This window comes from Catelliglobosispora koreensis DSM 44566 (genome assembly GCF_000379685.1).
Lineage (GTDB): Bacteria > Actinomycetota > Actinomycetes > Mycobacteriales > Micromonosporaceae > Catelliglobosispora > Catelliglobosispora koreensis.
The window spans coordinates 115343-171445 of sequence record NZ_KB903289.1; the positions used below are offsets into that span (position 1 = coordinate 115343).

Here is a 56103-nt window from a genome sequence, read left to right on the forward strand (position 1 = left end):
CCGCTGTGCACGGGCACCACCTGCAGCACGCGGCTGCCACGTAACTCCACCCACATGCTGGCCGCCCGGCCGACGGCGTTAATGGCCTCAAGCTCGGCGGGGGAGACCGACTCACCACCGGTGCTGGCGCTTGCCACCGAACGTATCGCCTCACGAAGCGAGCGGGCGGCCTCAACGTGACGGTCCGTGACGCTCGCCAGCGCGGCTTCGGCCAGCGGCGTGGCCAATTCGGGACGCGCCGCGCGCAGCCAGGCGGCCAAGTCGGCCGGAGTCACGAGCGCGTCTTGCTCCTGGGCGACGGCGACATAGCGGGTATTGGCCAGGGCGACGGGCAACTTCACATTCTCATGGTACTTGACGGCTTCAACCGTTAGGCGTCTAATGGGTGCAGAAGCGCTAACCCGTTAGAAAGGCTGTTCCGGTGGCATCCCTCCAAACCGGCCACATCGGCTTGAACGTGTCCGACCTCGACCAATCCGTGGCCTTCTACGAGCGCCTTTTCGGGTTCAGCACCAGGCGCTTCGACGGCTACGCCTTCCTGAACCACGACGGTGTGCTCATGGTGACGCTGTGGCAGCAGAGCACGCAAAGCTTCGCCACCGACCGGCCCGGCCTGCACCACCTCTCCTTCGCCGTGCCCGACATCCCGGCCGTGGAGCATGTTGAGGCGACGCTGCGGGAGATGGGCGTGGCCATCCGCGATGACAGCGGGGTGCCCAGCGAGGTTTCCGAAAGCGGCCAGATCTTCTTCCACGACCCTGATGGCATTCGCCTGGAGGTCTACTCGCTCACGCCAGGCAAGCCCCGGGCGGCCACTTCGCAGCCGGCGTGCGGATTCTTCTGATGCGTGCCTGGCACCAAGGCGAAACAGCCGTCCAGCAACGGGCCGGCTATCACCGCAACGGCGGCGTCGGGGTCCGGTTACCCGATGCCGCCCGCGATTTCCTGGCCCAGCGGCAAACGATCATCCTCGGTGGCCGCGACCTTTCCGGCCGTGTGTGGGCCGGAGCGCTCTATGGCCCGCAAGGCTTTCTCCAAGCCAACAACCAAAACCTGATAACCCTTGATGTGGTACCAGATGAGTCCGACCCGCTGCGTTTAGCGCTGCGGCACCAAGCCGACGTGGGCGCGATCGCGATAGAGCCCCAAACCCGCCGGCGCATGCGCGTCAACGGCCGCCTGCACGACCTTGGTGACCACCTCGTCATCGAGCCCGACCAGGTGTTCGCCAACTGCCCAAAATACATCGCGGAAACGCCGCTCGGCGCCACGGACACCGGCTACGAACGCGACTGGTCCACTGAACTATCATTAGCACAGCAGGCCTTCATCGCCACCATCGACACGTTCTTCGTCGCGTCTCATGTGGACGGTCACGGCGCTGACGCCTCGCACCGCGGCGGCCAGATCCGCGTCACCGGCCCGAAAACACTGTCGTGGCCCGACTATCGCGGCAACGCCATGTTCATGACGCTCGGCAACCTTGAGCTAGACCCGGCCTGTGGCTTGTTCATCCCCGATCGCGTCAACGGCGAGCACCTGCGCCTCACCGGCACCGCCCGCGTCGACTGGGACCCCGCAGCAGCAGCCACGTTCGAAGGCGCCGAACGGGTCGTCCACTTCGACGTGAGCGACGTCGTGCAAAGCCGCAGACCGTAGGCTAAGGTTCGGCTTTCTTCCTGGGCTGGAGCGGCGACTAGGTGGCCGCAGCCGGTGTGAAGACCGCCAGCAAGTGCCGTTGCACGCTCAGGTTCGAGGCCGCTTGTGCCGCTCGCACGGCCGCGGTGGCTGCCGTGCGCCAGCACACGCTGTATTGGCGTAAGGCGAAGTAGCCGCGCAGGTCGTCAGCTAGCAGCCACGCCACGTCAAACGGTCCGTTCTGGGCGCAGTGGGTCATCAGGGCCAGCAGGTTGAGGCGTTCGGTGTCCAGCCACGACAGTGCCTCGGCGCAGGTCATCGTGACCGTCGTTTCCGGACGGCTGAGCCGTGCCAAGTGCGGGTACAGCGCGCGTGCGGCGGCGTCGGTGTGCGCTAAATACCAGGCGTAGTAACGGTTCAGCGAGCTGTCATCGTCAGCGGCGAGCTCGTGTGCGTATGCCCGCACGAGGTCGTGAAAGGTATACCGCCCAACGCCGCCGTATTCGAGCAAGTGGATTCCGGCGAGCCGGTGTAGCAGCGCTGTCGTTTCCAGCACCGGCTGACCCGCGAGCGCGGCGACCGCGGGTTCGCTGAAGTCGGTCGCAGGCACCAGCCCGAGGTGACGGAACAGCTTCTGCTCGGCCGGGCGCAGGCGCTCATAGGAGCGGCTAAACGCCTGACGCACCGCGATGTGGCCGTCATCGGCACTGGTCATGGCCGACAGCGGATCGGTGGCCAGCCGTTGAGCGAAGGCTTCAATGGGTGTACTCGGCTGGTCGGCGACCTGAGCGGCGGTGATCCTGACGGCCAGTGGCAGCCCAGCACACGCGCGCACCAGCCCGGACACGGCGTGCGGTTCCCTCGCGGCCCGCTGAGCCCCGACGATGCGGCCAACGAGCTCGTGCACTTCTGCTTCTGGCAGGCACGGCAAACTGATGCGGCGGGCCCCGTCTGTCGCGGTCAGACTGGCGAGCCGGCTCGTGCTGGTGACGAGGGTGAAGCACGTTCCGCCGCCGGGAAGCAGAGGCCGGATCTGTTCGGCACTGGCCGCGTTGTCGAGCACGATGAGGATCCGCTTACCGGCCAGTGCCGAACGGTATGCGGCACTTGCCTCCTCGACGTCCACGGGCAGACTCCGCACACCCAGGCTGCGCAAGAAAAACGCCAGCACGGCAACGGGCTCAGTGCCCTGAAGGTTGAAGAACAGCTGACCGTCAGCGAAGGCGTCAGCGTGCTCGTGAGCCCACCGCAAAGCCAGTGCTGTCTTGCCTATCCCGGGCGGCCCGGTGATCGCGGCCAGGGACTCACCCTGAGCCAAGTAGGCGGTCAGCTGAGCGGCCTCCTCGGCGCGGCCGGTGAAGTCGCTGACCGTCAGCGGCAACTGGCGCGGCGTTGGCGCGCTGGGCATCTGGTGTGGACGGTCCAAGCTCGGGTCAGCGCGCAGGATCGCCTGTTCCAGCCCGGCGAACCCCGCATCGGGGTCCAGACCGTGCAGATCGGCCAGGCCAGCCCGGAAGCGGCGGCCGATGGCGAGGGCTTCGTGTGACCGCCCGCAGCGGTAGAGCGCTAGCATGTGCAGCTCGATGAGCTTGCCGCGTAACGGGTTGGCGGTGGTCACCGGATTCAAGGCCACCGCCAGTTCTTCGTGGCGGCCGAGCTCAAGTTCCTTTTGCGCGAGCCGTTCCCACGCGACTAGCCGTTGTTCCTCCAGGTAGACGCGGGCCGCCTCGGCGAACGGGGCGTCGCACCCGGCCAGGGCAGGGCCACGCCACAGATCCAGTGCGGCCCGCAGATGCTTGGCGGCGATAGCTGTCTCGGCCACGGCGGCATCAGCCAGGTGCCGCTGAAAGTCAGTCAGGTCGAAATCGGGCGCGTGCAGGCAGTACCCACATTGTTTGGTCTCAATAGTTTTCCGGCCGGTGATTTCCCGCAGCGTGCAGACCATGGCCTGGATCTGGGAGCGGGCCGTCGCCGGTGGAATGCCGCCCCACAGCGCCTCGGCGATGCCGTCGATGGTGACCGTGCGCCCGGTGTTGAGCAGCAGAAACGCCAGCAACGCCCGATGGCGTGGCCGTCCTGCGGCGATAATCGCCTCGCCGTCGCTCACCTCAATAGGCCCGAGAATCCCAAACCGCATGCCAACAGGACGCATCGCAGACGCATATTCGTTGCATACCAACCCCGGCGAGCCTGTGAGCTGAGGGCCCGGAACCGGCAGTCCGGGCCCTCGTTCAAAGCCTGAACGTCATTTTGGTGGCAAGGTCCGGGCGAAGGCGATCCCGCGGGTAACCCAGCGTTTTAGGTCGGCGGCTTTGCGGCAGGCTGATTCGTCAACGGTGATCCAGCCTCGCATCGGCTTACCGCGCATGACCATTTCGGCGGCTCCCGGCTCGTCGAGCACCTTGTCAGAGGTGTCTGGATCCATGCGCACCAAGAGCCCGCCCTGCCCCCGCACCGCTACGGCCATGTTTCCGTTGAGCAGCATGGCCAGCCCGCCAAACATGCGTTGCTCGGTCAGCCCTTTTTCCTTGCCAGTGAGTTCGCGGACGCGGTTCGCCAGGTCCTCGTCATAGGCCATTGCCCCATCGTCGCATGTTCGGGGAAGAATCGAATCATGACTGCACACGCACAACCGGCCGCGGCCTTGCCAGGCGGGGGCGCCATCCCGCTGCTGGGCTTCGGCACCTGGCAAGCAACCGGCAAGAGCGGATACGAGGCTGTAAAGACCGCTCTGGAGACCGGCTACCGGCACATCGATACCGCCACGATCTACGGCAACGAGCGGCAGGTGGGTGCCGCGCTTCGCGACAGCGGGGTACCCCGTGAGTCGGTGTTCCTGACCACCAAGGTGCCGCCGGACCGCGTGGGGCATGCGCGGCAAACACTTGAGGAAAGCCTTAGCGCGCTGGGCGTGGATCAGGTCGACTTGTGGCTTATCCACTGGCCGCCCGCGCGTGGGCAGTCAGAGCGGCTCTGGCGTGAACTCATCGCCGCACGCGACGCTGGTCTAACACGGGCAATCGGGGTGAGCAATTACTCCATCACAGAGATCGATCAGCTGGTCAAAACCACCGGTGAACTGCCCGCACTCAATCAAATCAAATGGGGTCCACCGTTGTATGACGCCAAAGTTCAGGCCGCTCACCGCGAACGCGGCATCGTGCTAGAGGGCTACAGCGCCTTTAGGGTCACGAAGCTCAACAGCGCGGTCCTAACGGAAATCGCCCAGCGGCACGGTGTTACCGGCGCTCAGGTCGTGCTGCGGTGGCATCTGCAGCACGAGACCGTGGTGATCCCCAAATCGGTTACCCCGCAACGCATCCGCGCGAACTTCGACATCTTCGGTTTCACGCTGACGGAGCAGGAGATGGGCCGCATCGATAGCCATGCCTAGCAAGGAGTGGCCGCCGCACCCTCGCGAGGCGGCGGCCACTGTCCACTCAGGACTCAGCCGTTGACGAAACTCCACAGGTAGGTGATCCGGGCGTCGCCGGCGTTGATCCGGACCCCGCCATAGACGTTCTTGTTGGCCGTCTCTGACCAGTCAAAGTTGCACCGGGCCCACGAGCCGACTCCGTGCGGGTTGCGGCACCAGCGGTCGGCGACACCCGCCGAGGCGGTGATCAGCGCCATCGCGGAGTGCGTGTCTTCGGAGCCATCGCGCACATAAACGATGTCGCCGGCGTAGTTGATGCAGACCCGGGTGTTGCGGTTGGGGTCGGTAAGGCAGGTGTCCTGCCCGGACGGTCCGCTCACCTGAACACCGGTCTGGCAGGAGACGTTCGAGCTTCCGCACCAGGTGAAGTAGCTGTCATCGGCCATGCTCGGTGACTGAACGCTAAATACCGCGGCACCGATCGCTAGGGCGACCGCGGCGGCACGGGATGCGAGTCTTCTTCCGAGGGTGAACCGCATAGAGAGACCTCCTTGCCTCTGGATGATCTGATCTGACCGGCCCATCCTGACGCGTAGAGATATAGAAATCCTACAATTCGAGCTAGTTCCCCATGACACGCAGGAAATCGGCGTAGAAAAGACCCAGGCCGGCCGCGACGAAAATGCCGCCGATGATCCAGAACCGGATGACAATGTTGACCTCGCTCCAGCCCTTCATCTCGAAGTGATGGTGCATCGGCGAGATCAGGAAGATGCGTTTGCCCGTCGTCTTGTACGAGATCATCTGCAGGATCACCGAGCCCATGAGGATCGCGAATAGCCCGCCGATCAGCGGCAGCAACAGCTCGGTGCGTGTCGCGATGGCCAGGCCACCGATGAGCCCACCCAGGCCCAACGCGCCGGTATCACCCATGATGATCCGTGCGGGTGAGGCGTTCCACCACAGGAAGCCGACACACGCCCCGGCCGCGGCGGCCGCGATCATGGAGATCTCCAGCGGATCGCGAACCTGGTAGCAATAGGGGATCAGCGCGTCCGGGTTGGACGTGTAGCCCCGGTCGCCGCACCAGTGCTGATACTGCCAGGCGCCAATGAAGCTGTAGGCCGACAGCACCATCACGCTCGACCCGGTCGCCAGACCGTCTAAGCCGTCGGTGATGTTCACCGCGTTGCTGGTGGCGATGATGATGAGCACGAACAGGACCACTGCGCCGATCTTGCCGATGTCGAGCCAGTCGATGTCCCTGATGAACGAGATCTTGGTCGAGCCGACCGTTTGCCCGTTCGTGCTGGGGAAGTAGAGGGCGATCACGCCGAACACCGCGCCGACGAGCGACTGCCCGATGAGTTTGCCCCTCTTGCTCAGGCCACCGCTGTTACGCCGGCGCACCTTGAGCAGGTCGTCGATGCAGCCGACCGCTCCACAAAAGACGAACAGCCCCAGCAGCACCAGGCCCGTGATCGATGGGGGGATCTGCGCGATCTGCCGCTCCGGCACGCTTAGCAGCGCGAAGTGCCCGGCGACATAGGCGATGATGGTGGCGACGATGAACACCACACCGCCCATGGGCGGGGTGCCCTTCTTGCCCTGATGCTGCGGCACCGGCCCGACCGCCGCTTCGGTGCGGATGGGCTGGGCCACTTTGAGGCGGATGAAAAGCCGGATCGCTAACGGCGTCCCGAAGAGGGAAACCAGGAACGCCACCACGGTAGCGATAAAGACAGCTCTCACCGGCTCACTTCCCCTGATCAACGGCAACGCGTTAAAGGGAACGTACACGGCTTGCCGTTGACGGCGAGGGCGTGGCTCAACGCTGTCGCCAAGCCACGCCCTCGTTGCCTGGCTTAGGTGCAGATGCGGCGGTAGGTGCCGCCGACGTACGGGGTGTTGACGTTGCCGTCATGGTTGTAGTTGGCCACGATCACGTTTCCGTTGGTGATGTCCTCTGTTCCCGTGTTCAGTGGGCTCAGCTGCTGCCACGAGTTGCCGTTGCGCACGGACATGTAGACGCTGTTCGGTGGGGAGGCCACCATCAGTCCCGCGGTGTTGACCGCGTGCGGGTATTGGCCGGGGAACTCGCGCGTGATCTGGCCGGCGACGTTCCATTCCACGATCCGGTCAGTGTCGATGTCCTCGCTGAGGATGCGGCCCCGGCTGAACCCGCGCATGAATACATCGCGCTGCAGCGTGATCTGCGATCCGTCGGCGTTGACGATGACCCGGGTGTTGGTGACATACCTGCCGGTGTCATCGATGCCGACGGCGAAAACGCCCGATCCGAGCGTGGTGACCTGGCCCGGTGTCGCGGCCCGCCATAGCGCACCTATGGGGGAGCAGAACAAGCAGTAGGCCTGCCCGATGATGTCACCGGGGTTGTTGATCGCCAGGTTCGTATAAACGATGCTGCCAGCGACCGTCGGCAGCATCTGGTAGGTGCCGTTCTGATAGCGCCACGCGGTGTCCATATTGTTCGGCCCGCGCCACACGCCGGCGACCACTCCGCTGTCGTTGACGGCGTCGGCCCGGTTAGAGCCGCTGCCCGCGACCGGGTTCGGCAGGACTTGCGGCACCCCATCGTGCCAAACGACCGCGTTGTTGCCGGTTCCGTCGGTCCGGATGGCGTGCCCGGCGATGAGCGCTGAGTTCTGTGCGGCCCCGCTGACGACCACGCGTGAGTGTCCACTGGGGACAGCCAATTGCGTGGCGCTCCAGGTGCAGGCCGCCATCGCCGGCGCCCCTGGCACAAGGGGCACGGACAGCGCCGCCGCCACCGTTGTCAGGATCCATTTCTTCATGGCGCGGAGTGTAACCTAGTCAATTTGATTGTATCTATATATAGATAGGCAAGTTAATGACGCTGACCGGCTGAACGGTAAGCTCGCGCGTCATGGTAGACATCAAGCCGATCGCCGGGCGGGTAGGCCACGTGGGCGGCATCGAATCCATGACGGTCGACGGGCGCAGGTGGTTCTTCGGTTTCGACTACAGCATGGACACAGCGGTCTCCCCGCTCATCGACGATCCGGCTCGCATGGCGGCATTCGCCAGTGAGCACATGCTGCAAACCGACGGCCCACACGACGCCGCTTACTGGCGCGACCTCGTTGACTCCTCCGTCGAGATGTCGGACATCGTGGGTGAGGACGAAGACCGCACCTTCGACAGTGAAACCCTTGCGGCACAACGGCTAACGCCCAGCACCCAGCTCATGTACCTGATGGGCGCGGCGACGGCGTGGAACGACTTGTTCTTCGAAGACGACGCCGTGCAAGCCGCGTTCGCCACGATCGGTGTCAAGGAGCAGGACCGCGAAGACTGGGAGTGTCTCGACCAGTGCATAGCGGCGGTCGGCTCCGGCGACGCCGGGGTGAGCATGGCCGCCGCGGAAGTGATGACGGCGTACCAGCGATTCATCTTTGGCAATTTGCCGGCGAACTGGCCTGAGGTATTCGCCGCCCTGGCGCCGAGATAGCGCCGGATTGTCCAACGTCAAGTCCACAAAGCACAGCCCTCATCTTGGTGAAAGTCCAGGTGAGGGCTGACTGCTTTCTGACTGTAGGGGTGACCGTTTGCCTCACCCTGGTAACTGATCAGATTGGGACGGTCGCTAATCGTGTGGTTGGGCTGGAGTTAGCCAACACAGTTGGCGTACCGTCGCCGATGCGGTGCGAATGGGCGCAAGAACCCGTCAGCCGTGATGAATTTTGCTCAGTTCACCCCTGGTGCGCGGGGGACTCTTCCAAATGTCGGTGGCTTCATGCCGCCTGTCCGCGACAGGAGAACACGTGTCTCAGCGTTTCCGGAATCTGCGTTCGAACGACAGCGGCTTCACGCTGACCGAACTGCTGATCGTCATTGTCATTCTCGGTATCCTCACCGGGATTGTGGTCTTCGCGGTCGGCGCCTTCAGCGACCGCGGCACGACAGCGGCCTGCAAGTCCGACAAGAAGGCAGTCGAAGTCGCGGTTGAGGCCTACCGGGCGAAGACTGGAAACTATCCGTCTGCTTTGGACAGCGACGCCCGTTTCGCCTTGCTGACCACCGGCCCCAGCAACTACCTGCGGGAGAAGCCTTCCTCCCCGGACTACACCATCACCATTTCCGACAACCTCGGCACCGTCGCGTCCGTCGGCTGTTGATCCGCCTTCTGGGCGAACGGCAAGCGGTTTGCCGTTCGCCCAAAGGATTTCGGTACCACGAAGCAGTGATGGAGAGGCTGGCCTAACGTGGGTCCGCGCATTGATGCGCTCCTGGAACAGGTATGGCAGGCAGGCGGCACTGACCTGCTGCTCACCCCCGGTGCGTATCCGCAGATGCGAGTGCACGGAACGCTTCGGCCCGTGCCCGGCAGCGGCGAGCTACGCGACAGCGACACCGACGGACTGCTCGGTGAGCTGATCGCTGGGCTTCCACGGTCGGCAATGGACGATCGCATGGAGCACGACTTCGCCATCACGTGGCGAGACCTAGCTCGCTTGCGCTGCAACGCTTTCCGCCAGCGCAGTGGCATCGCCGTGGCCGTGCGCGTGATTCCCCGTGCCATCCGCACGATTCATGAGCTTGGCCTGCCACCGGTTCTGGGTGGCTTTGCCCGGCGGCACCAAGGGCTGGTGCTCGTCACGGGCCCGACCGGCTCAGGCAAATCAACGACGCTCGCCGCGATGATCGATCAGATCAACAGCGAGCGGGCCTGTCACATCATCACGATCGAAGATCCCATCGAGTACCTGCACGATCACAAGCGGGCGATGGTGAGCCAGCGTGAAGTGGGCGTCGACACCAGAACGTTTCCTGATGCTCTGCGCTCGGCTTTGCGCGCCGATCCCGACGTGCTGCTGGTCGGCGAAATGCGTGACCTGGACTCGATCCGGTTCGCCCTGACGATCGCCGAAACCGGCCATCTGGTGTTCGCGTCACTGCACACCAATGACACCGCACAGGCCCTGGCCCGCATCATCGACGTCTTCCCGGCCGAGCAGCAGGAGCAGATCCGCACCCAGCTCGCCGCCGCGCTGACAGGCATTGTGTACCAACGGCTTTTGCCTCGCTCCGGCGGCGGACTGGTCCCGGCGGTAGAGGTTTTGCTGGCGAACTCCGCGGTGCGCAACCTCATCAAGGAGAACAAGACCCACCAGTTGCGCAATGTGCTGCTCACCAGTCAGCAGGAGGGCATGATGACCTTCGAGAAGTCGCTGTCGATCCTGCTGCGCGCCGGCGCTGTGACGTACGAAGACGCGGTGGCCTATAGCCTTCACCCGAAGGAAGTCGAGAACAGGCCCATGTTGCCAGCGGGTGCATCGGCATGAGCCTGCGGAAGTTCTTCAAGACCGGCGAAGCCAGCCCGGCCGAGGAGTTGCAGGCGCCAGCGCCCCCGGTGACAGCCGACCTGAGCATCCTGCCGGGCGGTCCAAGGCTGGGCGAACGTCTGGTCGACCAGGGCCTGGTAACGCGCGAGCAGGTGATGTCGGCTCTTGCGGACAACCGGCTGGGGCAGCCAGCCCTGCTGGGCCAGCGCCTAGTCAACGCCGGGCTGCTCGATGAGCGCAACCTCACCCGTGTCGTGGCCGCGCAATACGGCATGGAGGTTCTCGATCTGCGTCAGGTCACTTTGGACCCCGCCACAGCCAGACTGCTCGACGAAACCACCGCACGACGGGTCAAAGCCATCCCCGTAGCCGTTGATGGCGAACGGGTTCTGGTCGCCATCGCCGTGCCATCGGCGGCGAACCTTGCCGCGCTAAGGGAAGCGCTCGGCCGGCCGGTTGTCTTCCGGGTCGCGCCCTATTCGGAAATCGTTCAGGCGCTGGGCACGACATTTCGTGCCCTGACCGGAATCAGCACTCAGGTGCGGGTGTTCGAGGCGCAAAACTCCCAGCGGCGCATCGACGTTGGCCGCACCGACACCGCCGTCGGCGATGACGACGCGCCCGCGGTCAGGGTCGTCCACATGATCATCACTCAGGCGTTGCGGGACCGCGCGTCCGACATCCACATCGAACCGCACGCCGATCAGATCCGGGTGCGTTACCGCATCGATGGCGCTCTTCACGATGTGCTCGAACTGCCCGTCGTCATGGGACCGGTGATCGCCAGCCGGCTAAAGATCCTGGCCGGGATGAACATCGTCGAGCGCCGCCGCCCGCAGGACGGCCAGATCAGCATGGAGATCGAGGGCCGCAGCGTCGACATTCGCGTCTCCACCACCGCTGTGCTCGAAGGTGAGAAGGTGGTGCTGCGTCTGCTGGACAAGAGCCGCCGCATGTATCTGCTCGGCCAGCTCGGTATGCCCGAGGACATGGTGTCGCGGTACACGGCCTTGCTGCGCGCACCCTACGGCATGGTGATTTGCGCGGGGCCAACGGGAAGCGGCAAGACCACGACCCTCTACGGCTCACTCGCTGAGATCAACACGCCGGAACGCAACGTGATGACCATTGAGGACCCGGTCGAGTACCGGGTCGAGTCGATTAACCAGATCCAGATCAATGAGGCGGCCGGCATCAGTTTCGCCGGTGGCCTGCGCTCGATCCTGCGCCAGGACCCCGATGTCATCTTGGTGGGGGAGATCCGCGACATCGAGACCGCGCGGATCGCGGTGCAGGCGGCGCTCACCGGCCACTTCGTCCTGTCTTCACTACACGCCACCGATGCGCCCGCGGCCTTGCAACGGCTGGGCGGCATGGGAATCGAAAGTTTCCTGATCGCGTCTTCGGTTACCGCGGTCATTTCGCAGCGGCTGGTCCGGCGGATCTGCCAGCATTGCCGGGAGCCCTACCAACCGTCGCCCGAAGAGCTGGCGTTTCTGCAAACCCTTGGGGGACAAGCACCGCTGGGCGGGTTTGAACGCGGTCACGGGTGCAACTTCTGCGCCCGCACCGGCTATCTCGAGCGCATCGGTGTCTACGAGATGATGCCGGTGACCGACCGGATCCGCGATCTCATCCTGGACCGCGCCTCACATGACGAAGTCCGCAAGGCGGCACAGGCCGAAGGACTGCGGACGCTAAACGATGAGGCCGCACGGCTAGTCCAAACCGGAGTGACGACGTTGAGCGAAGTGCTCCGCTCTATCTATGTAATGGGGAGCTGATGGCCAAGTTCAGTTATGTGGCTGTAGAAGCCGATGGCCGCAAGGCCGCGGGCACCCACAGCGCGGCTAACCGTGCCGCGGCCGAGGCCGAACTCAACAGCCGCGGGCTGCGCATCATTCAGCTCAACGATAAGAAGAGCTTCCTGCAGGCCGAAATCACTCCGGCACGGGTCAAGCGCGAAGAGGTCATGCATCTTTCGCGGCAGCTTGGCGCGTTCGTGCGGGCGGGTTTGCCGCTCATCGAGGCGGTGCACATCCTTGGCACCGAAGCGAAGAACACCTCGGTACGCCGGATGATGTCCGATGTCGAGGAAGGCCTGCGCCGGGGCGAGAAGCTCTCGGACTGTTTCAACCGGCACCCGAAGATCTTCCCGGAGTTCTACCGCGGGATTCTGCGCTCCGCTGAGCTCACCGGGCGCCTGGACACGGTGCTGGACCAGCTCGCCCGCTACCTCGAACGCGATATCGAAGCACGCCGCAAGATTAAGTCGGCGCTGATCTATCCGGCCGTCATCGCGGTGATGTCGGTGGTAACCGTCGTCATCCTCACCGGTTTCGTGCTGCCCAGATTCGAAGTCTTCTTCGAGGGCCTAGACGCCGAACTGCCGTGGGAAACCCGTTTCCTGCTCGAAACCGGCCGCTTCGTCACGCGGTGGTGGTGGGCGCTGATCGCCGCTGCGGTGGCGTTGTGGGCACTCGTGTTCGCGATCCTGAGAACGAATCCCGGCCGGCGTCTGCGCGACCGCGTCGTGCTGCGGATACCGATGATCGGGCTGACCATTCGCTATGCCCTGATCGAGCGGTTCTGCCGGGTGCTGTCGTCTATGGCCGGTGCCGGGGTCGCGCTGCCAGAAGCGCTGCGGGTCGCCAAGGAGTCGCTGCGCAACCGGGTCTATATGCAGGCGCTCGACGACGTCGGCGAGGCGATGCTCCGGGGCGAAGGGCTCGCCGGGCCGTTGGCCCGCACAGCTGTCTTTCCGCCCACCGCCGCCCGGATGATCCGCGTCGGCGAGGAGACCGGAACCCTTGAGACACAACTGGAAGTGACCGCCAGATACTACGAAGGCGAGCTCGACTACCGGCTCAAGAAGCTCACCGCCCTGTTCGAGCCAGCCGTGATTCTGGTCATGGGAGGCGTCGTCGGGTTCGTCGCCATCGCCTTGGTGCGCGCCATGTATGGCGTGTTCTCGCAGGTGGAAATCTAATGGCGAAACGACGGAGCGCCGAGCGTGGCGACACCCTCCTCGAGTTGCTGATGGCGGTCGCTGTCATGGGCATCGCTGTCGTGGCGGTCACCGGCGGCATCGCGGTGAGCATCCGGATGTCAGACGTTCACCGAAAGCAGGCGCAAGCCGGTGCGTACATTCGCGACTTCGCCGAAGCGGTTGAAAAGGCGGTAATGGCAACGCCGTCGGGCTACGTGCCCTGTGCGCCTGCCGGAACCTATGACTCCTACTACACGCTTCCCAGTTCCTTCACCCGGCCCACGCCCACACCCGTGAAGTACTGGGACGGCACCACCTTCGGCGCCAGCTGCACGGCAGACAAAGGAGTCCAGCAGTTGCTGCTGCGGATAGACAGCAGTGACAACCGGGTCAGTGAAACGCTTGTTGTCGTCATCCGCAAGCCATGCCGGTCCAGCATCGACTATCCCCTGGACGCGGCATGCAGCTAAAGCGCGACGACCGTGGTGTGACCCTCATCGAAGTCCTTGTCTCCGTGGTGATTCTGGGCATCATCATCGCTCCGCTAAGCGCCGCGCTGATCGCCTTTCTGCGCAACACCGATGACACCACCAGGCGCATGGACGAGTCGCACGACGTGCAGATCACGGCGGCCTACTTCACTCAGGACGTGCAAGCCATCGGTGTGCGGGACTGGAGCACCTCGCCCTACCGCCTGCGGCAGTCGATCGAACTGAACGCACCCTTCAACAGTGGCTTGTACCCATGCGGCGCGACGGGGACCCCGAATGCCTTGGTGCGCTTCGCCTGGGACGACCCAAGAAGTGCCGCGGCCAATCCCGTCGTGATCGCCGCGTCCTATGTGGTCATGCCGAGCACCGACGGCCTGGAACAGCAACTGCACCGCATCACGTGTGCCGATGGTGTCGTGCAATCCGATGTGGTGCTGGCACACAACGTTGACGGTGTACTGTCGCCGCCGGGCTGTCCCACGCCCGCTGACTGCACCACGGTGCCCCTTCCACAAACTGTGTCGCTCCAGCTGAACATCAAAGATCCCGGCAACACCGGCGCGGCGTTAGCCGTCACTCTCACCGCTCAGCGGAGGCAGACATGATCTCCAGGGCAGTATCGCGACTCAGGCAGGGTGGCCGCGACAGCGGAACCTCACTCGTGCTCGCCCTCATCTTCGTCGTCGTGGGCGCGGTCGCCCTCGGCGCCATCCTCACGTTCGCGGATGCCAGCATGCGCACCACGATGGCGGTGCGGCAGCAGGCGATCAACGCCGCCGCGGCTGACGGCGCGGCGAAGCTGGCGATCAACCAGCTCCGCAACGGCGATTACAGCTACGCCGGCGGGAACTGCTTTGGCACGGCACCGGATTTCGCGGTACCCAACTTCCAGCCGGCCGGAGCTAACCCGATCGCGGCGGTCGTGACGTGCGAACCGGATGTGACACATAGCGCGACCGAATACGGTCTGGCGATCACTCCCGCGAACAGGCCCGGCAGCGCCATCCTCACCATGTCACCACTGGGTTCCAGTGAGAACGGCATCCGGCTCGATGTGGCCGGTGGGCGAACGCTGCGCGTACACGGTGATATCTATTCCAATAGCACTATCAACGTGGTGCAAGGCAGCCTCGTCACCAACACCGCCGTGCGGGCCAGGGGGACGTGCAGCGGCACCATCACCAGCACCCCCGCCCCGCAGTGCGGCCTCGGCTCAGGCCCCGACCCGCGCAGTGTGGACCCGAACTACGCGGCCCCAACCGCACCGGCCACGCCGAGGACCGTGCCGCCTTGCAGCGGGGCCAACAAGCTCGTCACGTTCAGCCCCGGGCTTTACACCGATCTGGTGGGACTGAACAACATGATGCGCAGCAGCGGCTGCCGCGACAGCATCTTCCACTTCCTGCCGGGCACCTACTACTTCAACTTCCCCGGCAGTGGCGAGTGGCTCATCGACACGGGATATCTCGTCGCCGGCACCCCCACCTCACCGCTCGTGGCTGGCACGGCACCGTCGATCCCGGGCGCCTGCCAGAGCCCGATCCCGCCCAACCCCATTCCTCCGGGCGGCTGGGTGCGGCCAGGACCTAATGCTGGGGTCCAGTTTGTCTTCGGTGGACAGAGCCGCGTACGGATCAAGGCCGCTGAAGTCGAAATCTGCGGCACGTACTCAACGACCAGCCCGCCGATCGCGGTCTACGGCCTCAAGACGGCCGTTGGTTCGGTGCCGGCGCAGAGCGGTTGCGTCACCGCCACGCCCTATCCGTCGACCGGCTGTGCGGTCATCAAGTCGGACAACTCTCCTAATAGCGCGGTCTACATCCAGGGCACGACCTATGCGCCGCGGGCCGCTTTTGACATCTCGCTGAATAACCTGACAGGCCAGGTCTTCCGCTACGGCATCATCGCCCGGACGCTGCTGCTGGCACCGACCGGCAGTGCTGACCTGTCTGGCCCGGTCATCGAAGTGCCCGACGAGACCAACGGCGCGGGCATGCGCAGCGTTATCTACCTCAACGTCTACATCTGCCCGGGTGCCAATAGCTGCACGGTGGGCGCCGGGCTGAAACGGCTAAGTGTCAAGGTCGCTCTCGTGGATCCGAGTGGCATTCCGGCCGCCGGCGCACGTGAGGTGACCGTCTACAGCTGGAGTGTGCTGCGAGGCTAAGGCAACAGTCCAAGATAGAGCGACGCGACGGCCCCGGCCGTTGGCAGGGCGAACAAAGCTCCGCCAATCATGAAGGGGCCGAAGGGAATAGCCGTTTTGCGCCCGGTCCGGCGGGCTGCCATGAGCGCCGCGCCCGCGACGGCACCGAAGACGAACCCGGCGAACCCGCCAACGATGAGTGCTGTCCACGAAATGTAGGCCAGGACGCCGCCGATGAGCCCAGCCAGCTTGACATCGCCAAAGCCCATGCCAGCGGGGTGAATCAGGGCGAGCAGGAGGAAGAAAAGAAACAGTGCGGCGGCACCGATCCCGGCCCGCCCCAGGGCCCACCAGTCGCCACTGATCGCCGAAGCGATGGCCAGCAGGACGGCCAGCACCGGATAGGACGGCAAGACAATCGCATCGGGCAGACGGCGATGGTCAATGTCTATGACCGCGAGCGCGACCCCCGCGGCGGTGAAGAACAGGTAAGCCGGCAACCCCGGCAGCAAATCCATGCGGCTCAGCTGAACGGTGACGCCTAGAAACAGCACGGCTGTGGCGGCTTCCACGACGGGATAGCGCACGCTGATGCCGGTGCCGCAGTCAGCGCACCGGCCGCGCAGGACCAGCCAGCCGATGACGGGGATGTTATGCCGGTGCCGGATCGGGTTTTCGCACACCGGGCAGCGCGACGGCGGCCGCAGCAACGACCCGCCACTGGGCACCCGGTGGATGACCACGTTGAGGAAGGAGCCCACCGCCAGCCCCAGCAACAGCATCACCACAGCCAGCATCGTCAGCACGATAACGGGTCAGCGTCGTGGGAGGAAGATGGCGCTGAGCCGGCGCCACGATCGTGGTCAAAGGAGCTGGCTGATAAGCAAATCGGTGAGCCACTGCTCGTAGTCGTCTGCCGTCCAGCCACGTTCGTGGATGAGCGTGCGGTAGATCTCGACCAGGGTGCAGGTGAGAAAGCGGTCCATCGCCTGATCACGGGTCAGGCCCGGGGCCAGGTGGGGGACAAGCGAATCAATCAGCTTGGCGACTTCGCGGTCGCGGCTGGCGAGAACTTGGCGCTGCACCTCGGCCATCTGTGAGTCGGTGCGGGCCGCGTCCTGATAGATCGCGATGACGTCATTGCCAACGTCGTATTGGCGGCGCTGCATATGAGCGGTCATGCGCAACCGCTCCTGGGGATCCGGCTCCGATAGGGCGTCGGCCGCCAGCTGCGGTGTCTGGGACTCGGCCATCCACATGCGGGTTATCTCGGCAAGGATCGCCGCTTTACTTCCCAAGGCGGAGTAGATGGTTTGGACGGGGATATCGGCCGCTTCGGAGATCCCCGCGATCGTCGTGGCCGCGTAGCCGCGCTCGGCGAACAAGGTGCGGGCAGCGCTGGCGATCTGCTCCCGCGTCGCCATTGCCTGCCGCTGGCGGTGGGTCGGGCCTTCCCTCTTGACAGCCACGCTGGCAGCGTAGCAGTCTGTTCATGATAGTTCTGATATGACGAACATACCGATGCTCTGACGATTGAGGTGTGCTGTGCTGCTTGACGTTTACGTTGATCCGTCCTGTCCGTGGAGCTGGGTCGCCGCGCACTGGCTGACCGAGGTCCGCGAGGTCCGCGACATCGAGGTGAACTGGCGGTCGTTTAGCTTGCTGCTACGCGACGGCGACCACGCTCCGGCTGGCATGCCGCCAGAAATCGCCGCGATCGCCCTGCAAGCCTCACGCCAGTCCCTGCGGCTGCTTCGCCTCTTCGAGGCCCTGCGCCACGACGGCGACACCGCCCTGATCGAGCGGCTCTACTTCGCTTGGGGCAGCGTGTCTTCGCGCCCGGCCCGCCGGCGCCACCAGAGCCCAGGCTCATCAGCGAGCTCGCCCGGCAACATGAGGTGCCCGAGCGGTTAGTGTCCGCATTGGATGATCCGGTCTGGGACGAACAGATTCAGAAGTCAATGCAGGCGGCGGCTTCGGCCCTCGGGCAAACACCTATTACGCCAACGATGGTGCTCACGGGACAGACAGCCATGGCCCTGGCTGGCCCGGTGCTGTCGGCGGCACCCAAAGGTGCCGCCGCTGCCCAGCTTTGGGATGCCGTGTGTGCCATGGCCGCCGAGCGGGCCTTCCACTCGCTGCACCGGCCGGCTCCCTTTATGCCGGAGTTTCCAGGGAGATAACTGGTGTTCAGGCGCCCGTGTGCAGCACGTTCACGTTGAGCGTGGATTCCACCGCCCGCACGCCTTGATAGATAACCTCACATTCGCCTTCCACACCGCCGATCAGGATGCCGTAAGCGTTGTGGCTAGCGAACATCGGGCCGCCGCTGTCGCCGGGCTGGCCGCAAGCCGTGGCGTAACCCAGGTTTGTCATGGTGAGCCCGTCGACATTGGCCGTCAGCCCCAGCTCTTCCACCTCACCGCACGTCGTTATCTTGCTCGCAGCGCCCTGGGCGCAAATGCGCATGCCCAGCACGCTGCGTTTGTCGGCCCGGATGGTGTAGTTGGCGTTCGGGTAAACGTATGGGCCCCAAGGCACTTGGATCCACGCCTGCGGTTGCCAGTCGACCGGGTCGTTGACGCGGATGATGGCCATGTCGCCGATGTAGGTGTCGACATATCCGCTCCACGTTCGGCCGATGTCCTTGGATACGCCGTCGGTGTCCTTGGTGCTCCAGTTGGCAGTCCAGCCGGTGATGCAGTGGCCTGCGGTCATCAGGTACTTCTTGGTGTCCACTTTGGACTGTGTCATGAAAGCACTGCTGCACCACGTGCCCGGGTAGTTGATTTTCACGCCGCCGCGCAAGGGCCAGTCGCAGTAAGGTGCCACGCAAATGTAGGACTTGAAGCGCCGCGGCGCCGTCTGCACCAGAGCATCGCCAAGGGAAGCCCGGGCTTGCTTGACCAGCGCCTGCTGCGCCGGGGTCAGGTTTTCGGTGGGTACGCCGAAAGCGACGCGATTGAGGTCGGTGCGGATCCCCGCCGACAAATAGACCGCAGCGCCCTGGTTGACCCGCACGATTTCGCGGGCCAGCCAGGCGTTGTGGTTCAGCAACATCGACCACGGCCGGGCGACCACAGCGTAGTCATAGCCACTGAGCCCGATCGCCTGCGCGGCCCGCTCAACGATCGCTTTGTGTTGTGCGCTAACCGTTTTGACGACACCGACCTTGACCCGGTCCGTTTCCGCGTCCATCCACACGCCGCCGAAGTCGGCACCGAGATCGGTTTCCAGGCGCTCTTCCAGATCGGGAGCCAGCGAATGGCGATGCAGGCGCAGCTCCGCCTCTTTCACACTGATGCCACGCTGTTCGGCGTAGCCGAGGGCGTCGTGATTGGGCGGGGGATCGGCCGCCGCCGCAGGCGCTGTCCAGCCCAAACTTACGGCGGTGGTGAGGGCGACTATCGCCATCGAAGCTTTGCGCACATGGCCTCCATCGTTAGATACGGCAGCTACACCTTGCGAGGTCCGTTGAGGCAAATCAATGCGCAGTAACTAATCCGACGGCCGTATGATCCGGAAGACTCACATATAGCTTGGTCTGTCCGCACGGGCACACGGCAGCGGGCGCCGCGGGCATAATCCAGCCTGTGGACGAAGATCCCTTACGCGAGTACACCCGGGCACGGCTGCCTCATCTGTCCAAGGTGGCCTATCTGCTCACGGGACAGCACGCGCGCGCCGAACGCCTGGTGTGGCAAGCCTTAGCCAAGGCAGCGGCGCAACGCGGCTCGATCGACGTGGGGCGCCTGGACTACACCGTCCTCAAACCGTTGTACCGCGACTACCTGTCGCTTGGGCAACCTAGGCCTAAGGCGCTGCACGGCGGCGCCAGCAGGAGCAAGGAAATCCGGGCGGCCGTGGTCGCCCACCATTTCGAGGGCATGCCTACGGCAGAGGTCGCTGAGCTGTTTGGCTGGCGGGAAGCCAAGGCGCAGCGGCTCCTTCAGGCGGCCACCGAGAAGATCCGGTTGGCTGAACTCACGTCAGTGCTAGCAGTCCAGGCTGATGCGGCACGGGTCTATCAGGTCACGACGCAAGCGTGGAAAGAGGGAAAGCTCAGGCGCCGGCGGCTCGTGATCGCCGTTGTCGCGACGTTGTGCGCGGCCGGGATCGTGACGACCGTGCTGATGAACTTTCCGTCCCCAGTGCCGCAATCGTTAGGGATAACCGATCCGTCCGCTTCCCCTTCGCCGGCCCTTCTCGGCCGGTGCGGCGTCACCAAACTGGCCCTCCCGCCCGGTTCCTGGGTTTCCAGCACCGCACAGCGCATCGACCCGTCCGGCAAAGTCGTGGGCGGCATCGTCACCGACGCGTCCGGCAAGCAGCAGGCCGTGCTGTGGAACCAGGGAAAGCCGCAGCTGCTAACGATTTCCGGTTCTCAGGTCGAAGTGCGTGACGTGAGCGCGTCTGGCAGCCTGGTCGCGCAAAACGGTGCCTACACGTGGGTGTTCGCCAACAGCCGCTACTTCAAGCCGTTCGCCGAGGCTGTGGCTATCAACGACATCGGGCGCGCTGTTGGGCATATGAAGGGAAAGGCGGCCATCCTCTACGAGGGCACCCGCCACGATGGCCCGATCCTGCTTGGCAGCGTCAATCAGGGAAACCAGCACAGCACTGTCATCGATCTCGACGAGCACAGCACCGCGGTCGGGGTGAACTACGAAGGCGACTCCACGATCCCAGGCAGGCTGGAAGTCTGGCACAAGGGCGGCAGTGCCGTCTTCATGCCTGGCGGGCTGCCACAGGGAGCGCAGGTCATGCCGCTGTCCATTCGCGACTCACTGATTGTGCTGCAAGTCGTGGTGCCCGGCGAACCGGTGCAGTACGCCACCTATCATCTGGCCCGCGGTTACAGGGCCGCGGCGGAAATGCTGCCGGATATTGACCGGGGGTGGACCTACTCGCCAACCCGCGTCCCTTACCGCCTCGATCCCGCTGGGCAGAAGGTCGAGCGGTCCACCGGCTACTTCACCTTGGACACATTGCCGGACACGACCGGGCTGACCGTTCATTCGGTCGCCGACGAGGTCCGCGACCTGGCCGGGCAGCACGGCAACGCCGCCACCGTCTGGCACTGCTAGGGCGCGGTGCGGTCCAGTGCGGTGGCGATCGCTGTTTCCCACGATCGGAGGAAGGCGGGGTAACCGCTGGCGAATTCGGCCAGCTCGCGTTCGCCGGTGTCGCTTAGAGCGGTGAGGTCGTAGTCAACCGTCACGCGGCTGTGTCCATCGTGGACCTCATCGAGGGTCACGGTTACCGTGCCCGCGTTGACTTGCGGGATCACGCGCGCGTAGCGAACACGCCTGCCCACCTCACGGTCCACGACAACCCATGTCGTGAGCCGCTCGTGGTTACGCGTTTCGAACACGGTGCCGGGATCGGTGTCGTCTTCAGGCCGCCCACCGGGAAAGACGGGATGCCAATGGGGTACCCAGTCCTGCTCGCCAAGTGGGGTAAAGAGCCGGAACGCTTGCCGCACCGGCAACGGCACGGTCAGGGTGCCACTGAGGGCGACCATCATTACTCCTTGAGTTTGTGTGAGCTGGCGGCCGTGAGCGTGAGCCCGTAGACCGACTTGAGCTGATCGATCTTGGCGAGAGTCTCTTTGCTGAAAGGGCTTTTGCCTTCGAAGGCGTGCAGTGCGATGCCCTCAACGAGATCGCCGAGGGACAGGTCGAGATATTCGGCGAGCGCTTTAAGCACCTTCAGCGTGTTGCGTTCTATCCGCAGCCCGGTCTGGACTCGTTCGACTGTTACCATAGTACCAAGGTAACAGTCGGATCGTCGTGATCGCCCAGCCAGCTGCCCAGATGCGGTGAATAATCAGCCTATGCAGGCGTTGCTGGTGTCACTGACAGAGGCGGAACGCGCACTGGTCCGGCAAACCGAGCGCGACCAGATGGCAGGGCTCGACGAAGACGAGCTCATGGCATTGCTCGTGCGGGTTCGGCGGGCCCGCGATAAATACACGACGCTGTACCGGCGCCAGTCGGCCAGCAGAGTCACCAGATCCGGCGGGCGCGGCAAAGCGTTCGCCAAGGGCACCATGGACCGGGGCAAGGCAGAAGTCTTCGAAGACGCCCTAGCGCGTGTGAGCCGGCGCCTCGCCGCCGCGGCCAGGGCGACAGCTCAGGAGCTCAAAGCCGAACGCATCGCCGAAACCCGGGCCGCCCGTGACACAGCGACTCCGGCGACTAAGCGGGCCAAGGCGCCACTGCCAACCGCTCAGCGCGCGACGAGGCGGCCGCAATCGCCCAACCGTGTCAAGCGCCACGCTACGACGCGGGCGGCCGGAGCACGCCGTCAGTCCCGAAAGGACAGTCGCGTCAGTTGATGAGCGGGCTGCGCCGTTCCACCATGATGTCGTCGCGCCAGGTGCCAAAGTGATTGGCGATCCGTTCGCGGACACCAACGACACGAAAGCCGCAACTTTCGTGCAGGGCAAGGCTCGCCTTGTTCTCCGGGAAGATTCCGGATTGGATGGTCCAGATCCCTGCCGCCTCGGTTGACTCGATCAGCGCGTAAAGCAGCGCTTTGCCGACACCTTGCCCTTGTGCTTGGGGCGCAACGTAAACGCTGTGCTCAACGACACCGCGGTAGACGAGCCTGGGGGAGACCTGGCGCACGGCCACCCAGCCGAGAATGCCGTCCTTTTCCGCGACGAGCCGGTGCCCGGTTAGCCGTGAAGCGTCGAAGGCGGCCCAGTCTGGAGCGGTGGTGTCAAAGCTGGAGTTGCCGGTGTCGAGGCCAGCCTGGTAGATCGCCAGGACCTCGTCAGCGTCAGCCACAGTCATGGGTCTGATCAGCATGCGCCCACGATAGGCAGCTCTCGTTTCCAGTCTGTTTCCCCGATAGGCTAGCGTCCTAGGATCGCTAGGGATGGTGACGTCCCGGCCGGCATTGAGGATGCTTTTACCTTTCAAACTAGCGTCCTAGGATTTCCTACGCGCAGTGACCTGCGCAGAAAAGCCTATTTGGACCTCCGCTTCGCTACGGCCTCATCAAAAAGAGCATTTCCGGGACTTGATCGAGTACGCCGGTCTCATGCGCCGTCATGGTGTTGTTGTTGCGGCGCATCGTGATCGCACGGCCCACGTGAGCGTCGATAGGGGAGTCGATGCCAAGAAGGAAGGCGCGCAGCAGGGCACGGGCCGCCTCGGCCAGGTCGCCGTCCACGAGCCCGGACAGCACGGCCTGGGCGATGGTGACAGCGGTCAGGGCGTTGTCGAATCCGGGCGGCCCGTCGGTGCCGTTGCGCCAGTCGATGACAACTGGCCCGGCCGCGGTGAGGATCACGTTGTCTGGGTGCAGGTCGAGGTGCAGCACGCGATCGGTGGGGTCGGGCGACGATAGAGCGGCAATGGTGTGCAGCTTGTTGAGCAGGTCGGCCAGGGTTTCGCCGCACCACGTGGGATCGAGCCGCCCGGCGAACAGTTCGGCCAGCATGGTTGGCCCGTCCACGCGTTGCATGATGAGATCGGGGCCGTCGCCTGAGAACACCTCGGGCACAGGAAACCCTTGTGCGGCAACGTATTTCATCACACTCATCTCGCGGGCGACATCGCCGCCTTCGCGGTAGCGGCGCAGGACGCGCCCGTCGCCGATGGCGTAGACGTCTGCTTCGCGGCCGGTCCCGATCAACTGCACGCGCCGATGGTAAGGGGGCGGCGCCAGCGGGATGCGGGCGTGGCGTCACCGTGACGAGATCCTTGCCGTGATCGACGGGCTGATGGCGCGTTAGATCGGCTCGACGCCTGCGGGGAGGCGGCGCCAGGCGGCGGCTTCGGTGAGGTAGGTGTGCAGGACACCGCGCAGGGCGCGGGCGGCGTGGGTCGGGGTGACATCGCGGCGGTGTGCCAGGGCGATGGTGCGTTGCACCCCAGGGGATTGCAGGGCGGTGGAACGCAGGCCGGGCCGTCCATTAAGGACCATTGAGGGTACTAAGGCGACGCCTAGCCCGGCTTCGACGAATCCGAGGACGGCGTCCATTTCGCCTCCTTCGATGGCGAAGGTGGGCTCGAATCCGGCTCTCCGGCAGGCGTCGAGGGTGACGTCGCGCAGGTCGTATCCGTGGCGGAACATGACGAGCGGCTGTTCGCGCAGGGCGGTTAGGGGCACGGGTGCGTTGCGGCGCATGGCGTGTGCGGCGGCTTCGGTCAGCGACTGCTGTGCGCGACGGCGCTGGGCGCGGCCAGGGTCATGCGGCGCGGGTTCGGGATGCTGTGTGGCAGGAAGCGGCGTGCCCTCTGCAAGCCGTGGGGTGGATGTGGGGCCCGGGTGTAGTTCGGGGAGGGTCGCGGCGGAGGCGACGACGAGGGATTCGCGCAGGATGGGCTCGGCGGTCAGGGAGGGGTCGGTGCCGTCGGGCGGCAGGACGATGAGGGCGAGGTCGAGGCTGCCTCGGGTGAGTTTGCCGACGAGGTCTTGTGAGCCGCCTTCTTCGATCTGCAGGCGGACGCCGGGGTAGCCCTCTTGGTAGCGGCGCAGCACGGGGGCGACGAGGCTGGTGCACAGGCTGGGGGTGGCGCCTAGGCGCAGCCGGCCGCGGCGTACCCCGATGAGTTCGTCGATTTCGAGGCGGGCGGTTTCGGCGTCGGCGAGGATGCGCCGGGCGCGGGGGAGCAGAGCTTCTCCGGCGGGGGTGAGGGAGATGTTGCCTCTGACCCGGGTAAATAGAGAGGCGCCTAAGTCTTTTTCGAGGGCGTGAATCTGCTTACTCAGCGAGGGCTGGCTCACACCGGTGATCTCGGCGGCCTGGGTGAAATGCCTGCTCTCGGCTACCGCTACGAAGTATTTGAGCTGCTGCAGCTGCACGTCGATAGCCTATGGCTATCGCATCCCCGGTCGCCATGCATTGGACGCAAGCTCACACTGGGTGTTCGCTGTGAGAGTGGAGTTGACCAGGTCTTCTGTAGGAAAAAAGATCATCATGGCGGTGAGTGGAGCGCTGCTCATTGGCTTCCTGTTTCTCCACATGATCGGCAACTTGAAGATCTATTTCGGGGCGTCTTCGTTCGACTCGTACGCGCACTGGCTGCGCAAGATCGGTGAGCCGATCCTGCCGTACAGCGGGTTCCTGTGGATTCAGCGCGTCGTGCTGCTTGTGGCGATCGGTGCGCACATCTGGGCGGCGACGTCATTGGCGATCGCGGCACGCAAGGCCCGTCCGGTCGCCTACGCGCACCGGCCGAAGGTGCAGGGCAGCTACGCGGCCCGCACGATGCGCTGGGGTGGGGTCATCATCGCGCTGTTCGTCGTCTACCACCTGCTGGACCTGACGACACGGCACCTGAACCCGGTCGCTGACACGAATCAGGCGTTCGGCGCGGTCACCGCTGACTTCGCGCCCGGGCGCTGGTACGTGACGCTGTTCTACACGCTCGCGGTCGTGATGCTCGGCTTCCACTTGCGCCACGGTGTCTGGTCAGCGTTTCAGACGCTGGGCTGGAAGTTCCCGCGCACCGTCGCCCTGGCGGTCAGTGTGTTGCTCTGCGCGGGCTTCCTGATGGTGCCGCTGTCCGTAATGTTCGGAATCATCAAATGATCGCGTCCACGATGGATATCCACTTTGTAGCCTCTATGTCCGTTGCTCTGAGCCTGGGAAGCGCGGACCTTGACGGCCTCGCGGGAGGAACGGTCGTGACCGCCGCGGACATCGGAGATGAGGGTTTCAATGCCTGACACGTTCTATACCGAAGGTGAGCCGGTCGCGGACCGTAAGGCGCCCGATGGCCCGATCGAGACGCGCTGGGAGCGGCGGCGTTTCGGCGCGAAACTGGTGAACCCGGCCAACAAACGCAAGCTGACCGTCATTGTGGTGGGCACGGGGCTGGCGGGCGGCAGTGCGGCGGCGACGCTGGGGGAGCTGGGCTATCAGGTTAAGTCCTACTGCTATCAGGACTCCCCGCGGCGGGCGCATTCGATCGCGGCGCAAGGCGGGATCAACGCGGCCAAGAACTACCGCAACGACGGCGACAGTGTGTACCGGCTGTTCTATGACACGGTCAAGGGCGGTGACTTCCGCAGCCGCGAGTCCAATGTGCACCGGCTGGCGCAGATCTCGGTGCAGATCATCGACCAGTGTGTGGCGCAAGGGGTTCCGTTCGCGCGCGAATACGGCGGGTTGCTGGACACCCGCAGTTTCGGTGGCGCACAAGTGAGCCGCACATTCTATGCCCGTGGGCAAACGGGCCAGCAGTTGCTCCTTGGCGCCTATCAGGCCCTGGAGCGGCAGATCGCCGCTGGCACGGTGGAGATGCATGAGCGGCACGAGATGCTTGAGCTGATCGTCGTGGATGGACGGGCACGCGGGATCGTCGTGCGTGACCTGGTGACCGGTGAGGTTTCCACCGAGTTCGCCGACGCCGTGGTGCTCGCCAGTGGCGGCTACGGCAATGTGTTCTTCCTGTCGACGAATGCCAAGGGCTGCAACGTTACCGCGTCGTGGCGGGCGCACCGCAAGGGTGCGCTGTTCGCCAACCCGTGCTTCACACAGATTCACCCGACGTGCATTCCGGTGTCTGGGGACCATCAGTCGAAGCTGACGCTGATGTCGGAGTCGCTGCGCAACGACGGCCGCGTGTGGGTGCCGCTGGCGAAAGGTGACGCGCGCAAGCCGAGCGAGATCCCTGAAGACGAGCGCGACTACTACCTCGAGCGCATCTATCCGGCGTTTGGCAATCTGGTGCCCCGCGACATCGCTTCACGGGCGGCCAAGAACGTGTGCGACGAAGGCCGCGGCGTCGGGCCTGGCGGGCTGGGCGTGTACCTCGACTTCGAAGCCGCCATCAAACGGCTCGGGCACGCTGCCGTGAAAGAGAAATACGGCAACCTGTTTGAGATGTACGAGCGGATCACCGGGGAGGATCCGTTCACGACACCGATGCGTATCTACCCGGCGGTCCACTACACCATGGGCGGGCTATGGGTCGACTACGACCTGCAGGCCACCATCCCGGGACTGTTCGTCATCGGGGAAGCCAACTTCTCCGACCACGGCGCCAACCGGCTCGGCGCTTCGGCGCTGATGCAAGGTTTGGCCGACGGTTACTTCGTGCTGCCCAACACGATCGGCGACTACCTGGCCGACGGGCCGTTTGAGAAACTGTCCGGCGAACACCCTTCCGTTAGGGAGGCGAAGTGGGCGGTGGAGGAACGCATCGCCAAGTTCCTGTCCATCAACGGCGACCGGACCGTCGACTCGTTCCACCGCGAACTTGGGCGCATCATGTGGGACTACTGCGGCATGGAACGCACCGACGCCGGGCTGCGCAAGGCCATCCAGCTCATCCGCGACCTTCGGGACGAGTTTTGGGCCCGCGTCAACGTTCCCGGATCGGGCAGTGACCTCAACCAGTCCCTGGAACGCGCGGGGCGGGTCGCCGACTTCTTCGAGCTCGCCGAGCTGATGTGTGTCGACGCATTGCACCGTACGGAATCGTGTGGTGGTCATTTCAGGGCCGAGTCGCAGACCGATGACGGTGAAGCCCTGCGTGACGACGAGACGTTCAGCTACGCCGCGGCGTGGGAGTACACGGGCGGAAAGCCCGTGCTGCACAAGGAAAACCTGACGTTCGACTACGTGAAGCCGTCGCAGAGGAGCTACAAGTGAAACTACATCTGCGGGTGTGGCGGCAGGCCTCCGGCGGCGTGCGCGGCGAAATGGTGGCCTACGAGGTCGACGACGTCTCACCGGACATGTCGTTCCTGGAGATGCTCGACGTCCTCAACGAGCGCCTCACCCTCGAAGGTGAGGAGCCGATCGCGTTCGACCACGACTGCCGTGAAGGCATCTGTGGCATGTGCTCACTGGTAATCAACGGCACCGCGCACGGTCCGCAAAAAGCGACCACCACGTGCCAGCTGCACATGCGCTCGTTCAACGACGGCGACACCATCGACATCGAGCCGTGGCGGGCGCGGGCGTTCCCGGTCATCAAAGACCTGGTCGTGGACCGTTCCGCGTTCGACCGCATCATCCAGGCCGGCGGGTTCATTTCCGCGCCAACCGGTTCGGCGCCCGACGCGCACGCCACACCGGTGCCCAAAGCTGACGCCGACGACGCGTTCGAGGCCGCGACGTGCATCGGCTGCGGTGCCTGTGTCGCCGCCTGTCCCAACGGGTCCGGGATGCTTTTCACCGCCGCGAAAATCACCCACCTCGGGTTGCTGCCGCAAGGCCAGCCCGAGCGGGACGCGCGTGTCATCGACATGCTGCACGCCCACGATGAGGCCGGCTTCGGTGGCTGCACCAACACCGGCGAGTGCACGCAGGTGTGCCCGAAAGGCATTCCGCTGGCCTCGATCGCGCGGCTGAACCGCGACTACCGCGACGCGGTCAAACGAGCGTAGGTTTTCCCAGCTCCGCAAGCCACCCCGCGACCGGGTCGTCCCACCGGGCGACCTCGGCCGGGGTGGCTTGCGTTAACGCCCGCTCCCACGACATCGCCCGGCCCACCTTCGCCAGCTCGACAGCTTGGCTGGCCTCGTGGCGCAGATGCCTGGCCGGGGCCAGATCCGTCCACGGTTCCAGATAGGCGTCACGGGCGCGGGTGATAGCCGCATCGCCGGGTTTGAGGTCGTGCTGCATGGCGAAAACGTTCAGCGACACCAGCAGCACACCGAACGGGTGCGACACGCTCGCGTCACCCCAGTCGAAGACGCGCCCGTCGGCGAACACGTTGGCGTCATGCAGATCGTCGTGCTGAAGGGTCAGCGGGACACTGCTTTCAAACGGCGGGGGCGGTAAGGCGTTGCGGGCCTTGGCCCACGCCCGCATCGTTTCGGGACGCTGATCTGGTACCCGCAAGGAAAGCATTTGCCCACTGTGGACGGACAGATCACGCTGCAGCTGGGCGTGGGCGGCCAGCATCTGATCCCAGTCGCCGCCACCGTTGTCGCGCAGGGTTTGCCCGCCGTCGGGCAGCAGTGACCAGCCTCGTTCGGCGTCGATCGCGACCGGCTCAAGCACCCGCCCCGGCGCCCACTGCGCCAAGGCCCGCATCAGCGACGCCTCATAGCGCGTAGCGCCGCGGTTCTCCTTGAACCAGAACACACCGTCAGCCGTGGACACCTTGACGACGAACGACCACGGCCGCTCTTTGACGACCTCAAGTTCACCTACAGGTTTAACGTGACCGCGGATCCAGTCCTCATAGGTCATAGCGTGCTCACGAAACGGTCCATGGCCACGGTGACATCGCGCAGGATCAGCGCCGAGTTGGCCGGGTCGTCATCGGTTTCCAGGCCGTGGTCGGCGCCGGGGATCTCGCACACCGGCTGGCCGTAGCTGCGTGCGGTGCTGGCGTTCCAGCTGGGGTCGGCCGTTCCGCCCACGAGCAGAAAAGGCTCACTCATCCGGTCGAGGTCGGCCAGAATGGTGTCCTCATTGATCAGTGGGGTCAGCCAGATCGCCGCCAGGCCGCGGTCGGCCGCTGTTTTAGCCGCGAGGGTACCCAGTGACTTGCCCACCAGCACGATCTGTGCCGCCGTCTCACCGTCGAGCAGCCCGCTGACCTGTTCGTCAACCCACGTGCGCTGAGCGCCACGCTTGCCCGGCGGGGCCTGCGGCGGCACGTGCGGCCACCACACGTCAAGCGTGCTCCAGCCGTGTTTCCTGAATACCGCGCGGGCGAAATGCAGCAGAGGCCGATCCGGTGAGTAGCCGCCGCCCGGGATCAGCAGCGCGAGTTTGCCGGGATCACCATCGGCACGTGCGGGCAGAAGCCAGGAGGGACGCGAATTGTCGTCAGCCATCTAGCCGACGTTACCAGTGGCGGCTGCCAGCGCCCGGTGGTTCTGCGGGCATGATGGGCAGATGGCCGACTGTCTGTTCTGCTCGATCGCCGCCGGGAGCACACCCGCGTTCACCGTCTACCGCGACGACCTCGTGCTGGCGTTCCTGGACATCCGGCCGGTGTTCAAAGGCCACGTGCTCGTCATCCCGCTGGAGCACGTGCCGGTGCTGACCGACCTGGCCGAGACGGGACCGTATTTCGACCGGGTCAAGACCTGTGCCGCGGCGGTGGAGTCTTCGCTGCAAGCTCAGGGCACCTTCGTGGCGATGAACAACCGGGTCAGCCAAAGCGTGCCGCACCTGCACACCCACGTGGTCCCGCGCACGAAAGGCGACGGGCTCAAAGGGTTCTTCTGGCCACGCACCAAATACGCCGGCGATGACGAAGCCCAGTCCTACGCCGAACGCATCGCCGCCGCCTGGTAGCGCCGCGGCCTGCGCAAAAGGCATTCAGAAGGCCGGATCGCCGTGGCCTAGGTCCTCGTTGGACGGTGATGTGACGACACAGCTGCCGCCCTTCAAAGACGCCTACTCCACCCTGACGGTGGCCGTGTATGAGCCGTTGATCCTGCGATGGGTTTCGGACTGGGCCCTGGGCACTTTCGCCGCCGTCGTGGCCTGGCGCGCGCCGAAAGGTGCCATCGCCCACCGGGTCCGGACGGATCTGCCGACAGCCATGAGAGTCAACGCCGCCCGCCGGATGCTGGAGCCGGACGCGCCGGTGACGCCGGCCGGCGCGAGCCCCAGCGAGCTAGGTGACCTGCGGCGCGTCAGGTCCGGTGAACTCGCCGGCTGGCGCACCGCGTTGCGGGAACTGCGGTCGGCCGACAACCTCGCGCGGTTCGTGCCCACGATCATTAACCGTGGCCTGGGCAGCGTCCCACCCGACTTCGACTTTCACGCCACGCAAACCCGGCTCCTGCTGGACATGACCACGACCGTGGACGCGTGGGTCAAATCCCCGCGCGGCGCCGGGCTGTCCGCCCGGCTGGCCAAGGCGATCGGAGACCGGATCTACGACTATCTGCCGCCCGGGTCCATCGAGGAGGCACTGTCACCGATCGGCGTGGCCCACTTCTACCGGCAGCTTTATTTCAACCTTGAAGAGGGCTACGGCCCCATCGAGCAAGCGTTCACCGTCGCTCCACTGGAGACGCTTGAGGTGCTCTACGAGTCGGTTCGCCGGCAAATCCACGAGGAGCAAGTAGAGCTGGGGACAGAGCAAGTCAGCGAGAACGCGGTTGAGGAAAAGAACCTCGAGGAAGTCTCCGACAAGGTCTCCTCGCTGGTGCAGCGGGATAACTCCGTAGCGATGTCGGTGACGGCATCCGGTGGTGCCGCGGGCATCTGGCAGGCTGGTGCCTCGGCCACCACGAACATCAAGGCCAGTGCGCAGAACGGGCGGGAAGAAAGCACCCGCAGGCTCAAAGAGGTCACCACCAAGGCATCCGAACGGATCACCAAGTCGTTCAGCCTCAAGATCCGCGACGTCACCGATGTGACGGCGACCAACCTGACCCGCCGGGTCATCCGCAACGACTCGCCGGAGCCGGTCAGTTATGGCCTGCGCCGGGTGTTGCGTAAGGTCCGCGTGAAAGTGCAGGATCTCGGGCCACAGCTGGTGTGGCAGGTGTACGTGTGCGATCCCGGCGCAGGGCTGGCCCGCAGCAAGTTCGTGCATTTCCGGGAGGCCAAAGACATCACCATCCCCGACGTGCCGCCCGGCTCGCCGCCCCGCCCGCAAGGTGGCACAGACACCGGCAACACGTCGGCCACGGTCTACGACGCCCCGGCACCAGGCCTTCTCGCCGGTGTGCGGATCCCGACTATCGACCTCGTCATCACGCCAGGTCCCGGGCGCAGGGTCACCGGAGTAGCCGTCGACTCGATCACCGACCTAGAAGGCAGCGGCGGCAAGGACGACGCGGCACCGGCACCGCTCAACGCCATCCAATGGGGCGAGAGCTGGAACGAGACCGCGGGCACCTACACCGTGCACATCGCGGTCCACAAAGGAGACTCCAACGCCGTCAACCTTGGCTACACCTACACCTGGGAGCCGACACAAGAGGCCTTCGACCGCTGGGACGCCGACGTCGAAACGCTGCGGCAGCAGCTCACCGAACAGTCGGCGCAAGCGAAATTCGAACGGGAGAAGGCGCTGCTCACCGAGATGAGCAAGATCCGCCCACGGCCCGCCTCGGACCTGCGCCGCGAAGAACGCTACGAGGTGATGAACCGGATGGTCTCGCAGCTGTTCGCACGCGGCGACGACGCTTCGTACCCGGCCCCGCTGGAGATCGAGTATTTCCACCGCTACTTCGACATCGAGATGATGTTCACCTACACCCACCCCAGCTGGTGGAAACCGCGCTACGCACCGGTGGCCACCGGGCTTGGCCGTCAGGAATACGCGATCACCGCCGACAGCGAACCTGCACCGATGGGCAGCTCCATCGGATGGTGCATCCAGGCCGACGGCGACACCCGCCGTAACGAATTCCTAAACAGCCCATGGGTTCGCGCTTGCCTGCCGATTCGCCCTGGCCGTGAACGCGAAGCCATCGCCTGGCTGGCCAAGCACATCGAGGGCGAGCGCGGATACGACCCGAAGACCGGCCCGCTGGCCAATGTCCTGCAAGACATCGAAGCCACCCGGCGCGAGCAGCGGGCCGTCACGCCAACCGGGCCGAACTACGTCGCGGTGGACTCACCGGTGGGCGCTCCAGCCCAGCCGCTCACACCGCAGGACGTCTACCCCATCATCGACGAGTTCGACGTGACCGTTCCGACGGAAGGTTTCATCTATGACCGGCTTACCATCTGAGCCGGTCATTCTGGCCGGGCCCATCATCCGGCGGGCCACCCCTGAGCGCATCCATCTGTGGCTGGCGACCTCGCAGGATCTCAAGCTCGACGCCGAGATCTACAGCGTGAACAACCCGTCGGGCTATTCTCCGTCGGTCACGCAGGCGATCTCCACACGTGGCCCAGCCCAGACCACGCCGCTGCAGCTGGGCAAGAACCTCTGGATCCACCTTTTCGACGTCGTGCCACGCTCCGAAAAGGACACCTTCCCGGTCGACCAGCTGCTGGCCTACGACATCGTCGAGGACGGCGGCAAACGCAAACTGGGCCAGCTCACCAGCCTCAGCGACCTGATCATCGACCCATTTCCGTTGCCGACATTCGTGCTGCCCGGGCCGAAGGCCACCGCCCGAATCGTCTACGCCTCCTGCCGCAAGTTTCACGGAGACGGCGAAGACGCCATGCTAGCCGCGGAAGAACTCCTGAAACGCAACGCCAAAGACCCGGCGAAGCGGGCGGCGACCCTGTTGCTTACCGGCGATCAGATCTATGCCGATGACGTCGCCGATGTGCTCGCCAAACCCCTGAACGAGTGGGCCACCAAGCTCATAGGCCGGGCCGAGAGCCTGCCAGGCGTACCAGAGCCAGGCAAGATTAACGTGCGCGGGCGCGCCCGGTATCTCAAGGAACAAGCCAAGTTTGGCGCGATCACATCGACCGCTGCCCACAACCACCTGCTGACCTTTGGCGAATTCGCCGCGATGTACCTGCTGGCCTGGAACGCGGAGCTGTGGCCGAACCTGTGGGACCCGGTGCTCGCCGTCGACCCCAAGGACAAGCCAAGCGGGTTCGAGAAAAAACTCGTCGAGCAGAAGGCCAAACTCGACGAGGCTCGCAAAGGCAGCAAAGCCGCGCGCCGGGTGCTGGCGAACATCGCCACCTACATGATTTTCGACGATCACGAAGTCACCGACGACTGGTACCTCAATCCCGAGTGGACAAAGGCGTTCCTGGGAAACGCGACCGGCAAGCGGATCATCCTCAACGCGCTGTGCGCCTACTGGGCGTTTCAGGCCTGGGGCAACACACCGCAGGCTTTCGACATCGCCACATTCCTCAACCCCATCAGTGAGTACTGCCGCACTGGCCAGGGGGAGGCGGCGGCTGAGAAGGCGGTGCTGGAGTACAAGGAATGGTCGTATGTGACCCCGACCAACCCGCCGGTCCTCGTGCTCGACTCACGCACCGGGCGTGAAGGCACCAAACCGGAGACCGACTGGCGGGTCGACGAGGGCAAGCCGCATTTCTTCCGCCGCGACACCAGGGCGCCACGGTTACTCGGGCCGCAGGAGCGGGCACGGATCGCTGGCCTTCTCCAGCCGCACGCCGGAGCGGAGATGATGGTGGTGGTAGCCCCGGGACCGGTCTTCGGCGTCGACGCCATCGAGACAGGCATCGAAGTCTATGCGGTCATCAAGGGTGCCGCCGCGGCCGACCTCGAATCGTGGCGGCCCAACCCCTACAGTTTCGCCGACCTGATGCGGCTGCTGGCTGAGGCACGGCTGTCCACCGTGGCCATTGTTTCCGGCGACGTGCACTACGCGTTCCAAGTGGCCGCCCGGGTCAGCGTTAGCGGCCAGCAGCTAAGAATCGCGCAATTCACCAGCAGCGCGTTGAAGAACAAACCCACCGGCGCAGAAGATCCGCTGTCAAAATACCTTGGCACCTCAGGGCCTTTGCCGATGCAAGGCGAGTTGCGCTTTGAGAACCACTGGTGGATTCCCAGCGGCGAGGGCCCGACCGCCCGCGTGCCCGCTGCCGCCGCCGAGGCACTCACCTGGGCCAAGGAGCGGTTCCGCCGCGACGCGGACATCGTCGAGCAGGTCAAGTACCTGTCCCACATGGGCAACAAGCAGATCGTCCTGCAGCACAGCAATGTCGGCGAGCTCATCATCACCGGCGCCGCCATGACGCACCGGCACTGGGCACAGCTAAAAGGACAGACCCAGGGTCTGCCGCAGCAAGCGCTCGACCCGGGATCGTGGCCGGTCTAAGCGGCCCAGAAGCATACCCGCCAGCAGCCTGTCCTGGGCCGCATCAGCTAAATTCGCCAAAGCGGCAAATAGGACCCTTGCTGCTAAATAGTCTGGGCCATGTGTGGTTCGTCAATGCCTTCCGGAACCACCCTGAGCTGGCGATTTTCGCTGCGATGGCGCTGGGCTTCCTCATTGGGAAGCTCACCATCAAAGGTGTCGCGCTCGGGGCGGTGACAGGCACGCTGCTGGCCGGCGTGCTCATCGGCCAGATGACGATCAACATCCCGGATCTCGTCAAAACCGTTGCCTTCATTGGCTTTCTGTTCGCCCTGGGGTACCGGGTCGGGCCGCAGTTCTTCGCGGGTTTACGCAAAGGCGGCGTGCCGCAGGTCATCCTGGCCGTCATCGGCTGCGTCGTCGGCCTGCTCGTGGCCTACGCGATGGCCAAAATCATGGGATACGGCGCCGGATGGGGTGCCGGGCTGCTCGCCGGAGGGCTGACCCAGTCAGCCGTCATCGGCGTGGCCACCTCGGCGATCCAGTCCTCAACGTCCATCCCAGACGCCGACAAGCAGACGTTCATCGACCAGATCCCGGTCGGCTACGCCGTGTGCTATCTGGTCGGCACCGCCGCCGCGGCCTACTTCCTGTCCTCGATCGCGCCGAGACTGCTGGGCACCAAGGACGTTGTCGCCGAAGGTGCCGCGATGGAAAAGAAACTCGGCACCTTCAAAGCAGCGGACACGATTTCGGCGTACCAGCAAATTGTCCGGCGCACCTTCAGGGTCGCGGCCGGAAGCGAACTCGACGGCAGCACCGTCGAAGCTGAAGAAGCCCTTGCCGCCTCGCGTGGCCGGCGCATCTTCCTGCAGCGCTACCGCCGCGGCGATCAGATGGCCTACACCACCCCGGACACGGTGCTGCGCGCCGGTGATGTCGTCACCGTGACGGCCAGCCAGGCCGATTTCATCGACGGGCGCATGGAGGCGGTGGGGGAGGAGGTCAACGACACCGGCCTGCTCGGCTACGACATCGAACAGCTGGCCGTCGTCGTGACAGCCAAAGAATTGCACGGCAAAACCCTTGAGCAGCTTGCCATCTCGGGCGCCGCGCGCAACCTGTTCGTCAAGAAGATCGTGCGCACCGGCGTGGAGATACCGTTCGGCCCGGCAACCGAAGTGCACCGCGGCGACGAACTGACCATCGAAGGCCCCAAAGAGCTGGTGGAAAAAGCGGTCCCGCGCATCGGCAAACCGAACCGCTCACGCGACGACACCGACTTTTCCTACATCGGCCTGGGCATCGTCCTAGGTGGACTGATCGGCATCCCCACCATCGCCCTGGCGGGAGCCGACATTGGCCTGACCACCTCGGGCGGCGCCCTGATCATGGGGCTGATCTTCGGTTGGCTGCGGTCACGCTCGCCGTCGTTCGGGCACTTCCCGCCCGCGGCCGAATGGCTCATGGACACCGGCGGGCTGTGCCTGTTCGTGGGCATCGTCGGCATCCAGTCCGGCCCGAATTTCATCAGCGGCGTACGCAGCGAAGGCCTGGGCCTCGTCGGCGCCGGGCTGATCGTGACCCTGGTGCCGATGTTCGTCACGCTCGCCCTGGGCAAGTGGGTGTTCAAGTGGCCGTCACTGACCAACACCGGCGCCACCGCCGGCACCTTCACGACCACCGCATCCATCGGCGCGATCTGCGATGTGGCAAAGACGCGCGTGCCCGTGCTCGCCTACACCGTTCCATACGCCATCGGCAACGTCCTGCTCACTATCTGGGGCTCGGTCATCGTCGCCTTACTATCCTGATTGGAGAGATCAACAATGAAAACCTCGCGCGCGGAACAGAAACGCCTCGAATCGCTCAGCCCGTTCGAACTCAAAGACACCCTGATCTCACTGGCCAACGACAACACCCGGGCGACCGACATGGCCTACCTCAACGCCGGGCGCGGCAACCCCAACTGGATCGCCACCGAACCACGCGAAGCTTTCTTCCTGCTCGGCAAGTTCGCCCTGGCCGAGTCACGGCTCGACTTCGACGAATGGGAAGGCATCGGCGGCATGCCCCAGAAGAAAGGCATCGCCGCCCGGTTCGAAAAGTTCCTCGACACCAACCGTAAAGAACCCGGCGCCAGCCTGCTCAAGAAAGGCCTCGAACACGGGGTCGGCAAACTTGGATTCGACGCCGACGCGTTCGTGTGGGAGATGGCCGACGCCATCATCGGCGACCACTACCCGGAACCGCCACGGATGCTGCACCACGCCGAACAGTGGGCCAAGGCGTACCTGACCAACGAAATGTTCGCCGGCAAGAAACCCAAGACGGACTTCGACCTGTTCGCCACCGAAGGCGGCACCGCCGCCATGTGCTACATCTTCGACTCGGCGATCGTCAACAAGATCCTGCACCCGGGCGACACCATCGCCATCATGACGCCGATCTTCACGCCCTATCTGGAGATCCCTGAGCTGGCCAAATACAACTTCAAAGTTGTGCACGTCGAAGCCGACATGCTCAACAAGGACGGCCTGCACGTCTGGCAGTACACCGAAAAGGAACTCGACAAGCTCGCCGACCCCGGCATCAAAGCGCTGTTCCTGGTCAACCCGTCCAACCCGCCGTCGATGATGCTGCCACCAGACACTATGGCCTACATCAAGAAGATCACCGAGACGACGAACCCGGGCCTGACCATCATCACCGACGACGTGTACGGCACGTTCATCAACGGGTTCGAATCGCTGATGTCGACGATTCCGCGCAACACCATCGGCGTGTACTCCTACAGCAAGTACTTCGGCTGCACCGGCTGGCGCCTGGGAGTCATTCTCATCAACCAGGACAACATCTTCGACGCGGCGCTCAAGAAACTTCCCGCCGCCGACAAGAAGGCGCTCAACGCACGCTACGGCACCCTGACCCTGGAACCTGAGAAGATCAAGTTCATTGACCGGATCGTGGCCGACTCACGCTCGGTGGCGCTCAACCACACCGCCGGAGCCTCACTGCCACAACAGCTGCAGATGATGCTGTTCTCCATGTTCGCCGTGTGCGACGAGACGAACAAGTACAAGAGCAACTGCCAGGCCATCATCGACCGCCGCCTGCACGCGCTGACCAAGGGCATGGGCGTCAAGGTTCCGCCGACGAAGTACGCCGCGCACTACTACATCGAACTCGACCTGATGCGCTACATCGAAACCACCCAAAGCCCCGAGTTCGCGGCGTGGATGCGGGCGAACTTCGAGCCGGTCGACCCGCTATTCCGGCTGGCCGAGAAAAGCTCCATCGTGCTGATGAACGGCGGCGGGTTCGACGGTCCCGAGTGGAGTGTGCGGGTCAGCCTGGCCAACCTCAAAATGGCCGACTACGAACAGATCGGCAAATGGCTGCGCGAAGTCATGGAAGGCTACCTAGCCGAATTCGAAGCCTCCGGCGGCAAAGCACCGGCCAAACGCGCCAAGACAGCCGCCTCACCGAAACAGGCCAGCGGCAAGAAATCCACCGCCGCCCCGGCCAAGAAGGCGCCCGCTAAGAAGGCTGCCGCGAAGTGAAAGAAATCCTGCATAAGACGCCAGAAATGGCGCTGTTCATCTGCCTGGCGCTGGGTTACGCGCTAGGCAAGGTGAAGTTCTGGAAGATCTCGCTCGGCGGCATCGCCGGCACCCTGATCGTGGCGATCTTCGTCGGCATGTGGGCGAAAATCTCCCTCAACGACCAGGTCAAGAACATCGCGTTCGCCATGTTCATCTTCACGCTGGGCTACCTGTCCGGGCCGTCGTTCTTCGCCAGCCTCAACCGCAAGAGCCTGCGCTACGGCACGTTCACCGCCATCGAAGCGGTGTCAGTGCTGACCATCGCCGGCATCGCCACCGTGGCGCTCAACCTTGACTTGGGCACCGCGGCGGGCCTGATGGCCGGTGGGGCAACAGAATCGGCCGTCGTCGGCACCGCGACCGACGCGATCGGCAAACTCGACGCACCGGCCGACCAGATCAAGACGTGGCAAGACAACGTCGGCACCGCGTACTCGATCTCCTACATCATGGGCCTGATCACGATCGTGCTGATGACCAGCCAGATCTTCCCGGCCCTGATGAAGATAAATCTGCGTGACGAGGCCGAGAAGCTGTGGCGCAAACTCGGCGGCGGCTCCACCGACGAAGGCGCCGCCCCGGCCCTGCCCGAGCTGGTCGGCCGCGCTCACCGCGTCACCGTCGCGGATGGACAGAGCATCTCGCAACTGGAAGCGGCGCTGGGCAAAGGCAGCACGGTCGAGCGGGTCAACCGGGCCGGCACCAACCTCGACGTGACCCCCGCGCTGAAACTGGCCACCGGTGACGTCGTGCTGCTGGTCGGCCGCCGTGACGCGCTCATCACCGGCGACGCGGCGATCGGGCCGGAAATCTACCCGGCCGAAGGCATGGACCTGGAAATCGACTCGATGGAAGCCGTGCTGACCGCCAAGGGCGCCAGCGGCAAAACCATCGGCGACCTGCGCCAGCAAATCCCGCCCGGCGAACGCCACGGCGTGTTCCTCAGCGGGGTATCGCGGATGGAACACCCGCTGCCGCTGCAGGACGGAACCCAGCTCAACACCGGAGACACGCTCAAATTCACCGGTACGAAGAAGGACCTCAACAGCTTCCTGCCCAAGGTCGGCTTCAAAATCGACCCGGCGGTCAAGGCTGACTTCATCTTCATCGGCCTGGGCGTCTTCCTCGGCATGCTCATCGGCAAGCTCACGGTGAACCTGGGTAGCATCCCGCTGTCATTGGGCACCGGCGGCGGCTGCCTGCTGACCGGTCTGCTGTTCGGCTGGCTGCGCGCCAAGCACCCAACCTTCGGCCAGTACCACCCGGCAGCGGCTTCGGTGGTCAAAGACCTCGGCCTGGCCACCTTCATCTGCGCCGTCGGGCTGAGCTCCGGCCCGACCGCCGTCGCACTGATCAAGGACTTCGGCATCGCACTGCCGATCACCGGCATCCTGATGACGCTGATCCCAGCATCCATTTCACTGTTCGTGGCGTGGAAGCTGATGAAACTGGAGGCACCACTGGCACTAGGCGCGGTCTGCGGCCAGCAGTGCAGCACACCAGCGATCACCGCGGTGCAGTCGAATGCGGGTAACACCACACCACTGATGAGCTACACGGTCATCTACGCACTGTCCAATGTGGTCTTACCGCTGCTCGGCCCCATCGTGGTAGCCATGGCTCACGCGCTGCAATGACGCAAAGGCCGGCCTGCTTGGCCTTGCCGGTAGGCTAGGCGGCGTTGACTAAGATGCGAAAGGCAGTGTTGTGACCACACTGGAACGGACCCTGGTAGTACTCAAGCCCGATGCCGTGGCCCGGGGCCTGGTGGGCAGGCTAATTCAGCGGTTCGAAGACGCCGGCCTCAAGATCACCGGCGTCAAAATGGCCCAGCTTGACGACGACATGACCCGCAAGCACTATTTCGACCTCGAAGAGCGCTTCGGCAAGGAAATCTATGACGCAAACGCCCGGGCCATGCAGCGCGGCCCGGTCATCGCGATGGTGATCGAAGGTGTGGAAGCGGTCGCCAACGTCCGGCGTCTCGTCGGCGGGACCTACCCGAACGAAGCCCCGCCCGGAACCATCCGCGGCGACTTCGCCCACCAGTCCAAGGCCTACGCGATGAGCCTGGACAAGGGTGTGGCCAACCTGGTCCACGCCTCCGGCAACGTCGACGAAGCCAAATACGAAGTGGCGCTATGGTTCGGCGAAGGTGAGCAGTTCGAATACAAGACGCTCGCCGAGGCGTACACGTTCTAAGAAGCAGCCGATGCCCCCGCTCATGCGCAGCGGGGGCATCGGCTTGCCCAGTGGTCAGACGCCCCAGAGCAGGCAGAACGGGTGACCCGCGGGGTCGGCGTACACACGCCAGTTCTCGCCTTCTCCTGGCAGCCGGGCCGCACCCAACTCCAGCACCCGCAGCTCGGCCGTGTCGATGTCATCGACCGTGATGTCCAAATGCAGCTGCTGAGGATGCGCCGGATCCGGCCACCGCGGAGGGTTGTAGCCGTCCACGGGCTGAAACACGATGTCGCCCATCGGTGCCGGCTCCTGCGTGCCGATCCAGGCACTCTCGCCCTCGTGCTTGACCTTGTATCCGAGCATCGCCGCGTAAAACGCCGACAACAGTCCCGCGTCAGCACACTCGATGTTGACCGCGAACGTCGTGATCGGCTCGGCCTGCTCGTTGGCGGACAAGCAAAACGGGTGCCCAGCCAGGTCGGCCATCACATTCCACGTGTCCCCGCCGCCGAGCTTGCGCGCGCCGAGCTTTTCCGCCTCAGCCGTGGCCGCGGCCAGATCGGCCACCTGAAAGTCCAGGTGCATCTGCTGCGGATGCTCTTGCCCAGGCCACTGCGGCGCCACATGATCCGGGGCGGCCTGAAAGCCCAGCCGCCAGCCATCGCCGGTAAACGCCGTCACCCACTCGTCGTCGGCATACTTTTGCTCGCCGTCGGTCAGCGCGACATAGAACTGGGCCAAACCCCGATGATCTGGTGCGTCAAAAACCACGGTCTTGAGCTGAAAACTGTTAACACCCGCCATACCCAGTGATCCTGCCACCAGCCACTGACACACACCCGCCGCGGCTACACCGTCTGGCGCCGGCCGAACCTTTGAACATTGACGATCGCGGCCCAGCACCCAGCGCCGCCAAAGGCGTCAGGTATCCATCGACCCCCAAAGACCTCTTGTCCCCAAGGACCGCGAAGACCATCGGCTGCACCGTGTATGTGACAGCCAAGCCGGCGAGTAAGACAACAACAAAAGCCCCCGACGCGATCACCGTCAGCCCGGCATAGCCCAGCCACCCCACCGCCGCCGGCACGCCACGCACCAGCAGCCGACAGCCCACCACAATCAAAGGCACACCCAGCATCGGCACCAGCAGAACGGCGCCGCCGAAAACGCCAGGTTCTACCTCGTTCAACATCAGCCACACCAGACACGCGATCATAGGCAGGCCGACCAGCACGGCCAGCCCAACACCAGCGAGCACCGCATGCGGGCTGGCCGCCGACCGTGTCGCCAGCGCCACCGCCACAGCCGTGCTCAGCAATGAGACGCTCAGAAACACGGCGAAGGCCAGCATCCCGTTCGGCAGGTCATGTTGCGCAGAGGGCTCTACAAAGAACAACACCGACGCGAGGCTGGCCGCGACCGCACTACACGTGAGAGCGACACCGCGGCCAACAGGCGTGCCGCGGTCCCGCACACCTGCCTTCGCCACTAAGGCAAGCAGCGAGCCGGCCACCACGCACGAGATCGCCATCGCGAGCCAGCCGTCCACATTCGCGCGATCCATTACGACGTCACCAGTCAGCCACAGAACCGTGAAAGCCAGCATCCAGTACGTGCCGCGCGCCACAAGCACCAAACCGCACAGGGCCAGCACCATGGCCGCCCACCGCAAGTCCTTGGCCCACAACAGGACGTCGCCCATGCTTATGAGCGAGATCCAGCCTCAGATCCCCCGCCTTGCGAGGGCGGGGGATGCGCGCGTGGCGTTACTGGACGATCGCGAGCAGGAAGCCGTCGTAGCTCTTGGAACCGACCGTCTGGATCGCGGTCGCCTTGACCTGCGGGCCGACCGCCTCGAACAGCGCCCGCGTGCCCACGACCGCCTCTGAGGTGTCCGACGGGTCCACGATCGCCCCACCGCGGATGACGTTGTCGACGATGATCTTCGTGCCGGGCTTGGAGTGCTTAAGCGCCCACGCGTAGTAGTTCGGGTTGTTGACCTTGTCGGCGTCGATGAAGAACAGGTCGAACGGCTCTTCGCCTTCCATCGTGGCCAGCGTGTCCAAGGCGGCACCCACGCGGATGTCGACCTTGTCGGCCAGCCCGGCCCGCGCGATGTTCGCTTCCGCGACCTCGGCGTGCTTCGGGTCGTACTCCAGCGTGATCAGTTTGCCGCCGTCACCGAGCGCCCGCGCCAGGCAGATCGTGCTGTACCCACCGAGGGTGCCCACTTCCAGAATCCGCGACGAGCCCAGGGCCAGCAGGTGCAGCATCGCCCCCAGTGGCGCGGACACGGCGATCTGCGGCAGGCCTGCCGCGTCACTGGCTTTGAGCGCCTCTTCCAGCACGGGATCGTGTCCCAGCAGGTTGTCGGTGATATAACCGTCTACTTTGGACCAAAGCTGAGTGTTAGCCATGATCCTTAGCCTACGCCGCCGGGTCGGCGAACCACTCCGAGTAGTAACGCAACGTGGCCTCCAGGACGGCCACCATCTGGTCGCGCTGGGGGATAGGCCGCACGAAGTGACTGCTGTCCGCGTGCCACGGCATCGGCTGCACCCCAAGGCGCAGCTGCAGGTAAAGCGCACGCAGCCAGCTCAGCGTGTTCAGCCGCGTGTAAGCGCCCGGGTCAAGGTCGAACCGCTGCTCAGAGCGGCCGATATGGGCCAGCGGCGAGACAGCCTCAGCCAGGTCCTGGGCTGAGAGGTCACCGCGGTGCAGCAGTGCCATCGTCGCGTAGGCCAGCCGGTCATCCTCACCGAGCACGAGAGCGACACCGTCGCTCGTGCGCAGCCGCACCACGATGCTGCCCAGCAGCACCTTGGCCTGATCCCGCGTGACGTGCCGGCTGCGGGCCACAGCCATGATGGCGTCGGCTCCGTGCGCGACGGCATGTGCCACACCGTGTTCGCGGTTGACGATGCCGCGCAGGTCGGCTTCCAGCTCCCACCACATCATCAGCGCGCCGAGCCACCGCTGAATGGTCTCGCCGCCAGCCACACCGGCCGTGTTGTCGCGTTCGATCGCGAGACCGAGCATCAGCGCCGAAAACGACCGCCCGAACACGGTGTCATTGCCGCGGTCGCCCAGACCGCGAAACATCGACGCGCACAGCCGGTCACCGATCTCGATCAGATCGTGGTCGCAGTAACCGTTGAGCACCCAGTCGCTGAAGATCTCGAAAGCGAGCTTGTCGCGCAGTTTCTCGTCTGGCGAGCGCAGCATGTGCTCCAGCTCTTCGATCAGCGCATCGATCTGATACCCGGCTGGCGGCCGCATATCGTCGGCCTTGATCTTTTCCCAGAAGCTCACGTCAAGCATGAAGATGAACCTAACGCTCCGCTACCTTGCCGCGCCACCGGGACTTTTGCCCATGTGTGTGGGAGTCCAATGTGGACCCCCACACGCTCACGGTTTACCAGGGTGCGGCGGCCAGGCGGTCGGCGCAGATGCGCTGGTCGTCTGGGTCGGCGACGGCTTGCACGGCCCGTTCGGCCTCGGTGCGAAGCCGGCCGGAGTCTGGCGAGCCGGACAGGGACGCGACGCGTGCCAGGGCTTCGGCGGCGAAGGCACGGTCCCAGTCGGCGAACGCTGCCGGGTGTGCCTCGATCAGCTCGGCATAGCGGGCCGCGTGCCGGGCCGCCACGTCGAGCAGGCCGGTCGCGGCCGCGACGCTGGCGATCAGGTGCTCACCGCGGCCGTGATTGGCGACCGTGCCGACTTGCATCCAGTGATACGTCGACGCGTACGCCGCGTAAAGCGCCTGTTCCCGGTCAGCGGCCGGGCTCGCGGCGGACAGGCCGCCGTCGAGCAGGTCCCAGGTTTCGTTGTTGAGCTCCACGGCGAACCAGCGGTTGAGGTCCTTGCCGCCGCTTTGCTGCGTGACCACGGCGGCGACGAGATCGCGCCAGGACGCGAAGCCGTGCTCACGGGCGATCACTAGCTGCGCGTCGCGCAACGAGATCTCACCGGCCGCGTCCGGGTGCACGGAGTTGATGCGGGCGCTGGCGGCCGGGTTGCCGCCGACGTAAGCCCGGCGCAACTCTTTGGCCTGGGCACGCAGCTGACCGGCGTCGGCGTTGGCGGGCAGTGTTTTGGCTGTCATGTTGTCTCCATCGTCACCCGGGTCCGCTGCGACCGGGCGCGACAGGGTCAACGCGCATGGCTACGCAAAGTGGTGAAGGAATCCAGGTGCACTCGGTGCTTGCCGCGGACGGGAGGCGCCCTGGTGCGCGCTGCGCCCCAGAATACACATCAGCGCCGGCTTGACCTAGAGCGCACTCGAGCTGGAAGGCTTGCGGTATGGAAGACGGCCTGAGCGTTGGGGAAGCTGCCGCCAAGGTGGGGCTCACGGCGTACACGCTGCGCTGGTATGAACAAGTGGGACTTCTGGAACCCATTCCGCGCGACAGTGCGGGGCGGCGGCGGTATCGGCTAAGCGATATCGAGCGGCTGGACCTGCTGACCAAGATGCGCGCCACGGGCATGCCGGTGCGGGACATGGTCCGCTACATCACGCTGGTGCGCGAAGGTGATGCCACGCGCGCCGAACGGCTGGCGATGATGGAACGCCACCGCACCGCTGTGCTTCAGCAAATCGATGACCTGCAACGAGATCTGGCCGTCATCGACCGCAAAATCGACCGCTACCGGGGGTTCGAAGGTGTTGCAGGCAAGAAGGCTGGGCCGCGGCGGCCCTGAGATTCCCGCCATTGGCCTGGGCTGCATGGGAATGAGCATGCATTATGGGGTACGCGATGAGCCCGCCTCACTGGCCACCTTAGAGCGTGCGCTGGAGCTTGGCGTCACTCACCTGGACACGTCAGCGTCCTACGGCGACGGCCATAACGAGGAGCTGCTGGGCAGGTTCCTGCGCGGACGGCGTGATCAGGTGTTCCTGGCGACCAAGTTCGCGATCCGCCGTGACGGTGGGGTGCACCGGGTTGATTCGAGCCCGCAGTGGGCCCGCGAGTCCTGTGAGCAGTCTCTGGCACGGCTGGGCACCGACGTCATCGACCTGTTCTATCTGCACCGGCGCAACCCTTCGGTGCCGGTCGAAGAGACAGTCGCGGCGATGGCACAGCTGGTGGCCGACGGCAAAGTCCGCCACCTCGGCCTGTCGGAAGTGAACGCTGACACGATTCGGCGGGCTCATGCGGTGCACCCGATCGCGGCGTCGCAGATCGAATACTCGATGTTCAGCCGGGAGATCGAGTCAACGGTGCTGCCGGTGTGCCGTGAGCTGGGGATTTCGACGGTCGCCTACGCGCCGGTCGGCCGTGGCCTGATCACCGGGAAGGTCACCACGGTGGAGACCTTGCCGGATACTGATTCGCGGCGTAACCATCCGCGGTTCGATGGCTCCAACTTGGACCATAATCTCGCTCTCGTCGAGCGCGTGCGCGAGATCGCTACGCAGGCCGGCTGCACCGCGGCGCAGCTGGCGATCGCGTGGGTGCTGGCTCAGGGCGACGATATCGTGACCATCCCGGGGACGAAAACCATTGCGTACCTTGAAGAAAACACGGCCGCCGATGCGGTTCGCCTGACCCGTGAGCAGCTGGCCGAGATTTCCGCGCTTGGCCCGGCGGCGGGGGATCGTCTCAACGCCTTCGCCCGGACCCTGGTCGGCCATTAGCTAAAAGGCCGGTGTCGTAGGCGGGGTGGCCGATGGGCCGGCCGCACCGTCGTTGTCCCAGACGATGAGGTAGACCGTTACGGTCTCGGTGCTGTCGAGGTCGAACATCAGCTCACGGTGGACGCTGGTCAAGGTTTGCAAGGCGACACCACTGACGTTGACGGGCTTGTCTGGGTGCCAGCCGTTGTCATGTTTGCTCGCGGGATGGCCCGCGTTCATGATCTCGCGGGGCCGCAGACCGGGCACGGGAGTGCCGAGTTTGCTGTCGCGCACGAGCGCTTCGAATTCGGAGGCGGGCAGGCGCAACCGGGCGCAGATGTGGAATTCCTGCCAGTAATAGTAATAGCCATCAATCCATGTGGATCCTGGTGGCAAGACGAGTTCGGCGGTCTTGGCGACGTTGGCCATCTTCTCGGGTTTGATCCGGCTGACGTCGCGGGAGACGTATTCGTCATCGGGCGGGGCGTCGGCGCTTAGCCACGACAGCGTCTTGGCCACGCCCCACACGCCTGCGGCGCTAAGGGCGGCAAGCCCCGCGACCCCACCGATGATCAGGTTTCTCCGCCGTGCACGCATGCGCTCGATTGTGGACTGTGCGGCCATGGCGCCGCAGCCCCGTTTCAGCGCAACCAGGACCGTGCTGTGGGCGCCAGCCGCAAATACTCTGGCTGGAAACCAGTGACAGCAAACGGCTCCCGGCCAAAGGCCACAAACGCGAACGCATCCGTGCGCACAGGCAAGCCAGGGAACGTGTTGGGTTCGTCCAAAGTGGTGTAACAAGCCATGGCGCCGGTGAACTGCGCGGCGAAAGTGTCCGTGAATGGGGCGTCCTGGCGGCAGATGGTGACAACGACCGGCTGTGCTTCGCCGAGGTCGCCGCGGGGGCCGGGCGGCGGGAAACCATCGCCCACGGGGCGCAGCAGGAGCACGTCGTCGCTGTCGATCATCGTCTCGTTGGCCTTGGCGCTGTGGGCTTTCCAGTCTGGCCCACTGTAGAAACCGGTCAAGCCGTCGTGGCGGGCGCGCATGTCTGAATACCCCCGGAGCCAAACGAATCTGTCGGGCTTATCGAGATCGCGGAACTGGCCCAGGATGGCCATGTTCCAGGCCTCCTGCGTCTCGACGAACTCGCGGTCGAACAGCTCGATGAGATCGTCGCGGCGGCCCGGGTGCAGCGTGTACTGGCGTAGTTCAAGGACGTTCATCGACAGTCTCCCGGAGCACATCGGCGATAGTGGTTTGGGCAAGTTCACGGCGCAGCACGTCTTCGACGCCGCCGTAAATCGTGGTCAGCGCGGGGCGGATTCCTTTGCCGACGGGGCAGCGCAGGTTGGGTTCGCTGTGGTGCAGCGCGAATAGCGGTCCTGGCTCGACCGCGTCGTAGACGTCGAGCAGCGTGATCTCGGCGGGTTCGCGGGCGAGGCTCCAGCCGGCCCCGGCGCCGTGGCGGACCTCGACGAGGCCTTTGCCGCGCAGGTCGCCGAGGCTGCGCCGAATGATGACGGCGTTGGTGTTCACGCTCGCGGCGACCTCGTCGGAGGTCATGACCGGTTGCCCACGCCGCGCGGCTAACGCCATCCAGGTCAGCGCGTGCACCGCGATCGTCACTCTGCTGTTCGCCGCCACTGTAACAATATCTGTTACAGCCATCGCCGCTGTCAAGCCGTGACACGGGCATAGTGGACGGTCCATATAGACGAACCAAGATGACAAGCTGGTCTACTACGGTAAACCGGTGCCCGGACATATCTTCATCAGCTACGCCAGGTCTGATCGGTCCTATGTCGCGCGGCTGGCCGAGCACCTGGAACTGCACGGCATTGGCGTCTGGTATGACTACCAGCTTGTCGCGGGCGAGCATTTCGACACCGAGCTGACGAGCAAAATCCTCACCAGCGCGGCCGTCATCGTCGTGCTGTCACCAGCCGCGATCGCCTCCAAGTGGGTCTCACGGGAAATCGCGTGCGCCGATGACGCCAACATCAAGCTTGTCCCACTGATTCTGCAGTCCTGCGAAAAACCGTTGCGGCTTCAGGATGTGCACCACGAAAACGTGACCGGAGGCCAGCTACCGCCTCCATCCGCCATCGAGCGGCTGCGTTCCCTCGTCTCAGGCACCAGTGCCAAGCTGGAGCCAGAGCCTGACGAGCAAGTCAGCGCCGAGCCTGGCAATGGCGCGTTCGCTGGCCTGATCACCAGCATGAGCGGGCATTCGGGATCCGTGCGGGGCCTGGCGTTTTCCAGCGACGGCACCTTGCTGGCCAGCGGCAGCGAGGATAGAACGATCCGCGTCTGGGACACCGGCACGTGGACGCTGAAGACCACCATCACCACGCCAAGCCAAGCCGCTTGGCCACTGGCGTTTCTGCCCGGCACGCACACCCTCGCGGCCGCCACCTTCCAGCGCAGCGGTGTTGAACTGATCGACGCCATCACTGGCCAGACATCGGGCACGCTAGCGGGCGACCACAACGACATTTGCGATCTCGCGTTCGCACCAGACGGCACCAAACTCGCGACCGGAGGCAACGACCGCACGGCACGCCTGTGGGACGTGGCTTCCGGTGCCCTGATGGGACGGTTCATCGCCGGACGTGCCGTGCCCGGCTGGCCGCTAGCCTTCAGCCCTGATGGCGCTAGTTTGGTCATCGCCCACTTCGGCGGCCCTACGGCCGGGCTATGGGACACGGCCTCACGGCAACGCATACACGGGTTCGCGCGGCACACCGATTTCATTACAGCGGTCGCCTTTGCCGCTGATGGCAAATCCGCGGTGACCGCGGGCATTGATACGACGGTCCGCCAGTGGGACACCACATCGGGTGCGCTCGTGCGAACCCTTCGCGGCCACACCCGGCGCGTCACCGCGCTCGCGTGCAGCCCCACCTCGCCGCTGATCGCCTCCGCCAGCACCGACCGCAGGATTCAGATCTGGATCGCCAGTAGCGACAATCCATTGCGGACACTGCGCGGGCACACCGCTTACGCACTAGCGTCTTCACCAGACGGCAACATCCTGGCCTCGGGCGGTGGCGACGGGCAGATCCGGATTTGGGCCGCCGGATCGCTGTGAACCGGCGGCCCAGCGCACTACGAGTAGGTCCACTTCTGGTTGGCGCCGCTCGTGCAGCTCCAGATCTGCAGCCGCGTAGCGTCGGCGGAATTGTTGCCCGTGACATCCAGGCACTTACCCGCGAACTGGTTGACGAACTGCTGCGTGGCCGCGTTGTACGTCCACTTCTGTGAACTGCCCGTATGGCACGACCACAGGTGAGTCACGGTCCCGTCTGCGCTACTGGGGCCGTTGATGTCCAGGCACTTGCCCAAAGCGCCCAGGGTCCCGTCGCTGTGACGCGTCCAGGACTGCGCCCCGGTGCCGTTGCACGTGTAAAGCTGCACGGCCGTGCCGTTAGCCGTGCCCGCTGCCGCGATGTCGACGCACTTGCCCGCCAGGCCAACGATCGGGCTCGTGCCACCAGGATTGCCCGTCGGAGTCGGCGTTGGCGTCGGGCCGGTCACGTTGCTCTGCCATGTGAACGTCGCCGTGGTGCGCGCGGGCAGCGTGTACACAAAGGACTGTCCGTTCCAGTTCACCCTGATGGACTGCGCCGAGGTGCCACCGTTGTGGGCGATGAGTGCCTTGGAACCGTCCGGGTTCTTCCACGCCACGTTGGACACACCGGTGTTGTTGGACTCGATGCGCACCGCGCCGGGTTTGACGAACTTCGTCAGATGGCCGGTCGTGTAGTACTCGATGGTGTAATCGACCTGGCCTGCCCGCGGGCCGCCCTCCTGCACGGTGATCAGTCCCGTGCACACATCGCAGCCGCCGTTGTGCGGGCCCATGTACTGATTGAGCGCCAGGCTCCACTTGACGAGGCTGCCGCTGAAGTTACGGGCGTAGTTGACGATATCGGCGAGGTCTTCGTTGTGCTGGTTGCCGATCCACGTGCCGCCGGAGTGTTCGGTGCTGAACTGTTTGACCGACGGGTACTGGTTACGCACCTGCGTGCCGATACCAGGGTCGCCGAAGTAGCCGTGCCAGGCGATGCCACCAAACAGCGGATCGTTGCGGATGCCGGGGTCGGCAAGGATCGCCGAGCCGATACTGGCGTAGTCGCCGTAATTCCAGTCGTGGATAAGCACTTTGGTGGTGATGCCCGCGGCACGAAACGCCGGGTACACATGGTTCTTGGTCAGCTCGATGAGACCTGAGGAGTTCCAGCTCATGCCGGGGTAGTTCATCGCGGTCGGGTTGCCTGACTGACAGCAGTTAGGTTCGTTCTGCACCGAGATGTAGTTCACCGGCACACCGATAGCCTGGTAGCTCTGGATGTACTTGACGAAATACTGGGCATACATCGGGTAGTACTCGGCTTTGAGCCAGCCCATCTGGTCCATGCGGCCGTTATCTTTCATCCAGCCCGGCGCGCTCCACGGCACGCCTTTGATCCGCAGGGCCGGGTTGAGCTGTTTGGCTTGCTGGGTCAGCAGCCGCACATTGGTGTCATAGCCGTTGGCGCCAAAGTCGTTGAGGTTGCAGCACGTGTCGTCAAGGGACACGTTGCCGGGCCGCGACAGGTCCGAGGCACCGATCGGGTTGCGCACGAACGACAATCCGATACCGGTGGTGGGGGAGAACAGTTTGGCCATCACCTGATCACGTGTCGCGGCACTGATGGCACCGCCACGCATCAGGTGCGCGGTGGTGTCGGTAATGGACGCACCGCCGCCTTCAAAGACTTGGTACGCCGTGCCTTCGTTGACGTTGATGGTGTGATTGGCGCTGCCGCCCGGCGGGCCGAAGGCGATATTTCCTTGCTGCTGCAGTCCTCTGGTGACATTGCGGCCACCCGAGTCTGACGTCGTGGTGAGCCAGACACTCACCGTTTCGTTGGCGGCTTGCGCGGAGGTCGCGATCAGTGTGCCAGCCACAAGCAATGTGGCGGCGGCCGTGGCGATTGCTAACCGGGGACGGAACACGCCGTACTCCTTTCGGCAGACATGGCTCATGAGCCGGTGCCGATCCGGCTTGATGTAACAGATGAAACAAAATGACCTATTGGGACGGTTGACTGCAATGAAACATGTAACTTTACTAACTGTCAAGACCTGGAAAAACATCAGCTGGTACGCCGAAAGCAGCCCCGAACCCCTGTAACAAAATGAAACTGCGCCACAGCCTGTGCTGTCCTATTCGAACAGGCGCCAGTGCCCTTCAGAGATGACCTCGATCTCGCCGCCGGCGACCTTTATCGCGGTCTCGTCGTCAATCGCATACGCCGGATGCGGCATCGTGGCCGCCCACTGTTGCGCGTGCGCCATCGAGTTATCCGGCATCTCCGGGTGATCCACGTGGGGGAAGATCGAGAAGCCGACGACGCCTAGCGCGCTGTCATCGCCGGAAGGTGGCGTCCAGCGCACGAAGTCCTGCCCGACGCGCGGGGTCATCACCATGCTCCCGGCGCTTAGTCCTACCCAGACCGTGTCTGGCAGCGACGGCAACAGGTCTGCCAGCCCTGACTGGCGCATCCAGTGCGTCAGGTATAGCGGATCGCCGCCGTTGACCAGCAGCACGTCGGCCTCCTGGACCCACGGGATCCAGCGGTCGGCGCCGATGCTCGGCAGCGCGGTGAGTTCCAGGACTCCCAAGGACTTCCAGCCCAGTTCCGTCATGGGGCACCGGGGTTCCTGCCCGCTAATGAAACGCCACGCCGCTTCAGGCGTGACCATCGGATGCCCATACGAGGCGGTCGGTATGCACAGGGCGCGACACTCGTCGATCGGCTTGCCCAGCAAGCCAACCAGCGCCTCGTGGATGCTCGCGTTCTTGATGCCAGCGGAGGTGAGCAGAAGCTTCATGATGGCCCTTCCGTCGCGATTTCGCCGCCCGCTGAGGCTATCAATGCTCAGCGGTTGTCGCCGCTGCCGCCCAGCGCGCCACGGCTCTGGCGGCTGGCTAGCTTGGCCAAGTTGGCCGCCGCGATGTCGTCGAGCGACAGATCGAGGTAGTCGGCGAGCACGGCCACATACCAGAGCACGTCACCGAGTTCCTTGGCGATGTTGGCCCGGTCGATGCGCGATTCGTCGCTGTCGAGATCGCGTACCCACTTCTTGAACTTCTCGGCGATCTCACCCGACTCACCGACTAGCCCCAGCACCAGGTGCAGCAGTTCGTTGCGCTTGTCACGTGCAGCGGCGGTTAGCAGGGCGCCGCGCTGATACTCATCTAGGTCCACGGCCGACCAGTATGGCCGGCTGGCGCGGTGGAGTCGCGGATGACCAGTTCTGTGCCCAGCGATACGTGCACCGCTTCGAGGGTGTGGCGTTCCAGCAGCCGCATCAGCATCGTGACGGCCATGCGGCCCATCTCCTGCAACGGCTGGCGCACGGTGGTCAGCAACGGCGAGGTCGCCTGGCTCATGTCGATGTCGTCGAAACCCGCGACTGACAAGTCTTGCGGCACCCGCAGTCCGCGCTGTGCCGCCGCGGCCAGGGCACCGACGGCCATCTTGTCGTTGAACGCGACCAGAGCTGTCGGCCGCTGCGGCAAGTCGAGCAGCTCGCTTGCGGCCTGGAAACCGTTGGCCGTGTTGGGTTCGCGCACATGCCGCACGAGTTCCGGCGTGGGCAGGACACCGGCATCGGCCAGTGGGGCGATGTAGCCGGCCATCCTCGCGTCGTTGGCCAGCCATTCCCTTGGCCCGCCAATGATGCCGACCCGGCGGTGGCCCAGCTCGACCAGATGCGACATCAGCCGCCGTGCCCCGGCCAGGTGTGCGGCCGACACGGTCACGATGTCTTTGGGCACCGGCGTGCGCGGGTCGATGACGACAAACGGGAACCGCTGATCGCGCAGCCGCACCAGGTCTTGGGGCGGTTCCGGCGGCAGGATCAGGATCGCGCCCGCGACGTCGGGGCGTGCCGCCAGCGCAGGCAGCACCACTGCCGTTTGCGCGGCCTCGCCCGCGTTGAGCACCATCTGCCGGCCGTGCAGCTCAATCGTTTCCGCGATCGAGCTGACGATCAGCCCAAAGTAGTCGGTCAGCACATACGGGCATCGCACGAAGACCGCACCGCTGGCGGGCCGTTGCTCTCCACGGCGCACCGGACCGCGATCGCCGCGGCGCCGTACCGCTTGCAGCACTAGCTCCCGCGTTTGCGGAGCGACATTGGCCGCGCCGTTGAGCACCCGTGACACGGTCGCGATCGACAGGCCCGTTTCGGCGGCGATGTCGCGTACCGTCGCCCGAACTCCGGCCGGTCTGCCCATGCCCACACCCTTCTTAGGCCCGCACGGTCAGCACCGGTGCGGCTGGGTCCTCATTGGACACCACGATATCGGCGTGCTCACGCGGCCGTACCTCGGCGACGTAGCGCTTTTCGCCGGGAATGTATTTGGTGCGGTAGCGGTGTTCGGCCTCGGCCGCCGAGTTCATCCATCGCTGGTCGCGGGCGATGCCACGGCGCAACACTTCGCCGAAGCTGACGTCGACGTAGATTCTTAAGTCCCAGAAGGGATTGAGCTCTGGGCGTTGCAGGAACACGCCGTCGGCTAGCAGGATCGCGTCTTCTGAGGCGGTAAGCACCTCGGCGGTGATGGGGTTACGGGCCGGCAGGTCCATGACGGCGCTGACATAGTGGCGGCTGCCCTGGGGTCCAAGAGGGATCAGCAGACGGTCTCTGATCGCGTCGTTGTCCCACGAGTCAAGGTAGTAACTTTCCGGGGTGGCCTGCGGATAGGCCGTTCGCTTCTCGACAGCGAGCTTGAAGTAGTCCAGGCCCACGTGGATGATCTCGCGCGTGGTTCGCACGGCCAGGACGGCGGCGAGCTCACCAGCCAAGGTCGTCTTTCCGGCCGCGGAGCAGCCATCGACGGCCACCCGCAGTGGATGCGCTCGTTTGGCGGCCAGAACCAGTTCGGCCAGTTCAGCCAGCACGGTTGCTCTCGTGCTCATCCGGGGACGTCATCGCTGAGCAGCTCGGCGGGAGCGCGCATGTGCCAGGCGTCGGTCACCAGCTCGCGCAACCGTTTGACGGTCACCTTCGCTAGCCGCAACATGACCAGCGGCAGTCCGTCGTAGGCCGGCGTGGTGAAAAAGATGTCCGGCTCACCGAGCAGCAGCGCCTGTTTCTCGGCTTCGTCGCCCACGTAAAGCACGGCGATGTCGGTGCGGATCACGCGTGGCCCGCCGGGCTGGCGTTCAGGGTAGGACCACACGAAGCCTTTGTTACCCACGCGAAAATCGAAGCCCTCACTGGGAATCTCGGCCACGTGGGGCAGGGCAAGCGCCAGCTTGCGTACGTCATTGGCGTTGGCCATGCGCTCAAGGCTAACCGGCGCCTTCCGTCCAGGAAGCGCTAGCATGCGCACGTTATGACCACGCTGCACGTTGCCCCGTATGCCAGCCATTTTCAGTTCCGGGTCGAGGATTCGGTTGTCTGCGACTGTTGCGATGTCGCCGATGCCTGGGCCGACCTGCCAACGGACCGGCGGCTGGCCACCGCCGTTCACGTGATCGCGGTGGGCACGGCCCGCTACGCGGTAGTGCCTGTCGCGGTGCACCTCGTGGAAGGCGCGCCTGAGCTGGACTTCAGCCGGTATCGCCACGTCGACGAGGCCGACCTTCTGCTCCCCAGCGGTGTCATGCACCTCGACGATGGTGTCGCCTCGGACAGTCCAACCCGGATTCCGCTGGCACCAGGCCGCTACCGGATTCGCGTCGGCTACACACCAGCCACGGAACCTAGCGATGGGCAGGGCGAGCACCTGGAGTACCAGCTATGGGTATGGCCCATCCCTTTGGCGGCAGACCCGGCGGTGATCAAACAAGGCCTGGAGGTTTGGGCCGGCTAGACCGATGAGTTCGCGGTGCCCCGTTCGTCTTACCCTCATGAACGATGAGGCGATAACTCCTGCCCTGCCCGAGGTGACCGACCGGGACACTTGGCAGTCAGAACTCGACAAGCTCCTGGTACGGGAGAAGGCGCACACCCGCGCCGGGGACGCGATCGCGGCGGCGCGGCGGCGGCTGCCGATGGTGGCGGTGGATCCGGCGGCCACGGTGATCGGGCCGGACGGTCCGGTCACGTTGCTGGAGGTGTTCGAGGGACGCCGCCAGCTGGTCGTCTACTACCACATGTGGCATGCGGGTAAGGCGGCCGCTGAGCAGTGCGAAGGCTGCACGTTCTTCAACGGCCAGGTTCGCGAACTGTCCTATCTGCACTCCCGAGACGTCACCTATGCCACGTTCTGCCAGGGCCCGTACGCCGAAACCGAGCGCTACCGCGCGTTCATGGGCTGGGACGTGCCCTGGTATTCGGCTGCCGAGTCCGGCGATGCCCTGCTGGCGGGACGCGGTTTCGGGATGCTGGTCTGTTATGTGCGCGATGGCGGCCGCGTGTACGAGACGTACTGGAACGGTGGCCGCGGCACCGAAGCGATGGCCCCGTCCTACGGTCTGCTGGACATGACCGTGTTCGGGCGGCAGGAGCACTGGGAAGATTCGCCTGACGGCTGGCCCAAGCAGTGGGGTGAAAGTGGCGGGCAGTTCCGCAAGGACGGCCGGCCAACCGCGCAGTGGGCCCGCCTGGCCGCCGGGCACTCTGACGTCCTGTAGCTGACAGTGTGGGGACGGCACCGTGAAAAGTGTTGTCCCCACGCCACCTGCCGCCTCATACCTGGCATGAGACGACTTTCCACTTTGCTCGCCGCGGCCGTGCTCAGCACGACCCTCGCGGCACCAGCGCACGCTGTCGTGTCGGCGGCCGGGTTCGCCTGGGCCTACGATCCGGCAAATCCCGCGTACTTCCTGGCCTCGGGCTACGAGTACAACTCCGCCGGGCTGCCGATTCAGATCACCCGCGGCTTCCCGGGCACCTATCAGGTCAAGTTCTTCGGCATGGGAACAGCCGGAGGTGTCGCGCACGTCAGCTCGTATGGCAGCAATGCCTTGTGCACCATCGCTTCCTGGACGCAGGCTGCCGCCGATCAGATCGTCAACGTGCGCTGCTACAACAACGCCGGCGCACTGATCGACAGCCGGTTCGCCGTCAACTTCACCAAC

At 64.8% G+C, this 56103-nt stretch carries 61 protein-coding genes (2 of these 61 only partly in view); 31 read left to right on the forward strand and 30 right to left on the reverse strand.

Translation table 11 applies throughout. The annotated features are described in order from the left end of the window. On the reverse strand, positions 1-341 hold the 5' portion of the coding sequence (locus A3E1_RS42520; protein ID WP_020524191.1) for a CGNR zinc finger domain-containing protein. It extends 205 nt beyond the left edge of the window; the window shows 341 of its 546 coding nt (coding positions 1-341); its start codon is at positions 339-341; the stop codon falls past the left edge of the window. Between the two features lie 80 nt (positions 342-421). Between A3E1_RS42520 and A3E1_RS0128410 the strand changes: the two genes are divergently transcribed. After that, a complete protein-coding gene (locus A3E1_RS0128410; RefSeq protein WP_020524192.1) occupies positions 422-844 on the forward strand; it encodes a VOC family protein in 423 nt (140 codons plus the stop codon). Beyond that, complete coding sequence (locus A3E1_RS42525) at positions 829-1659, forward strand: pyridoxamine 5'-phosphate oxidase family protein (protein ID WP_157631791.1); 831 nt, start codon at positions 829-831, stop codon at positions 1657-1659. The genes A3E1_RS0128410 and A3E1_RS42525 overlap by 16 nt, the downstream gene beginning before the upstream one ends. 37 nt (positions 1660-1696) lie before the next feature. Here A3E1_RS42525 and A3E1_RS42530 read toward each other — a convergent pair whose 3' ends face one another. Continuing rightward, entirely contained in the window at positions 1697-3775 is a 2079-nt protein-coding gene (locus A3E1_RS42530) for an AfsR/SARP family transcriptional regulator (protein WP_020524194.1), read from the reverse strand. Positions 3776-3883: 108 nt separating this feature from the next. Beyond that, positions 3884-4216, reverse strand: a complete 333-nt coding sequence (locus A3E1_RS0128425) for a TfoX/Sxy family protein (RefSeq protein WP_020524195.1) — start codon at positions 4214-4216, stop codon at positions 3884-3886. Positions 4217-4252: 36 nt separating this feature from the next. Between A3E1_RS0128425 and A3E1_RS0128430 the strand changes: the two genes are divergently transcribed. Further along, the gene (locus A3E1_RS0128430; RefSeq protein WP_020524196.1) at positions 4253-5032 is read left to right on the forward strand and encodes an aldo/keto reductase; all 780 of its coding nucleotides are present in this window, start codon (positions 4253-4255) and stop codon (positions 5030-5032) included. 53 nt (positions 5033-5085) lie between these two features. Here A3E1_RS0128430 and A3E1_RS0128435 read toward each other — a convergent pair whose 3' ends face one another. From A3E1_RS0128435 to A3E1_RS0128445, 3 genes are all read right to left on the reverse strand, one after another. Further along, positions 5086-5553 carry a hypothetical protein gene (locus tag A3E1_RS0128435; RefSeq protein ID WP_020524197.1) on the reverse strand — a complete coding sequence of 156 codons (468 nt, stop codon included), beginning with the start codon at positions 5551-5553 and terminating at the stop codon, positions 5086-5088. Between the two features lie 82 nt (positions 5554-5635). Continuing rightward, on the reverse strand, positions 5636-6766 hold the full coding sequence (mraY, locus tag A3E1_RS0128440) for a phospho-N-acetylmuramoyl-pentapeptide-transferase (protein WP_026208926.1): 1131 nt from the start codon (positions 6764-6766) through the stop codon (positions 5636-5638). Positions 6767-6879: 113 nt separating this feature from the next. Continuing rightward, positions 6880-7830 (reverse strand): hypothetical protein, encoded by a 951-nt coding sequence (locus A3E1_RS0128445; protein WP_020524199.1) that lies wholly within the window; start codon positions 7828-7830, stop codon positions 6880-6882. A gap of 92 nt (positions 7831-7922) precedes the next feature. Between A3E1_RS0128445 and A3E1_RS45185 the strand changes: the two genes are divergently transcribed. The 8 genes from A3E1_RS45185 to A3E1_RS0128485 all read left to right on the forward strand — a co-directional run bounded on the left by A3E1_RS45185 (position 7923) and on the right by A3E1_RS0128485 (position 15988). Further along, positions 7923-8507, forward strand: a complete 585-nt coding sequence (locus tag A3E1_RS45185; RefSeq protein WP_020524200.1) for a hypothetical protein — start codon at positions 7923-7925, stop codon at positions 8505-8507. Between the two features lie 313 nt (positions 8508-8820). Then, positions 8821-9174 carry a type II secretion system protein gene (locus A3E1_RS0128455; protein WP_020524201.1) on the forward strand — a complete coding sequence of 118 codons (354 nt, stop codon included), beginning with the start codon at positions 8821-8823 and terminating at the stop codon, positions 9172-9174. Between the two features lie 87 nt (positions 9175-9261). Beyond that, a complete protein-coding gene (locus tag A3E1_RS0128460; RefSeq protein WP_020524202.1) occupies positions 9262-10341 on the forward strand; it encodes a type IV pilus twitching motility protein PilT in 1080 nt (359 codons plus the stop codon). Further along, entirely contained in the window at positions 10338-12125 is a 1788-nt protein-coding gene (locus A3E1_RS0128465) for a GspE/PulE family protein (RefSeq protein ID WP_020524203.1), read from the forward strand. Before A3E1_RS0128460 ends, A3E1_RS0128465 begins: the two co-directional genes overlap by 4 nt. Then, on the forward strand, positions 12125-13330 hold the full coding sequence (locus tag A3E1_RS0128470; RefSeq protein WP_020524204.1) for a type II secretion system F family protein: 1206 nt from the start codon (positions 12125-12127) through the stop codon (positions 13328-13330). The genes A3E1_RS0128465 and A3E1_RS0128470 overlap by 1 nt, the downstream gene beginning before the upstream one ends. After that, positions 13330-13800: a type IV pilus modification PilV family protein gene (locus A3E1_RS42540; protein WP_020524205.1), complete on the forward strand. Its 471-nt coding sequence runs from the start codon at positions 13330-13332 to the stop codon at positions 13798-13800. Before A3E1_RS0128470 ends, A3E1_RS42540 begins: the two co-directional genes overlap by 1 nt. Next, positions 13791-14426 (forward strand): PulJ/GspJ family protein, encoded by a 636-nt coding sequence (locus A3E1_RS42545; RefSeq protein ID WP_020524206.1) that lies wholly within the window; start codon positions 13791-13793, stop codon positions 14424-14426. The genes A3E1_RS42540 and A3E1_RS42545 overlap by 10 nt, the downstream gene beginning before the upstream one ends. Continuing rightward, positions 14423-15988, forward strand: coding sequence for a hypothetical protein (locus tag A3E1_RS0128485; protein ID WP_040392108.1), 1566 nt, complete (start codon positions 14423-14425; stop codon positions 15986-15988). Before A3E1_RS42545 ends, A3E1_RS0128485 begins: the two co-directional genes overlap by 4 nt. On the opposite strand, the gene A3E1_RS0128490 is transcribed toward A3E1_RS0128485, so the two are convergent. Further along, positions 15985-16764 carry a prepilin peptidase gene (locus tag A3E1_RS0128490; protein WP_157631792.1) on the reverse strand — a complete coding sequence of 260 codons (780 nt, stop codon included), beginning with the start codon at positions 16762-16764 and terminating at the stop codon, positions 15985-15987. The two genes, A3E1_RS0128485 and A3E1_RS0128490, sit on opposite strands and share 4 nt — an antisense overlap. A gap of 66 nt (positions 16765-16830) precedes the next feature. Continuing rightward, positions 16831-17436, reverse strand: a complete 606-nt coding sequence (locus A3E1_RS0128495) for a TetR/AcrR family transcriptional regulator (protein ID WP_026208930.1) — start codon at positions 17434-17436, stop codon at positions 16831-16833. Positions 17437-17512: 76 nt separating this feature from the next. On the opposite strand from A3E1_RS0128495, the gene A3E1_RS45190 reads away from it, so the two are divergent. Next, positions 17513-17881 carry a DsbA family protein gene (locus tag A3E1_RS45190; protein WP_020524210.1) on the forward strand — a complete coding sequence of 123 codons (369 nt, stop codon included), beginning with the start codon at positions 17513-17515 and terminating at the stop codon, positions 17879-17881. Next, positions 17881-18150 (forward strand): mycothiol-dependent nitroreductase Rv2466c family protein, encoded by a 270-nt coding sequence (locus A3E1_RS42555; RefSeq protein WP_020524211.1) that lies wholly within the window; start codon positions 17881-17883, stop codon positions 18148-18150. The genes A3E1_RS45190 and A3E1_RS42555 overlap by 1 nt, the downstream gene beginning before the upstream one ends. Positions 18151-18157: 7 nt before the next feature. On the opposite strand, the gene A3E1_RS0128510 is transcribed toward A3E1_RS42555, so the two are convergent. Beyond that, positions 18158-19396: a S1 family peptidase gene (locus tag A3E1_RS0128510; protein ID WP_020524212.1), complete on the reverse strand. Its 1239-nt coding sequence runs from the start codon at positions 19394-19396 to the stop codon at positions 18158-18160. A gap of 164 nt (positions 19397-19560) precedes the next feature. Here A3E1_RS0128510 and A3E1_RS45195 point away from each other — a divergent pair, with 164 nt between their 5' ends. Beyond that, positions 19561-21054: an RNA polymerase sigma factor gene (locus tag A3E1_RS45195; RefSeq protein ID WP_020524213.1), complete on the forward strand. Its 1494-nt coding sequence runs from the start codon at positions 19561-19563 to the stop codon at positions 21052-21054. Here the strand turns inward: A3E1_RS45195 and A3E1_RS0128520 are convergent. Beyond that, on the reverse strand, positions 21051-21491 hold the full coding sequence (locus tag A3E1_RS0128520; protein ID WP_211216012.1) for an SRPBCC family protein: 441 nt from the start codon (positions 21489-21491) through the stop codon (positions 21051-21053). The two genes, A3E1_RS45195 and A3E1_RS0128520, sit on opposite strands and share 4 nt — an antisense overlap. Before the next feature lie 2 nt (positions 21492-21493). Beyond that, positions 21494-21733, reverse strand: a complete 240-nt coding sequence (locus A3E1_RS0128525) for a hypothetical protein (protein WP_020524215.1) — start codon at positions 21731-21733, stop codon at positions 21494-21496. 70 nt (positions 21734-21803) lie between these two features. On the opposite strand from A3E1_RS0128525, the gene A3E1_RS0128530 reads away from it, so the two are divergent. Further along, entirely contained in the window at positions 21804-22307 is a 504-nt protein-coding gene (locus A3E1_RS0128530) for a hypothetical protein (RefSeq protein WP_020524216.1), read from the forward strand. Here A3E1_RS0128530 and A3E1_RS0128535 read toward each other — a convergent pair. The 3 genes from A3E1_RS0128535 to A3E1_RS48600 form a co-directional block, all read right to left on the reverse strand. Beyond that, positions 22300-22782, reverse strand: coding sequence for a GNAT family N-acetyltransferase (locus tag A3E1_RS0128535; RefSeq protein ID WP_020524217.1), 483 nt, complete (start codon positions 22780-22782; stop codon positions 22300-22302). The two genes, A3E1_RS0128530 and A3E1_RS0128535, sit on opposite strands and share 8 nt — an antisense overlap. Before the next feature lie 181 nt (positions 22783-22963). Beyond that, entirely contained in the window at positions 22964-23620 is a 657-nt protein-coding gene (locus A3E1_RS0128540) for a phosphotransferase (protein WP_020524218.1), read from the reverse strand. A gap of 90 nt (positions 23621-23710) precedes the next feature. After that, positions 23711-24793 carry a LysR family transcriptional regulator gene (locus A3E1_RS48600; protein ID WP_245571448.1) on the reverse strand — a complete coding sequence of 361 codons (1083 nt, stop codon included), beginning with the start codon at positions 24791-24793 and terminating at the stop codon, positions 23711-23713. 76 nt (positions 24794-24869) lie between these two features. Between A3E1_RS48600 and A3E1_RS0128550 the strand changes: the two genes are divergently transcribed. The 3 genes from A3E1_RS0128550 (at position 24870) to A3E1_RS0128565 (ending at position 28324) form a co-directional block, all read left to right on the forward strand. Then, a complete protein-coding gene (locus A3E1_RS0128550) occupies positions 24870-25517 on the forward strand; it encodes a succinate dehydrogenase cytochrome b subunit (RefSeq protein WP_026208931.1) in 648 nt (215 codons plus the stop codon). A gap of 129 nt (positions 25518-25646) precedes the next feature. Beyond that, complete coding sequence (locus A3E1_RS0128560; RefSeq protein ID WP_020524222.1) at positions 25647-27584, forward strand: fumarate reductase/succinate dehydrogenase flavoprotein subunit; 1938 nt, start codon at positions 25647-25649, stop codon at positions 27582-27584. Then, positions 27581-28324, forward strand: a complete 744-nt coding sequence (locus A3E1_RS0128565; protein ID WP_020524223.1) for a succinate dehydrogenase/fumarate reductase iron-sulfur subunit — start codon at positions 27581-27583, stop codon at positions 28322-28324. Before A3E1_RS0128560 ends, A3E1_RS0128565 begins: the two co-directional genes overlap by 4 nt. On the opposite strand, the gene A3E1_RS42565 is transcribed toward A3E1_RS0128565, so the two are convergent. Further along, positions 28311-29135 (reverse strand): aminoglycoside phosphotransferase family protein, encoded by an 825-nt coding sequence (locus tag A3E1_RS42565; RefSeq protein ID WP_020524224.1) that lies wholly within the window; start codon positions 29133-29135, stop codon positions 28311-28313. The genes A3E1_RS0128565 and A3E1_RS42565 overlap by 14 nt on opposite strands. Next, positions 29132-29728 (reverse strand): alpha/beta fold hydrolase, encoded by a 597-nt coding sequence (locus A3E1_RS0128575; RefSeq protein WP_020524225.1) that lies wholly within the window; start codon positions 29726-29728, stop codon positions 29132-29134. Before A3E1_RS0128575 ends, A3E1_RS42565 begins: the two co-directional genes overlap by 4 nt. 61 nt (positions 29729-29789) lie before the next feature. Here A3E1_RS0128575 and A3E1_RS0128580 point away from each other — a divergent pair, with 61 nt between their 5' ends. The 7 genes from A3E1_RS0128580 (at position 29790) to A3E1_RS0128610 (ending at position 40416) form a co-directional block, all read left to right on the forward strand. Next, positions 29790-30194, forward strand: a complete 405-nt coding sequence (locus A3E1_RS0128580; RefSeq protein ID WP_020524226.1) for an HIT family protein — start codon at positions 29790-29792, stop codon at positions 30192-30194. Between the two features lie 70 nt (positions 30195-30264). Further along, complete coding sequence (locus tag A3E1_RS0128585; protein ID WP_020524227.1) at positions 30265-32595, forward strand: hypothetical protein; 2331 nt, start codon at positions 30265-30267, stop codon at positions 32593-32595. After that, positions 32576-34630, forward strand: coding sequence for an alkaline phosphatase D family protein (locus tag A3E1_RS0128590; RefSeq protein WP_020524228.1), 2055 nt, complete (start codon positions 32576-32578; stop codon positions 34628-34630). The genes A3E1_RS0128585 and A3E1_RS0128590 overlap by 20 nt, the downstream gene beginning before the upstream one ends. Positions 34631-34731: 101 nt before the next feature. Beyond that, positions 34732-36423 carry an aspartate-alanine antiporter gene (aspT, locus tag A3E1_RS0128595; protein ID WP_020524229.1) on the forward strand — a complete coding sequence of 564 codons (1692 nt, stop codon included), beginning with the start codon at positions 34732-34734 and terminating at the stop codon, positions 36421-36423. A gap of 15 nt (positions 36424-36438) precedes the next feature. Next, positions 36439-38172, forward strand: a complete 1734-nt coding sequence (locus tag A3E1_RS42570; RefSeq protein ID WP_020524230.1) for a bifunctional aspartate transaminase/aspartate 4-decarboxylase — start codon at positions 36439-36441, stop codon at positions 38170-38172. Beyond that, on the forward strand, positions 38169-39851 hold the full coding sequence (gene aspT, locus A3E1_RS0128605; RefSeq protein WP_020524231.1) for an aspartate-alanine antiporter: 1683 nt from the start codon (positions 38169-38171) through the stop codon (positions 39849-39851). Before A3E1_RS42570 ends, aspT (A3E1_RS0128605) begins: the two co-directional genes overlap by 4 nt. A 70-nt stretch (positions 39852-39921) precedes the next feature. Continuing rightward, positions 39922-40416, forward strand: a complete 495-nt coding sequence (locus A3E1_RS0128610) for a nucleoside-diphosphate kinase (RefSeq protein WP_020524232.1) — start codon at positions 39922-39924, stop codon at positions 40414-40416. Between the two features lie 54 nt (positions 40417-40470). Here A3E1_RS0128610 and A3E1_RS0128615 read toward each other — a convergent pair whose 3' ends face one another. From A3E1_RS0128615 to A3E1_RS0128635, 5 genes are all read right to left on the reverse strand, one after another. Continuing rightward, complete coding sequence (locus A3E1_RS0128615; RefSeq protein ID WP_020524233.1) at positions 40471-41202, reverse strand: VOC family protein; 732 nt, start codon at positions 41200-41202, stop codon at positions 40471-40473. Then, a complete protein-coding gene (locus A3E1_RS0128620; RefSeq protein ID WP_020524234.1) occupies positions 41189-42100 on the reverse strand; it encodes a hypothetical protein in 912 nt (303 codons plus the stop codon). Before A3E1_RS0128620 ends, A3E1_RS0128615 begins: the two co-directional genes overlap by 14 nt. A 64-nt stretch (positions 42101-42164) precedes the next feature. Further along, the gene (locus A3E1_RS0128625; RefSeq protein ID WP_020524235.1) at positions 42165-42815 is read right to left on the reverse strand and encodes an O-methyltransferase; all 651 of its coding nucleotides are present in this window, start codon (positions 42813-42815) and stop codon (positions 42165-42167) included. 10 nt (positions 42816-42825) lie between these two features. Beyond that, the gene (locus tag A3E1_RS42575; RefSeq protein ID WP_020524236.1) at positions 42826-43719 is read right to left on the reverse strand and encodes a DUF2785 domain-containing protein; all 894 of its coding nucleotides are present in this window, start codon (positions 43717-43719) and stop codon (positions 42826-42828) included. Between the two features lie 94 nt (positions 43720-43813). Continuing rightward, positions 43814-44503 carry a hypothetical protein gene (locus A3E1_RS0128635; RefSeq protein WP_020524237.1) on the reverse strand — a complete coding sequence of 230 codons (690 nt, stop codon included), beginning with the start codon at positions 44501-44503 and terminating at the stop codon, positions 43814-43816. Between the two features lie 197 nt (positions 44504-44700). On the opposite strand from A3E1_RS0128635, the gene A3E1_RS0128640 reads away from it, so the two are divergent. Both A3E1_RS0128640 and A3E1_RS0128645 read left to right on the forward strand, forming a co-directional pair. Further along, a complete protein-coding gene (locus A3E1_RS0128640) occupies positions 44701-45099 on the forward strand; it encodes a MerR family transcriptional regulator (RefSeq protein ID WP_020524238.1) in 399 nt (132 codons plus the stop codon). Continuing rightward, positions 45062-46036: an aldo/keto reductase gene (locus tag A3E1_RS0128645; RefSeq protein WP_407637395.1), complete on the forward strand. Its 975-nt coding sequence runs from the start codon at positions 45062-45064 to the stop codon at positions 46034-46036. Before A3E1_RS0128640 ends, A3E1_RS0128645 begins: the two co-directional genes overlap by 38 nt. Here A3E1_RS0128645 and A3E1_RS0128650 read toward each other — a convergent pair whose 3' ends face one another. Genes A3E1_RS0128650 through A3E1_RS0128660 form a run of 3 tightly spaced genes read right to left on the reverse strand, consistent with a single transcriptional unit; the run spans position 46037 to position 47662 of the window. Next, positions 46037-46612 (reverse strand): hypothetical protein, encoded by a 576-nt coding sequence (locus A3E1_RS0128650; RefSeq protein ID WP_157631793.1) that lies wholly within the window; start codon positions 46610-46612, stop codon positions 46037-46039. A 44-nt stretch (positions 46613-46656) separates the two neighbouring features. Beyond that, positions 46657-47241 carry an NIPSNAP family protein gene (locus A3E1_RS0128655; protein ID WP_020524241.1) on the reverse strand — a complete coding sequence of 195 codons (585 nt, stop codon included), beginning with the start codon at positions 47239-47241 and terminating at the stop codon, positions 46657-46659. Further along, positions 47228-47662: an Rrf2 family transcriptional regulator gene (locus A3E1_RS0128660; protein WP_026208936.1), complete on the reverse strand. Its 435-nt coding sequence runs from the start codon at positions 47660-47662 to the stop codon at positions 47228-47230. The genes A3E1_RS0128655 and A3E1_RS0128660 overlap by 14 nt, the downstream gene beginning before the upstream one ends. Positions 47663-47771: 109 nt before the next feature. Here A3E1_RS0128660 and A3E1_RS42580 point away from each other — a divergent pair, with 109 nt between their 5' ends. Then, positions 47772-49109 (forward strand): toll/interleukin-1 receptor domain-containing protein, encoded by a 1338-nt coding sequence (locus A3E1_RS42580; protein ID WP_020524243.1) that lies wholly within the window; start codon positions 47772-47774, stop codon positions 49107-49109. Positions 49110-49126: 17 nt separating this feature from the next. Here the strand turns inward: A3E1_RS42580 and A3E1_RS0128670 are convergent, their stop codons facing one another. The 6 genes from A3E1_RS0128670 to A3E1_RS0128695 form a co-directional block, all read right to left on the reverse strand. Then, positions 49127-51019 carry a ricin-type beta-trefoil lectin domain protein gene (locus A3E1_RS0128670; protein ID WP_020524244.1) on the reverse strand — a complete coding sequence of 631 codons (1893 nt, stop codon included), beginning with the start codon at positions 51017-51019 and terminating at the stop codon, positions 49127-49129. A gap of 210 nt (positions 51020-51229) precedes the next feature. Further along, positions 51230-51898 carry a Type 1 glutamine amidotransferase-like domain-containing protein gene (locus tag A3E1_RS0128675; RefSeq protein ID WP_020524245.1) on the reverse strand — a complete coding sequence of 223 codons (669 nt, stop codon included), beginning with the start codon at positions 51896-51898 and terminating at the stop codon, positions 51230-51232. A gap of 47 nt (positions 51899-51945) precedes the next feature. Further along, positions 51946-52275 carry a nucleoside triphosphate pyrophosphohydrolase family protein gene (locus tag A3E1_RS0128680; RefSeq protein ID WP_020524246.1) on the reverse strand — a complete coding sequence of 110 codons (330 nt, stop codon included), beginning with the start codon at positions 52273-52275 and terminating at the stop codon, positions 51946-51948. Then, positions 52266-53309: a LacI family DNA-binding transcriptional regulator gene (locus A3E1_RS0128685; protein ID WP_020524247.1), complete on the reverse strand. Its 1044-nt coding sequence runs from the start codon at positions 53307-53309 to the stop codon at positions 52266-52268. Before A3E1_RS0128685 ends, A3E1_RS0128680 begins: the two co-directional genes overlap by 10 nt. Before the next feature lie 13 nt (positions 53310-53322). Continuing rightward, a complete protein-coding gene (locus A3E1_RS0128690; protein WP_020524248.1) occupies positions 53323-53994 on the reverse strand; it encodes a nucleoside/nucleotide kinase family protein in 672 nt (223 codons plus the stop codon). Then, the gene (locus tag A3E1_RS0128695) at positions 53991-54359 is read right to left on the reverse strand and encodes an MmcQ/YjbR family DNA-binding protein (RefSeq protein ID WP_020524249.1); all 369 of its coding nucleotides are present in this window, start codon (positions 54357-54359) and stop codon (positions 53991-53993) included. Before A3E1_RS0128695 ends, A3E1_RS0128690 begins: the two co-directional genes overlap by 4 nt. A 54-nt stretch (positions 54360-54413) precedes the next feature. On the opposite strand from A3E1_RS0128695, the gene A3E1_RS45200 reads away from it, so the two are divergent. From A3E1_RS45200 to A3E1_RS0128710, 3 genes are all read left to right on the forward strand, one after another. Then, a complete protein-coding gene (locus tag A3E1_RS45200; RefSeq protein WP_020524250.1) occupies positions 54414-54893 on the forward strand; it encodes a hypothetical protein in 480 nt (159 codons plus the stop codon). A 37-nt stretch (positions 54894-54930) separates the two neighbouring features. Further along, the gene (locus tag A3E1_RS0128705; RefSeq protein WP_020524251.1) at positions 54931-55656 is read left to right on the forward strand and encodes a DUF899 family protein; all 726 of its coding nucleotides are present in this window, start codon (positions 54931-54933) and stop codon (positions 55654-55656) included. Between the two features lie 66 nt (positions 55657-55722). Then, on the forward strand, positions 55723-56103 hold the 5' portion of the coding sequence (locus A3E1_RS0128710; protein WP_157631794.1) for a hypothetical protein. The gene runs 681 nt beyond the window's last position; only the first 381 of its 1062 coding nucleotides appear in the window; it begins with the start codon at positions 55723-55725; its stop codon lies beyond the right edge, outside the window.

Bases quoted from the DNA above. Each gene is read 5' to 3' on its own strand.
- A3E1_RS0128615 (WP_020524233.1), bottom strand. From the start codon at position 41,202: ATGGCGGGTGTTAACAGTTTTCAGCTCAAGACCGTGGTTTTTGACGCA.
- A3E1_RS45200 (WP_020524250.1), top strand. From the start codon at position 54,414: ATGACCACGCTGCACGTTGCCCCGTATGCCAGCCATTTTCAGTTCCGG.
- A3E1_RS0128525 (WP_020524215.1), bottom strand. From the start codon at position 21,733: ATGGTAACAGTCGAACGAGTCCAGACCGGGCTGCGGATAGAACGCAAC.
- A3E1_RS0128520 (WP_211216012.1), bottom strand. From the start codon at position 21,491: ATGGTCGCCCTCAGTGGCACCCTGACCGTGCCGTTGCCGGTGCGGCAA.
- A3E1_RS0128575 (WP_020524225.1), bottom strand. From the start codon at position 29,728: ATGGCTGACGACAATTCGCGTCCCTCCTGGCTTCTGCCCGCACGTGCC.
- A3E1_RS0128685 (WP_020524247.1), bottom strand. From the start codon at position 53,309: ATGGGCAGACCGGCCGGAGTTCGGGCGACGGTACGCGACATCGCCGCC.
- A3E1_RS42575 (WP_020524236.1), bottom strand. From the start codon at position 43,719: ATGCTTGACGTGAGCTTCTGGGAAAAGATCAAGGCCGACGATATGCGG.
- A3E1_RS45185 (WP_020524200.1), top strand. From the start codon at position 7,923: ATGGTAGACATCAAGCCGATCGCCGGGCGGGTAGGCCACGTGGGCGGC.
- A3E1_RS0128635 (WP_020524237.1), bottom strand. From the start codon at position 44,503: ATGACAGCCAAAACACTGCCCGCCAACGCCGACGCCGGTCAGCTGCGT.
- A3E1_RS0128430 (WP_020524196.1), top strand. From the start codon at position 4,253: ATGACTGCACACGCACAACCGGCCGCGGCCTTGCCAGGCGGGGGCGCC.
- A3E1_RS0128465 (WP_020524203.1), top strand. From the start codon at position 10,338: ATGAGCCTGCGGAAGTTCTTCAAGACCGGCGAAGCCAGCCCGGCCGAG.
- A3E1_RS0128425 (WP_020524195.1), bottom strand. From the start codon at position 4,216: ATGGCCTATGACGAGGACCTGGCGAACCGCGTCCGCGAACTCACTGGC.
- A3E1_RS0128690 (WP_020524248.1), bottom strand. From the start codon at position 53,994: ATGAGCACGAGAGCAACCGTGCTGGCTGAACTGGCCGAACTGGTTCTG.
- A3E1_RS0128530 (WP_020524216.1), top strand. From the start codon at position 21,804: ATGCAGGCGTTGCTGGTGTCACTGACAGAGGCGGAACGCGCACTGGTC.
- A3E1_RS0128560 (WP_020524222.1), top strand. From the start codon at position 25,647: ATGCCTGACACGTTCTATACCGAAGGTGAGCCGGTCGCGGACCGTAAG.
- A3E1_RS0128490 (WP_157631792.1), bottom strand. From the start codon at position 16,764: ATGCTGGCTGTGGTGATGCTGTTGCTGGGGCTGGCGGTGGGCTCCTTC.
- A3E1_RS0128435 (WP_020524197.1), bottom strand. From the start codon at position 5,553: ATGCGGTTCACCCTCGGAAGAAGACTCGCATCCCGTGCCGCCGCGGTC.
- A3E1_RS42530 (WP_020524194.1), bottom strand. From the start codon at position 3,775: ATGCGGTTTGGGATTCTCGGGCCTATTGAGGTGAGCGACGGCGAGGCG.
- A3E1_RS42545 (WP_020524206.1), top strand. From the start codon at position 13,791: ATGCAGCTAAAGCGCGACGACCGTGGTGTGACCCTCATCGAAGTCCTT.
- A3E1_RS0128590 (WP_020524228.1), top strand. From the start codon at position 32,576: ATGACCGGCTTACCATCTGAGCCGGTCATTCTGGCCGGGCCCATCATC.
- A3E1_RS0128485 (WP_040392108.1), top strand. From the start codon at position 14,423: ATGATCTCCAGGGCAGTATCGCGACTCAGGCAGGGTGGCCGCGACAGC.
- A3E1_RS0128675 (WP_020524245.1), bottom strand. From the start codon at position 51,898: ATGAAGCTTCTGCTCACCTCCGCTGGCATCAAGAACGCGAGCATCCAC.
- A3E1_RS0128445 (WP_020524199.1), bottom strand. From the start codon at position 7,830: ATGAAGAAATGGATCCTGACAACGGTGGCGGCGGCGCTGTCCGTGCCC.
- A3E1_RS0128535 (WP_020524217.1), bottom strand. From the start codon at position 22,782: ATGCTGATCAGACCCATGACTGTGGCTGACGCTGACGAGGTCCTGGCG.
- A3E1_RS0128650 (WP_157631793.1), bottom strand. From the start codon at position 46,612: ATGCGTGCACGGCGGAGAAACCTGATCATCGGTGGGGTCGCGGGGCTT.
- A3E1_RS0128580 (WP_020524226.1), top strand. From the start codon at position 29,790: ATGGCCGACTGTCTGTTCTGCTCGATCGCCGCCGGGAGCACACCCGCG.
- A3E1_RS0128695 (WP_020524249.1), bottom strand. From the start codon at position 54,359: ATGGCCAACGCCAATGACGTACGCAAGCTGGCGCTTGCCCTGCCCCAC.
- A3E1_RS0128640 (WP_020524238.1), top strand. From the start codon at position 44,701: ATGGAAGACGGCCTGAGCGTTGGGGAAGCTGCCGCCAAGGTGGGGCTC.
- A3E1_RS0128655 (WP_020524241.1), bottom strand. From the start codon at position 47,241: ATGAACGTCCTTGAACTACGCCAGTACACGCTGCACCCGGGCCGCCGC.
- A3E1_RS0128470 (WP_020524204.1), top strand. From the start codon at position 12,125: ATGGCCAAGTTCAGTTATGTGGCTGTAGAAGCCGATGGCCGCAAGGCC.
- A3E1_RS0128705 (WP_020524251.1), top strand. From the start codon at position 54,931: ATGAACGATGAGGCGATAACTCCTGCCCTGCCCGAGGTGACCGACCGG.
- A3E1_RS0128625 (WP_020524235.1), bottom strand. From the start codon at position 42,815: ATGGCTAACACTCAGCTTTGGTCCAAAGTAGACGGTTATATCACCGAC.
- A3E1_RS42540 (WP_020524205.1), top strand. From the start codon at position 13,330: ATGGCGAAACGACGGAGCGCCGAGCGTGGCGACACCCTCCTCGAGTTG.
- A3E1_RS0128620 (WP_020524234.1), bottom strand. From the start codon at position 42,100: ATGGGCGACGTCCTGTTGTGGGCCAAGGACTTGCGGTGGGCGGCCATG.
- A3E1_RS42565 (WP_020524224.1), bottom strand. From the start codon at position 29,135: ATGACCTATGAGGACTGGATCCGCGGTCACGTTAAACCTGTAGGTGAA.
- A3E1_RS42570 (WP_020524230.1), top strand. From the start codon at position 36,439: ATGAAAACCTCGCGCGCGGAACAGAAACGCCTCGAATCGCTCAGCCCG.